Below are 57,671 nucleotides of genomic sequence, written 5' to 3' on the forward strand. Positions count from 1 at the left end.
AGTGTTTTTTGTGAATAACATGGACTAGCTCATGTTCTACGAGTGAGATGTATTTTATCCCTGATTGCTCAAAAATGGCTTTTTCTGAATAGTCACTCGGTAAAATGGCGTAATCAAATCTGCCATTTAACAATAAACTGATGACGTGGTTATAATCGTCAAATTCAAAGATATTAGCGCTAAGTTCATCTGGGTTTACGTGCATATTGAAGAAAAAACGTGTGGTAACGGCTATTGCTTTATCTGGGTTTTGAATAACGTTTTTATCGCACTGTGCGCCTCTAATACACAGTAAAAATGATGCTCCATGGGATAGGGCAGGTGGGACGATTATAATATTATTGTCAGGTTGTGAGACCACATCGTAACGAATTACATCTGCATCTGTCATTCCTTTGTTTAACAATCGAAGCCCTCGCTCACCACCAACTTTTTCAAATGTTACTTCTATTCCAATATCTCGATAAGCTCGTTGTATCAGGGGTTTATAGAAACTAGTCACTCGAGGGTGGTTGAGTTCGCCTACGATGAAATTTTGTCCATTATCATGAGCTAAGGTAAAAAACGGCAAAGAAAACGATAAAACTAAAAAGAGAGAGGAAACGCTTTTATTTATTAAAACTAGCGCCTTTATCACAGCACAGATCCTTTCGTTAAGAGATGAGATTAACTAAAGGATAGAGCACGAATTAAACAATAGAAAGGGAGCGAGCCTCAGATTTGAGTGCATAAAAAAGCCCTGCCACCAGAAAAGTGACAGGGCTTTGTGTCAATGTAACTGCATGATTACTTTTTACGCAGCGTTTTGACCGCCATCAATTGCTTTAAGCGTTTGTGACGCTGGAACAAGTTCCATATCGAACGTGTACTCGTCTACACGTACTGCTAGCTTGCGCTTTTCGTTATAGTCGTGAAGCTTAGCTGCTTCATCAGCAGTTACCACACCTTTTTCCTGTAGCTTATTCAGTGCATGTTCAAAAGAAATGAACGGCACTACAGGCTCTTTGCGAAGTGCTTTTTGCACTTTACCAAGAAGATGCGCTACTGCGTGCTTCGCTTTAAACGCTTGCTCGTTAATGTCGTTGCCGTCTCCCGGCGTAACGCGAACAAGGTGAGTAAGCTGATCTTTCACGCTGTTATCCTGCATAGACGCGATTGAAAGCTCACGCACTAGGTCATCGCTAATACCTGCTACACTGTTGGTGTAGGTGTTGGTAAGAAGACGCATTAGACCGCGTGTTGCTGTGTTCGGGAAATTGTTGATGAAGTTAACAATTGCCTGATCAGCTTGTTGTAAAGACCACTGCATAGCGTACTCAAAGTACGGAAGTGCAAGCTTTCTGTCTTCAATGCGCTGCTCGTAAAAACGAATTGCTGCCATTGCGCCGTACAAGTAGCTCATTACATCACCCAGACGTGCCGATAGAAGCTCAGCTTTCTTAAGGTCACCGCCTAGTACTGCTAGCGATAAATCAGCAAGTGGCGCTAGTTTTGCAGAGATGCTGTTTACACGCTTCTCGTACTTACGAACTTCTGGCAACGCCGACTCGCTTTCACGTAGGAAAGGAAGGTAGCCTTTACCTAAGCTGCGGAACGCATTTTTAACGCTGAAGCCAACAGTTTTGCGAAGTACTTTGTTAAACTCTGCATCCGCTGAACTGTCGTTACTGTGGATCAGGTCAACCATGTCTTTAAGGTAAGGGTGACAACGCATTGCACCTTGACCAAAGATCATCAGGTTACGAGTCAGAATGTTCGCGCCCTCTACCGTAATTGCGATAGGAAGTGCAGCATAACCGCCCGCTAATGTATTTTGAGGACCACGTTGAATCGCTTTACCCGCTTGGATATCCATAGCAGAGTTCATCACGTCACGGCCTAGCTCAGTCATGTGGTACTTAGCAATTGCCGTTACTACCGATGGCTTAACGCCTAGACCAAGACCTTCTGTGGTTAATACACGCATCGCTTCAAGTAAGAATGTCTTACCTGCGATGTCTGCCATTTTTTCCTGAATACCTTCAAAACGACCAATTGGAAGACCAAACTGCTCACGCACGAATGAATACTCAACAGTGCCTTTAAATGCAGATTGTGCTGTAGCCACACCCATTGCCGGAAGTGAAATACCGCGACCAGCCCCAAGGCAGCTCACTAGCATCTGCCAGCCACGACCAATGTTCTTTTGACCGCCAATGATGAAGTCCATAGGAATGAACACGTCTTGACCACGAGTCGTACCGTTATAGAAACGCACGCCCATAGGGTCATGGCGGTTACCTAGCTCAACACCTGGGTGCGACTTAGGAAGAAGGGCACAAGTAATGCCTAGTTCTAATTTGTCGCCAAGTAGTTGGTCTGGATCAAATACTTTAAATGCCAGACCAAGTACAGTCGCAATTGGCGCAAGCGTAATATAGCGCTTATCCCAGCTTACACGAAGACCAAGAACTTCTTCGCCATTGTATTCGCCTTTAGTAACGATAGCCGCGTCTGGAATAGCACCTGCGTCTGAACCTGCTTCTGGGCTAGTAAGCGCGAAGCATGGAATATCGCGACCATCTGCAAGGCGAGGTAGCCAATAGTCTTGCTGCTCGTTTGTACCGTAATGCATTAGAAGCTCACCCGGGCCTAACGAGTTAGGTACCATCACAGTTACCGCAATTGCACCGCTTTTCGCAGCAATTGTTGCAACGATAGTCGAGTTTGCATAAGGACTGAATTCAAGACCACCAAATTTCTTTGGAATGATCATAGAGAAGAAACGGTTTTTACCAAGGAAGTCTAAAACTTCTTGAGGGATGTGCTTACCGTTACCAAGCTCGAAATCATCGATCATATTAAGTAATTCAGCTACTGGACCATCCATGAATGCTTGTTCATCCGCACTCAGTTTTGCCTGAGGGATATCACGCAATGCCTGCATGTCAGGCTTACCCTGATAAATAGAGGATTCAATCCATACGTCACCCGCGTCTAGGGCTTCTTGTTCTGTGACTGAAATTGGGGGTAATACTTTTTTTAAGCTAGTTCTGATACTCATAATAACTCATCCGCTCATCTGACCAGTTGTTTTAGTTAATACTACACCTTATTCACAAAAGATCAAAAAAATTCGCTAATCTAAACGTTAATTAGTGTTAATGTTGCCGTTAATCAGGGACTTATCAGAAAAACCGCTACATATTGCATCAAAAAACTATACGTAAGTGCGGTTATTTTTAATGATTAAATTTTTGTGTGGGTTATGTTAATTGCTGTTTTCAATGTAAAATTTCGTTATACAAAACCAAGGATACTGTGATGAGTCACACACCTAGCAGCGCGCCAGTAGCAATAAGATTCCCTGTCATAACGCTAATTTTAGTCCTAGCGTTCACAGCCATTTCTCTTATCGGAGCTCAAAACTTATATTTCCGTGGGGACTATAAGGTATTTTTCGAATCTGATGATCCACAACGGCTAGCATTTGAAGAAATGCAGAACATTTTCAATAAAAGCGAAAATGTTGCATTTATGGTTGTGCCTAGCGACGGTCAAGTACTGAAGCCGTCCACGCTTACGCTAGTAAACGAATTAACAGAAGCCGCATGGCAACTACCTTTGTCTACAAGGGTTGAATCTATATCTAATTATCAAAATACCTTCGATGACGATGGCGATTTAATTGTTGAAGATTTAATTACTGCAGAGAAGCTCTCTAAAGAAGGTATTGCGAACATCGCTCAAGTACTTTCTCGTAGTCCAGAAGTCTACGGTCGACTCATATCAAGAACAACAGATGTTACCGTTATCGATACGACAATTCAGTTACCTGATGGCGATCAAACCCAGCAAGTAATTGAAATAGCCGAAGCTGCAAAACAAATAAAATCTCACTTTGAGAGTAAATATCCCGACCATGACATTTACTTAAATGGCATGGTGATAATGAACGATGCGTTCGCCGTGGCTGCACAGCAAGATGCCGAAACATTAATACCCTTAATGTTTTTGTTGATTTTTATCGCGATTGCTTTGATCGTAAAGTCAATTTGGGCCGCAGTATTCACATTAGTGGTAGTGATTTTTTCTGTAGCGATTACTGTAGGTCTGACAGGCTGGCTTGGAGTTTATTTAAGTACTGCCACTGTAAATGCGCCGACTATGATCACAACACTTGCTGTTGCAGACTGTATTCATATTATAGTAGGAGTGAAGTACTACCTAAACCAAGGGTTGGCTAATAAAGATGCAATTAAAAAGAGTATTGAGGTAAATAAGAAGCCTATTTTCATTACCAGTATAACTACTGCTATAGGGTTTGTTATGCTAAATTTCTCTGCTGTACCTGTTCTCTCTCACTTAGGTAACATGACAGCGGTTGGTGTAATGCTGGCTTGTGTCTTTTCACTCACGGTATTACCGTCACTTCTAACCCTGCGACCTCTCAAGCCGTCTGTTTCGGTAAATAATTCAGTATTCTCGAAGTGGGCAACCTTAGTTAATCGGCACCATCGCATATTGCTGCCTATTTCGTTCCTCGTCATTGTGGCAATAAGCCTGTTTGCTACAAATAATGTATTAAACGATGTTGCGGTTAAATATTTCGATGAACGTAGTGCGTTTAGGCAAGCTGTAGAAGTAAACGAAGATAAGCTTGGTGGAATGTCAAATATTGACTTCGTAATTTACACGGACCAATCATACGGTGTCACAGACCCTGTCTTTTTAGCGCAGATAGAGGAGTTTTCTAAATGGTTACGGGCGCGAAGTGAAGTTAACCACGTTTTAACTTTTACCGATACGCTTAAACGCTTGAATCGAAACATGAATGGCGATGACCAAAGCTTTAATGTAATACCTGCCGACGGCGAGCTCGCATCCCAGTATTTATTATTATATGAAATGTCTCTGCCATTTGGGTTAGACCTTGGTAACCAAATTGATATAGATAAGTCAGCACTTCGAATAATTGCACTTACTAAAAACTTGGGAAGTCGCGATATAACGAGGCTTGAGAGAGAGGCAAAAGATTATTTTGCGAGTCTGTCGGACGATTATAGAATTGAAGCGGCAAGCCCACCGTTGATGTTTGCCCACATCGGTGAGCGAAATATGAAAAACATGGTGTGGGGAAGTGTTTTCGCACTTGTCTTAATTTCCATACTCATTTTATTTGCTTTGAGGTCGATAAAGCTTGGTGGCATAAGTTTAATTACAAACCTACTGCCTGCCGCGATAGGATTTGGAGTATGGGGAATTATCTCAGGTGAAATAAATATGGCACTCTCTGTCGTTATAAGTATGACGATGGGAATAATAGTTGATGATACCGTTCACTTTTTGACGAAATATCAGACCGCTAGAGAGCAAGGTTTAAACGCAAAAGAAAGTGTCGTTTATGCCTTTGAAACTGTCGGAATGGCTTTAACGACGACTACAATTGTCCTTACCTTAGGGTTTGCCGTGTTAGCATCATCAAGCTTTGTCTTAAATGCACATATGGGTATGCTGACAATCATTATTATCGTAGCCGCATTAATTGTTGATTTTATCTTCCTGCCTGCGTTGCTTGCATGGCTAGAGGACACTAGAACGGCCCAGAAGGAGTCTTAATATGAATTTTCTCTCGCGAATAGTGTTGATTGCAACATTAGGTTGTACCGCTAGCTACGGTTTAGCTTCAGAGGTAAAGGGTGATGAAAAGGCCATCGCTATAGCTAAAGAGCGCAAGGCCAGGGATACTGGTTGGGGCGCTAACGAGGCAAAAGTTCTGATGCTTTTGAAAAACTCGCAGGGAAAAGAAGCGACGAGAAAACTTGAAGTTAAGTCTCTGGAAGTAAAAGATGACGGAGATAAAGCACTTACCGTTTTTGAGTCTCCTAGAGATGTAAAGGGCACTGCATTTTTAAGTTTCTCGCATGCGCTTGAAGCTGATGAACAATGGATATTCTTGCCAGCGTTGAAGCGTGTAAAGCGTATATCATCGCAAAGCAAAAGCGGCCCTTTCGTAGGTAGTGAGTTTGCCTTTGAAGATATGACATCGTACGAAGTGGAAAAGTTTTCGTACACATTCTTGGGAGAAGAAGAAATAAACGGGGAGGCCTGTTTCGTTTTGAAGCAGGTTCCAGAATATGATTTCTCAGGATACTCTTATCAAAAAGTTTGGATAGATAAATCACATTATCGTGTTCAGAAAGTTGAGTTTTTTGACCGTAAAGAGTCGTTGTTAAAAACGCTTTATTTGTCTGATTACAAACAATACAAAAACAAATTTTGGCGTCCTATGAAAAGCTTGATGCGAAATGTACAAACTAAAAAGTCGACGTCTTTGATTACCGAAGAATTAACGTTCGACACAGATTTACAAGAAAGTGACTTCGACAAAAACAGATTAAAGAGAGTTCGATGATTAGAAAAGCGGTTGCACTGTCACTAATTATTAACTTTACCCCTTTCGCCAATTCTGCAGAATTCACCGGCTCTGCAGGCCTTGATTTGCGTTATTATTTGCAGGATTCGTTGTATCCGCAGCAAGAGCGTACGTATGCTTCAGCGTATCTTTCTCCCGAAATCTATGCTGAGTTCAACGATGGCCAAGATACGCTAATTTTCAATCCTTTTTATCGTGTGGATGAGCACGATAGTGAACGCACCCATGGCGATATTAGAGAATTGCAGTGGGCGCATTACAGAGATACTTGGGAAACTAAGATTGGCATAGGTAAGGTGTTTTGGGGGCAAACTGAATCTGTGCACCTCGTGGACATTATCAACCAAACTGATTCGGTAGAGTCTGTAGATGGTGAAGCCAAGTTAGGCCAACCTATGGTGAACGTTTCATATTTTACAGAATATGGGAATTTTTCAGTTTTCGTATTGCCCTATTTCCGCGAGCGAACGTTTCAAGGTACTGAGGGAAGGCTTCGCCCGCCATTGGCGATTTCAGATGCTATTTACGAATCAGCAAGTGAAGAGAGTAACCTTGATTACGCGCTTAGGTGGCAATCTTCGATTGATGACTGGGAAGTAGGGCTTTCGTATTTTTCCGGTACCACAAGAGAGCCTGAACTAATTACACAAGTTTCCGATTTAGGGATACTGTCTATAAACCCATATTACGCTCAGATAGAACAAGTAGGTTTAGATTTACTTAAGGTTAGCGGAGCATGGCTGCTCAAAATGGAAAGTATTTATAGACAGGGGCAGTCTGAAGACTTTGCGGCACTGGTTGCTGGGTTCGAGTATACTCAGGAAGGTGTATTTGGCAGCAGGTATGGTCTTGGTTATTTAGCTGAGTATCAATATGATGAGCGGGACGATAACTTCTTTGCTATAGCTCAGAATGATGTAATGCTTGGTTTGCGGATTATGGCTAACGATATTGCCGGTAGTGAAATACTTGTGGGGTTTGTAAAAGACTTAGATGCTACGTCAACGTACTCTGCCTATATCGAAGCAAGTAGTAGATTGTCAGCGAACTGGCGATGGTCGTTAGATGGGTATTTTTTCTCATCTGATGACCAAGATGACCCCTTCTTTTTCTTAAGAAGAGATGACCATATAGAATTTTCACTAGAGTACTATTTTTGAGGGAAAAAAATAGATGAATCGGTTTTTATGGATGCTTGGTGCGATGGCGCTTGGAGTTTCTCAAGCGAATGCTGCACCTAAAACTTATGGATTAGCTACGGTAGCTTATAACGACTTCGAAGCGTCAACCACAAGCGACAGCGAATTTGCTTATAGCCTTGCCTTCGGTAAACAAATACATAGGCAATGGTACGCGGAAGCTGGTTATATCAGTCTTTTTGACTATGAAAAAAATGAGAATGACAATAAGGGCGATGCCCTCTATCTTGCTCTCTTAGGTAAGGCGAGTGGGGGTACAGGGGAGTTATTCTACAAACTAGGTATTGCTAAAGTAGATGTGGATCTTTCTTCAGAGTGTTCTGACGCTGGGGTTGTTACGCAATGCCGAGCTTCTAAAAGCATTGCAGCTGGAATCGCTGGTTTAGGGTTTGACTATTATGTCGGCCTTAGCTCTATGATTCGCTTAGAATATGTTCATATGACGGGTGAAGACAGCTTTTCTACAAATATGGTTAACGTCGGTTTCAGATATAACTTCAATTGATCTTTAGTATTTTAAATCCAAAAGCCGCTTGTTGATGTAAAAGTAAGTAAATTCACAACTATGGATTTACAATGAAAAACGAATTAGACAGCAAGTTCTTACTTCAAGTTTTCGATAAGATTCGCCAACATGGTGCAAAAGAAAACGAACAGTATAAGCTTAAAGGGATAACTGCTTTTACTGACCATGACGGGTATACGCTGTACATTGAAGACGTGAATGTGAAGCTCCAGTTTGGTTTTCATAATCAGTATCACTTTGATTATGATTCAAAAGATCAGTACGAATCTTTTGAGAAGAAACTAAAGGAAATTGATAAAGAGTTTTGAGTAACGGCTCCTTTCATTTTTGCTACAGCAAGCTAAAACAGACAATTGTGTAAACGCATAGGCTAGGTGGTGATATTTAGCGAATAATTTAATCCTGTCACTGCCTGCCTTACGTCTGTTTTGTTCCCTTTTATCCCAATCATTCTGTTGGTTAACTGGCCCAATTAGCCCCGCTAAAAACCTTCTGCTACAATGCCGCCCACTTCACTTAATAGGAAATATACATTGGCGGCGGCAATTAAAGCTCCTAAGTTTAAATTGGCATTTCTTGGCCCTAAGTTCTGGCCCGTTTGGTTGGGCGTTTTTATTCTATATGCTATTACTTGGCTACCATTACCTGTTATCCGCACTATTGGGGGCGGCACAGGAAAGCTGATTGCTCTTGTTGTGCCTAAACGAGCGAAAGTTGCAAAACGAAATTTACAACTTTGGAACCCGTCGTTGTCTGAAAGTGAAATTGAAGCACTTTATAAAGAAAACATACGTAGAACAGGTATGGCACTGTTCGAAACCGCCATGGGGTGGTGGTGGCCTGACTGGCGGGTCAAACGCGCTATTGAAATAGAGGGCACTGAACATGTGGAAGCTGCCCTTGCTGAAGGCAAAGGCGTTTTTGGTATGGCGCTACATAATATGAACTTAGAGTTTGCGTGTCGTGGCATAGGTTTTTACCACCCTAGTATTGCCTTTTACAGAAAGCACAACAACCCGTTAGTCGATTATCTTCAGTATCACGGGCGCAACCGCTCCAATAAATACATGATTGATAAACGAAATGCTAAGGCGCTTATTGCAGCACTTGATGATAAAGAGTTATGCCTGTATCTGCCCGACCAAGATTACGGCCCTAGGCAGAGCATTTTTGTGCCATTTGGTGGCGTAAAAGAAACGGCTACAACAACGGCGACGCTTATGTTTATAAGGCGCACAAACTCTGAACCTATGATCATAACGTCTCAATACACCAAACGCGGCTATAAGATAAAAATATACCCACCACTTTCTGAACTTGGTGCAATGGAAGATGCAGAGGCTTTAACTCTTTTAAATCAACACGTTGATAGCGCAGTGAAGGAGCAACCAGAGAGCTATTTATGGATGCACAAGCGTTTCAAAACACGCCCTGAGAATAATCCAGAATCTCTCTATAAGTCATTGTAAGCGCTAAACTGAAAGCCAATTTAACGAAAAAAGTACGCACAGTGGTTGAGCATAATTATAGCGTGAGATTTGACAACATTTGGCAGAGTGTTGAGTTTTGTAACCTGGCAATAGGTGACTAAAGTGCATAACCATTGCTTATATCGTGATTGACCGCAACCTGTTTGCTCTTACAAAAATAGATAAATAGGATAAAGGCGTATTAGAGCCGATTCGTCTAATATAAACAAATCGGGTTGGTTCGAGCTGCGTTAAAAACGCTTCGAACTTGTTTAAGTGTATTTACAGATTGGTAGGTTATGGGACAGACGAGTTATTCAAGCTCTTCATTTTGGGCAAAGCAGATAGGTATTGCGGTAGTGCTTGTTATTGCCGCAGGCGTACTGATTTATATGCTACAGACACACGAACAGTCACCTACACCTGCATCACAAAAAGAAGAGAAATCTGTTTCAAAGGGCCTTAGCGAGTTTTACCGTGACTTTCGTATGTCTTCAACTGACCCATTAGAGGATGAACAGGGTGATTTCGTGCTTGATATTGCCGGAGTAGATCCTAACCTAGACAGCAAGTTAGCAAATATGTCCAGTCAAACGCGTCCGGTTGACAAGAACTGGACTGGCGAACACAAATACCGAACCTTCAAAGAAGGCAACACGCTTCGCGAGGCTATTTCACAATATGCTCAAGCGGAAGGGATGCAGTTAATTTGGAATTTGGAACAAGACTTTGTTATTAAGCATCAATTTCAATTAGACAACACAGTTGCCGGTTCTTTAGCTAAAATAGCAAGCGCCATCGACAGTAGTTTCGAAGGCGAAGTTCAAGCTTATCTATGTGCAGAGCAGCGCTCTTTAGTTGTTACAGCTCAAGAGACCGATTTTCTAAAAAATCAATGTCGCCGGGTTCGCGGGTAGCTCGTTTGCAGGCTCAGTCACTGAGCCTGCCAAATAATGTATCCCAGTGTTGCCTCACTTGCTCGCGTATAATATCTAACTCTTCACTTTGGTCAGCGTACTTGGTGTCTGCCAGAGTGAGGTGGTGATATTGCTCACGAAGCCGCAGGTACGCCTTTTGGAGTTTTTGTGCTGTTGGCGTATCAATAATGTTCGCGCTGGCTGCCACATCGAAAATTCTAAGGTTATCTGGGTACTCAGTCATTGCTTTCACAGTACAAGCGTGTGCTAATACAAGGTATTGCGCAATAAATTCAATGTCAGTAATACCGCCTTCACACTGTTTCAAATCTACTTTTTCATTATTTTTAGCCAGTAAGTGTTCCCGCATTTTTATCCGCATTTTGCAGACATCTTGTGACAGTGTTTGAAGGTCTCTAGATTGACTGAGAATTGAATGCCTTACCTGTGAAAATTCGTTCAATAGTGATGTGTCGCCGCAGATAGCTCTTGCTCTCACCAGCGCTTGGTGTTCCCATGTCCAAGCTTCCTCAACTTGATATTTTTCGAAACCGTTTATGTGACAGCACAATAGCCCTGCGTTACCAGAAGGGCGCAAACGCAAGTCAGTTTCGTACAGCTGACCAAACAGTGTTTTAGTATTGAGGAGGTGCATAATGCGTTGGGCCAACTTAATATAAAACTGTTGTGCCTCAATCGATTTTTTACCGTCTGTACTACTTGAACGGGGCGCATTGTGTATAAAAACTAAATCTAAATCAGACCCATACCCCAGCTCATAACCGCCTAATTTACCGTAGCCAATAACGGCAAAGCCTTTATCATTACCCTCAAGGTGCGAAGGAACGCCGAAGCGCTGTCGCATTTGCATCCATGCTGCATTAACGACGTGCTCTAAGATAACCTCTGCTAGAACGGTGAGTTTATCGCTAACGTTATTAATGGGTAGGGATTCACTGATGTCGCTGGCAGCAATACGAAGCTGTTGGCAAAGTTTGAACTGTCTAAGTCCATCCATCAACATTTCCACGTCGTCTTGCTCTATACGGAGCATGGTCTCGCGTAGCTCGGTCTGATATTCCTGCTTGCTGGTTTTGATGTCAGTATTCTGCTGCCCTAAATAGAGTGGGGTGAGTAGCTCATCTAATAAGAGTGGGAATCGTCTAATTTCCTGGGCTATCCAGTCGCTTCTTTCGCAAAGCCTTACCAACTGCTTAAGCACATCCGGGTTTTCAAGCAAAAGATCAAGATATGTTGTGCGACCGGTAATTGCTTCAATGACGCCTAATAATCGGCTCAACACCTGCGCTGTGTGATTGGGGTGCTGCTTAATTAATACGTATAAAATTTCTGGAAGAAGTTTATTAAGGGTATCTTCTCCCCTTTGACCTATGCGGTAGTTTCGTTGCTTGTCTTTAAAGGCGACGAGAATGGAGTATATTTGACTACTTTCTTTACCGGAAAGATTGTCACTAAACGTTTCAGTAAACTCATCTTCTTGCAGTGAAAGGCGCCAGGCGTCTTGGCAAGCAATGAAAAGCTGGTCTTCATCTGAATGTGTGTCATGGCATTCTTCAACTAATTCGTTGAAATGACCGTGTATGCGACTCATCACTTCGTCTAAATGAGTCAAAAAGTCGCTATAATCAGCAAAGCCCATAACATCAATCAGCGCATCTTGTTGCCACGGTTCGTCGGGCAATGTTTGAGTTTGACGGTCTTGGCTTTGTTGTAATGTATGTTCTACTTTTCTTAAGAACAAATAGTCTTGTTTAAGCTGCTTTGTTACTTCGCTTTCTACAATGTCTAATTCACTCAAAACGTCTAACGTGTGAAGTAAAGACTTACTTTGTAGCGCGGGTTCACGACCGCCATGGATAAGCTGAAAACTTTGGGCAAAAAACTCAACTTCTCGAATCCCGCCAGCACCCAGTTTAATATTGTTGCTCAAACGTCGCCTGCGAATTTCTGTAGCGATAAGCTTTTTCATATTGCGCAGCGCATCTAGCGTGGTGAAGTCTAAATAACGCCTAAACGTAAACGGGTGAAGAATGCCTTTTAGCCACGAAGCATTATCTGAATTATCATCATTAATGATCCGTGCTTTAACCATGGCAAAGCGTTCCCAGTGCCTGCCTTGGTCCTGATAGTAGTCCTCAAGCGCAGCGAAATGCATTACAAGGGGACCAGAATCCCCAAACGGACGTAAGCGCATATCCACACGGTAGACTTGCCCATCATTAGTAACTTTGTTCAGCGCTTGAATAAGCTTTTGGGCTAGCTTGGTAAAAAACTGCTGATGTTCTAGCGCTTTTTTGCCTCCGCTAGTTTCTCCTTTTTCTGGGTAAGCGAATATCAAGTCAATGTCTGACGAAAAGTTGAGTTCTCGCCCACCAAGTTTGCCCATACCAAGAATGTACATGTGCATATCTTGGTTGTTGCTCTTCGGAGTGCCATAGCGTTGAGCTAAGTTTTGGTAAATCCAATGGTAGGCGCTAGTTATCAGCGCATCCGCTAATGCAGAAACTTGAGCAAGTGAATCTTTAATATTCTGTTTGTTGAGCACATCTAAGAAGGTGATACGTGCCATTTCTTGATTGCGATATTCACGAAGCACTTTTAGTAATTCGTCTTCGCTCTTGAGCGCTTCGAGTTTTATCTTTAATTCAGTGCTGAAGTGACTAATAGTTGAGTCAAAATCGGTTAAATTAGACGAAGGCTCGACGATTCTGGAAGTAAACTCAGGCTTTTGTATCAGTGTGTTAGCTAGGAAAGCGGAGCGAGCAAAAGCGTTTAAAAGTGCTTCACGGTGTTTTTTTGCCATGACTCGATCGGTTTCGGTCAAGGCAGGTGAATCTAGCAACTGCTGCCATAATTTTTCGGCTTGCTCTAGGTTTGTCATGCTATTTTCGTTGTCTATTGGCATAATGCTCGCGTCTTAAGAGATAACATTTATGTAAAATAATGAATACTCTCATTTTTATTAAAAGTATTCATAGCCTGTTGAGGTTTACCGTGTTGGACAGCGACGGTGACTTCTTCGGGCATTTATTGAAATAAATCTGAACAAGTTCGCTGTCATCCTTGTAACCATTTAGCAAGGATGGATGCTGCTGCCTCAATTGTTATTACTACAACAATACTGATTGCAGAAGGGCACTCAGCAAGGAACTTCGTATGTTCAAGGAGCAAAGATAACGTGGAAGCCTTATTAAAACTAGTACCTCTAACGCAGGAACTATTGATTTACCTTGCCATGGATGTGGCAATAGCGTTGGTGCTACTCATGATTATGAAATGGCTGACTGGCGCATTTAGAAATTACTCGGTAACTGAAGAACTTGGTGTTAAAGATAACTTTGCGTTTGGCATAAGCATTGCCGGGGGTATGTTGTCTTTATGTATTGTATTGAGTTCAGTAGTGGGACGTCATATAGGCGTAGGCTACCAAGAAGCGGCCATTGGCATGGTGACTTTTGGTTTTGTGGGGATCATGTTAGTGAAGTTTGGGCGCTTTGCACACGATAAACTCGTACTTAACAAACTAGACACCCACACAATGATTTCCGAGCGTAGCGTTAGTGTGGCACTTGTTGATGCTGCAAGCTTAGTAGCCAGTGCAATAGTGCTACGCAATATTATGATATGGGTTGATGGCAGCGACATGAATGCGCTGATTGCCATTGTAACGGGTTTTACCGTAGTCCTGACCATGCTACTAGTGATGACGCGTATTTTAGAGTTCAGATACGCACGGGATAACCAAAATGACTCGTTTCAAGGGGCTCTAGAAAAAGGGCAGTTAGCGCTCGCTATCGAGCATAGTGGTAACCTGCTTGGTACAGCTATGATCGTTTCAGCAGCTAAGAACTTACTCATCTACAATGCATCAGGCTATGTGAGTAATGTAACGGGGTGGTTAATTGTGAGTGTAGGTTTGGCTATCGCACTTCATCTGCTGGTTCTAGTGAATAAAAAAATCATTCTTTTTGGTATGAACTTCCGCCGAGAAGTGGACCATCAGCACAATGTAGGTGTAGCGGCGTTAGGTTTTACGTTAAGCATCGGTAACGCCATGATCATCAATGGAGTTTTGGGAGGCTAGTTCAGCAATTTGAGAGCTTTGACAAAATAAGTAATTAAAATATTCCGCCTTTAGCGCTCCCGTTGAACGATAGTTGGCGACAAATCTGTCGCCATTCACTTAATCCTCAAACGCTGACTTAATACACGGCAAATCGTTGAGTTGCTTTTTTTGAATGATGCCGTTTTTTTGAGCGCGGTTCATTTGCTTAACCGCATATTCAAGCTTTGCCGCTTGCGCTTTGTCGGTAACTTCAAATACGGCTCTAAAAATTAATGGAGACTTACCTTTAAGCGCCTTTGCGCCCCCTTTTAGTATACCCCTATGCTGGGCAATACGACGTTTAGGGTCAGTAGTAATACCCGTGTAAATTTGCCCGAGCTTGTTCTCGACCATATAAAGATACCAAAGTGGATTTGCTTTTGGTTGGTGGGTATTGCCTGTCTTGGCTGTTATACTCTGTGCCAATGTACTCAATGTCTAAAAAGTTACTCTCAGCATGATATTACCAGATTTTAGTAAAGCAAAAGTGCTTATTGTTGGCGACCTTATGTTAGACCGTTATTGGAGCGGTGGTACAGGTCGTATATCGCCGGAAGCTCCCGTGCCAGTAGTGAACGTTAAAAACTCCGAAGATAGAGCGGGTGGCGCAGCCAACGTTGCGGTAAATGTAGCAACGTTAGGCGCAGAGGTAACCCTGCTTGGCATGTGCGGTAAAGACGAAAACGCCAACATATTAAAAGAGCGATTAGAAACTCACGACATTCGCTGTGAGTTCTTTGAAGTGGATGGCTTTGATACCATTACAAAGCTTCGTGTAATGAGCAGAAATCAGCAGCTTCTACGCTTAGATTTTGAGAAGAGTTTTGAGGAGACAGACAAATCAGTATTGGAATTAGCTTTCGAAAAGGCGCTAGACAATGCTGACGTTGTTATTCTAAGCGACTACGCAAAAGGTTGTTTAAGCAACCCACAAGCATTAATTGAAAAAGCGCGAAGTAAGAACAAGCGTGTGATTGTTGATCCTAAAGGAAGTAATTTTGAAAAGTATGCGGGAGCGACGTTGATCACCCCTAATATGGATGAACTTCGAAGTGTCGTGGGCGAAATTGAAAGTGAACAAGCACTGGTTAGTAAAGCTTCTGAACTAAAAGAAAAGCTAGGGTTAAATGCACTTCTTGTAACGCGTTCAGAAGATGGTATGACATTGTTTGATGGAGATAACAACGAGTTCCATCTACCCGCAAAAGCAAAGGAAGTTTATGACGTAACTGGGGCAGGGGATACGGTTGTCTCAACACTCGCTGTTGCTATGGCCTGTAACTTGCCACTTCAAGCCGCCTGTGTACTTGCTAATTTAGCCGCAAGCGTTGTGGTTGGAAAACTGGGTACATCTACCGTGTCGAATACTGAACTTGCGCTGGCCTTGGGCGAGCAATCGGTGCATTTAGATGGCGGAGTGATGAATGAAGACCAGCTAGAAATTGCGCTTCAAGCAGCTAAAGCCCGCGGCGAACGTATAGTCATGACCAACGGCTGTTTTGATATATTGCACTCTGGTCATGTTGCTTACCTTGAAGAAGCTGCACAGCTTGGTGACCGCTTAATTGTTGCAGTTAACACTGATGCGTCTGTGGCCAAATTAAAAGGTCCAGGTCGCCCTGTGAATAACGTTAGCAGGCGTATGGCTGTACTAGCAGGCTTAAGCGCAGTCGATTGGGTTGTACCCTTTGAAGAGGATACGCCTCAGCGAGTTATCGCCCGATTACTACCTGATGTATTAGTAAAAGGCGGCGACTACAAGATTGAAGACATTGCAGGTGGCACTGACGTTTTAGAAAATGGCGGTGAGGTTAAAGTGTTAACGTTTGAAGATGGGGTATCAACTACAGGTATCATCGAACGCATTACTGAAAACAAACTGCGATAACCTAGTCGCTGACACGATAATACTTCGATAACGGCGCGTTGTTGGTTACCATGTAGATTACAAGCATAAGTAAAGCATAACGCGCTATTCTTAACCAACTTTAAGCCTTGGTTTTGAACACACATTTCTAATGGAATAACGGCAAATAGCATGTACGAAAGTTACTATGGACTTAACTCGAAACCGTTTCAGTTAACCCCAGACCCAGAATTTTTCTTCGCAAGTAAGTGGCATAAGCGCGCCATGTCTTACCTGCAGTATGGCCTTTCTCAAGCCGAGGGATTTATTGTTATTACTGGTGGAATTGGAACAGGTAAAACCACTGTTGCAAATAGCCTGCTTGAAGAAATTGAAGATGATATTGCCGCTGCGCAAATAGTTACGCCAAAGCTGTCGCCAGACGAGCTAGTAAAAATGGTCGCGTCTAAATTTGATATTCCTACTGAGGGACGTTCAAAAGCGGATATTTTAAAAGCTCTTGAAATTTTCTTGTACGACTTAAACAAAGCCGGCCGACGTGCTCTGTTACTTGTAGATGAAGCACAAAACCTTCCGTTAGAAACCATCGAAGAGCTAAGAATGCTGAGCAACTTTCAGCTAAACGGCAAGCCGCTTATTCAAAGCTTTTTGCTTGGTCAAGAAGAGCTACAGCCTATCCTACGTGCGCCGAATATGGAGCAGTTTAGGCAGCGTATTGTGGCGTCGTGCCATCTAGCACCACTTTCCTTAGAAGAGTGCAAAGAATATATCGAATACCGTTTGCACCATGCCGGATGGAATGGTTCAGCACTATTTAGCGACGAAGCGTTAGAACGCATTCATATGTTCTCTCGTGGCATACCTCGCAAAATTAACACCCTTATGGATAGGATAATGCTTTATGGCTTTCTTGAAGAGCTTGAGAGCTTTGACGCTAATGCGGTAAACGAAGTTATTGAAGAAGTAAAAGCCGAAATGTTCGAGCCGGATAAAACAGGCGCGGAAGTTACCGAACATATGGGATTTGCTGACCATCCCGAAAGCCAGACTATTATGACGCCGAAAGGGAATGTTGTTCGCGACACCAAATATTACTTGGATATGTTAGCCGAATTGGTTGATGCTTTGGATGACGCAATTTCACAGAAAGTGAAAATGACTCAGTATGTAGATAAGCTTATGAAGAAAAAGTTTAAAACCTACGTACGGCTTAAGAGTGATGATAAGAAAGAGTGATATTACAAGCGCCAACCAAGGCGCTTGTTATTATTGATACTTATATATAACAGATAATGAAATGCGTCGGTCTGAATAATTATTTCCGAAAAGGCCGACTCCGGTTGCAATGTCACCCGATTGTTCAACGTATGTAAAATCGATTGCTGTAGTTAGGTATCTGCCAACTTCACGTTGAATAGCAATATTTCCCCGCCAATTATCAGTGCCCCCATCTAAGTCATCTTGATCTGAACGTTGTGTGATATTGGCATAAGTAATCTCTGTACTTATATTTGTATAACTTCCAAGTTCGTAAACTAAGGTAGTACCAAGGGAATAGGTTCGGCGAAGCCGCTCTAAATCCAGGTAATCATCTTCTGCATAACGCGATGTGAGTGCAATTGTTAATCGTGAAAAATCGTACCCGGCTTGGAAGTTGGTGCTTTTTCGAACAATGATGTTGTCATCAAACTCTATTACCTGTGATGTTAACTGCACTAGTTGTTCACTAGCATCAGGCTGGTAGGTTAAGCTACTTGGCTGAAAGCAGTCAGCAATTGATACAGTGGTAGCTGGGCAGACGAATACGCCTAGATTTTGAGGGTTAGCCAAAAGCCTAGAAGTATTTGTAACATCCTCACTATAGCTTAATGTCGTGCGTAGGTATTTAGAATTATAGCTAGCGTCAAACGAAGCTGCCTCGCCGTAAAATCGTCTTCCATATGAGCCAGATAAGTTAGTGCGAGGGCTTAGCGCCCACTTAAAGTCTAATCCAATAAAAGTTTCATCATCGTCTTCATCTAAGTCAGAGTCGCTACTATTGGCTGTAACCGCTATGTATCTATCTTCACTTTGTCGGTAAAAAAGACCCATTCCATAAGAATTGAATTTTCGAGTACTACTAGAAGTATCATCTCGGTCGGAAACCTGGTTAGCCTCATGTGCTGCAGTGAGTCTTATCCCAAAGCTTTTTACTACAGCAATATCTATAAAACCGTCGCCGCTTCGCGTAATAAATTCGTCGCTGTTATTTTGCGCGCGGTCGGTATTGATGTACGCACCGTCAAGCTGCCACAAAACTCGTTGTATGCTGTCGCCGTTAGATATTCCGCCAAATAACTCAAACGTGTTGTTATCTAAAGCCTGACCGCTATTTAATGTGGAACGTTCAGATGCAACGTCAGCATAGGCAATACCGCCCTGAGCTTGAACCCAGTTGCCGCGATCAAAGTTGGCTAACGCTGAAATACGGTTTGAACGAGTTTTTGAAAGTGAATCGGAATTATTAAGAAAGTCTGAAACTAAATAATTGTTTGCGTTCGTATTTTGATAGCTCAGAGCCCCTTGCCCTTCAATTTGTAAAAAGCTATCGAACGGTTGCCATACTAAACTGTAAGTATATTCTTCAAAAGTATCTGTGCGACTATTATCAACTTTATCTCGTTCTAAATGGGTAAGCGAACCTGACCAAAAACCTCTGAACGTTCTCGTATCTAGGCTCGCATTTATAGACGGAGTAACTTGTAGAGTGTCTAATGAAAGCTGCCCTTCAGCCTCAGATTCAACATCTTGAAAGATGTATTCAGCTTCCGCTTTTCCAGTTATTTTTAGTTCTGCAAACGCGTTGAGTGAGTACAAAAGGGAGGTGCCCATTAAGACCCCCCATAAAATCCCTTGCTGCCGCGTGTGTATTTTAATTCTCTCGCTCGGCATAATAATATCCATAATATCCACTTCCATCAGTATCGTGGTGTATTGATTTATTAACAACGAACCCGATGGCCATCTCGGGATTTAACCGTTCTACCGACATCTTGATATCATTTATCTTAGTCTTCCCTTCCTCAACCACCACGACCGCTTGGCCAGCAAAGTTCGCGAGAATAGCACTTTCATTAATGCCGATAAGAGGGGGGGTATCAAATATAACAATTCGGTCGGGATATCGATTAGCAAACTCGTCTACAGTCTCATGCATTTTCTGACTTGCCAGCATTTCGGTGGACAAGTGATGTGATTTACCTGCAGGAATAATCTTAAGCTTATCAATATTTGTAGGATAAAGTACCTCAGAAATATCTTCTACGTCGCCTGACAAGTATTCCATAAGTCCTTTACGGCGCTCCAAGCCCAATGTGTTTAGTACATTGGGCTTTAGTACATCAGCGTCGACCAACAAAACAGTTTTGTCTTGTTCTGCTGCGATACTGAGCGCTAGATTCGTCGCAGTGAAGGTCTTACCTTCAGAAGGACGGCTACTGGTCACCATTATAATGTTCGGATTGTTTAAGGTTTTTGCCAAAGCACCGAAGGCATTTGCGATAAGCTTACGCTTTATTTCGCGATATTCTTCGTTGATTTGTTTACGTTCACCTAATACCGATATATGACCTTTATCGCTTAGCTCTTTCAGCTTAAGAGTGAACGGAGAAAGTTCGGTCCTAGCGCCTGCCTTTGCCGAATTTCCACCATACTGAGAGCCCGTTGCGTTATCAGAGAGCTCTTTAGGTGTAATTTGCTCCTTGGGCTCCCCTGTATTTTGAACCTGATGACCTGACGACTCAGTCATGCTTTTCTTATTTGCCGCTTCTCTTTCAGCTTTCTGTCGCTGCAGAGCTTTTTCAATAGTGTTTTTCATTTAAAAGAACCTCTCTGCAATATTTATATTCATTATTTCAGCAGCAATAAGCACGCTGTAAATCATAACGATTGCACCCGAGGAAGCGAGAAAAACTAATAGCCTTCGGTTGTTGGTTTTATTTATCCGCTCAAATTCTAAGTGACTAACCGTTCCCCAAATGGGGTAGTCAGAAAGCCTGAGAAGTTGTTTAGGCCTGATAAGTACAGGGGTCAACTGGCTTATAATAAAGGCCAGTCCAATACCTGCCCCAAAACCAACGAATAATACTGCTGTGTAAAGTATTATTCTGTGGGGGCCGGAGGGCTTATTGGCTACAAGGGGCGGCTCAATAATGCGAAATTGAAGTTCTTCGGCAGATACTTCAGCTCTCCGAGATAAGTCCGCTGCCTCGCGCCGACCTAATAATTCCTCGTATTTTTTCTTCAAAATATCATAGTCACGATTAAGCGCTGAAGACTCAGCTTCAATTTGAGGTATGAGGTCAACCTTTGACTCTAATTCTGAAATTTTAGTCTTTAAATCGGACTCTTTGACATTTAATGCCGCGATTTCACTTTGCAGGCGGCTCATTTCAAGTCGTATTTCCTGAGTCAACTCATTCATCGGACCTTGAAGGTCGCCCTCTGCAGAGGCTAAAAATGCATCTACTTCTTTTTTCCTTGATGCTTCCAAACTTTCAAGTAACAGCTTAGTTTCGATGACATCTGGATGCTTATCAGTAAACCGTAATTTCAAGCGATCCAAATCTTCTTCTAAGTTTTTGATGCGGTCATCATAGCGCGTTTTTAATACGCTATCCTCTTGATTAGTTACTCCTAAATTCGCAGACGCAGCTTGGCTTTTTATCTGCGACTTCAATGAGTCAACTTGTTTATTAGTCTGTCTGATTGAAAGTTTGGTGGCTTCTAATTCTGCATTAAGTGTTTGTAAGCGCGAATAATAGGTGCCTGACAGCGGTAGGATGTTGTTGTATTGTCTCTTGAAATTTGCTAGACGCTGTTCTGATTCAGATAAGCGAGTCTCATACTCAGCAATTTGCTCCTCTAGAAACCTTCCCGCAGTGTCGGTGTCCCTTCGATTATTTCCTAAAGACCCTTCCACGAACAAATCAAGTGTTTCTTGAACGACTCGCTGAGCGGTAACCGCATTAGTGTGTTCATAACTTATGTTGTAAATATTGTCGCGACCTGCAGATTTTAGTTGAATCTCGTAAGCTAATTGAGTTACCAGCTCTTCGAATTCATTAACAGTGTTCGTTGTTATATCGAGATCACTTTCTCTGGCTATTGTTTCAACGTTAGAGCGGCTGAGAAGGGTTTTTGCCATCATCCGTACTTCAGAATCAGGATCGCTTTGTATCGCAAGTCCCTTTAATAGAGGCTGTAGAACTGAACGAGTATCTACATACACTTGCGCTTTCGAAGTGTACTGGTCTGGAAGATTAGCTACAAGTAGAAACCCTAACGGGCAAATAAGCCATGACGCTACTATGACGTAACGTTTCTTAACCCATACTCCTTTTACCAGATCTAAAAACTGGAGTAAGGTTTGTTGTAAATCTTGCATTAAATTGTTCCGTTAACTGCTTAGAACTAAAACCATGCTTCCGGGATGATAACTATATCGCCCGGTAAAATATCGACGTTTTTAGAGATGTCGCCGCTGCGAATAAGGTCATCTATATCTAAGGCAAATGTTGTTTGCTTCCCATCAACTACGCGAACCAGTTTTGCTCCGTTACCGTGCGCAAACTCGGTCAGACCTCCAACAGCTATCATAAGATCTAACAAAGTCATGTGCTCGGTATAGTTAACCGCGCTTGGATTAGTAGCTTCACCGATTACACGGACTTGTTCGCTGAGAGGACCAGAAAATCTGTTAACACTAACGGTAACGCGAGGACTATTTATATACGTAGATAGTTGCTCTTCAATCTCTCGGGCTAACATAGAAGGTGTTTTACCTGCTACATCAATATCTTCAACTAATGATGTAGTTACTTTTCCATCGGGACGAACAACGAATTGTCCAGAAACTTCAGGGTTTCTCCATACGAAAATTGTTAAAGTGTCACCTGGACCTATCAAGTATTGATACTGGTCAACATCGGTAGTAAGAGAGGCGCGGGTCGTAGCTTGAGGGAGTGTCGAGTTACTCGAGCATCCAATTAATACAGTGCCTAGTGCTACTGTTGCTACAAAACGAAACGACTTAAAGCGGTACATAAGAGATCATCCTACACTCATATGGTTAATTTTTGGCGTGCTTTTTTGTTTACCCTACGGGAATTGACACTATAATGCCAACAACAATTCTAGTCTATTAGAATAAATCCATTTATGATGGAGATTATAAAGTAGTTTTGGGAGGCCAGGGGTGGCAGTAAATAAGCGAAATCAAAATAAACGCTCCAATATTTTAGTTATAACGGAAGCATTACTAATCGCGTACATTGGGTATATTACCCACTTTATATTGACGCAAGTTGGGCTATCTTCAGAAGTTCCTGTCGAAAAATTGTTGGTTAATACTGGGTTGCTGACAGTATCTATCCTGCTGTGTTCCCTGTCTGTCGGCCTTTATGAGGCAAAACTTCGCGAGACATTTAGAGGAATAATACGTCGAATCTTTGTCAGCGTAGGATTAAGTTATTTCTTAGTCGAAGTTGTCAGTCGTGTTTTGTTTGACCACTTGCTGATGGATAGCTATTTCCTACCCGCTTCAGTGTGCGCGATCATTATAACACTCGTTGTATTCAGATATTTCACAAACCGTTTGGGATTACTCGGTCTTGGTAAAGTTAGGATCATAGTGCTAGGAGCGGGTGAACGTGCATCTATTATAGAAAAAAGAATGCGCCGTGACGTCGACCGTATTGGATTTGAATTGGTCGGTTTTATACCAATACCAGGCGATAATCGAGAAGACGGTATACACAAAGAAAAAATTATTCATGTCAAAGTTGATGAAAATTTCCAGCAGTTCATCGCGGACAACGACATCGAAGAAATAGTTATAGCATGCGACCAGCGGCGTGGTACTTTGCCCGTTGAAGTATTATTCGATTGCAGACTTCGAGGAATAGAGGTTACTGAGCTCCTTGACTTCATGGAACGTGAAACCGGGCAGATAGTAGTTAACCTTATGTATCCGAGCTGGGTGATTTACTCTAATGGCTTTAAGAGCCAAAACTACTTACGCGATGCTCTAGATTACACCGTAAATGCTATCTTAGCCTTTATAATCCTCTTTTTCGTATGGCCTATAATGCTGGCCACCGCTATTATTATTTATCTCGATGATGGTAGACGAACTGGTGTTTCGGTTCTCTACAAACAGGAACGAGTAGGTTTGAATGGACAGCTTTTTAAAATACTTAAATTTAGAAGTATGCGTCCTGACGCTGAAAAAGATGGCGCTAAGTGGGCGAGTAAAAACGACGACAGAGTTACGAGAATAGGTCACTTCATTCGTAAATATCGTGTGGATGAATTACCTCAACTGCTCAACGTTTTTAAAGGTGAAATGTCATTTATAGGGCCGCGTCCAGAGCGCCCTCAATTCGTCGAACAGCTTGTCAGAGAAGTTCCTTATTACAACCAACGACACAATGTGAAGCCAGGCTTAGCAGGATGGGCTCAGCTTAACTACCCTTATGGTGCAAGCGTCGAAGATTCTATGGAGAAACTTAAATTCGACTTGTACTATGTAAAGCATCAAAGTTTACTTTTAGATATTCTTATTCTTATCAGGACGGTTGAAGTAGTTTTGTTTGGAAAGGGAAGATAGCGGTAGTCGAGCTTGCAGGGAGAAGTCGCAATGGATTTGAAGGTTCACAAGTTTTTTTTGGTTTTATTGTCTATCACCGTGCTGTGGTGTTTAGCCAACTATCCAATAATGGTATCGCTTTGGGAATATAGTTTCGATGATGGGACTTACTCTCACGCTTATCTTGTTCCTTTTATCATCGTTTACCTTTTCTATATACTTGAACAAGAAAAACGAGTGATCTTCCGCGAGCGACTTAGCTTGCCTTGGCTTGGCCTTTTAGCGATATCAGGCATGGGACTAGTGCTTACTACTTGGTCGCAGATAAGCTTGCTTTATTGGGCTGCATCGTTAGCGACTTTGATCTCACTTGCTTTTTGCATTTTTAGATTCAACGTTTCAACTTTATTTCCCTTTGCCTTTCTTGTTTTCATTTTTCCCTTTTGGGGAGCATTAGCAATCCCGTTACAAAGCTTATCGGTCTATGTCGTTACCGCGCTAATGGGGTTAACCAATATTCCTGTTTATGTAGAGAACGAGTTTGTTACTATTCCGGCAGGAATCTTTGAAATAGCAGAAGGTTGTAGCGGATTAAGGTATGTGATCGTTTCTGCAGCAATCAGTAGCTTGTATGTTTTTTTGTATTTAAAAACGTTACGCTCTGCATTGATATTCACCTCTGTTGCTTTAGCTGGTGCGCTCGTAACGAATTGGCTAAGGATAGTTGCGCTTATTGTGATAGGCCATGAAACCGAAATGCAAAGTAGTTTGATGACGGATCATAATAACTTTGGTTGGTACATATACATTCCTGTCGCTATTTTCCAATTTTATATAGGTAGAAAACTTGAAGATAGGGAGCATGTGGCAGGAAAGAGTGGAATAACCAGTAAACGCGAATTAAATTCGCCTTTATCGCGCAGTGCGCTGTTCACCGCATGTGGGCTTAGTTTAGTGCTATCCTCTAGCGTTGCCTTGATGGTTGCAAAAGGTGTGCCGAATGAGGATTGTTCGGCGGCGACCCTAACCATAGAGCCCAGAATATATAACTATGCGAGAGTTTGCAGTGCGACAATAGAAGATATTGAACTCGTAAATTTTGAGTTCGACGGTGAGCACTTAGATGATAAAGCATCTTATTATCTGAATAGCCCTATGCCCGAAGGGTTTCACACTGTTCGAAATCTTGATACTGACAAATGGAATGCTCGGGAAATCAGTGACCAAAAAACGAAGCGTTTTTTGATTGCTTATCGATATGGCACATCATCCGGTTTTTACAAGTCGCTATTTAGTCTAAAGAAATCCCGACTTAAAAATGCGCTATCCGGCGATATGTCATCAAGTATTCAATGGATAATAGTACCTTGCGATTCTAGTTGTAACCTGAGTAATATCGAAAGAGCGCTGCAGTGAAAAGTGTGATAAGCACACGAATAATAAATAATATTCATGAAATGAAAGCCATTCGCTCCTCTTGGATAGAGTTGGAGCGCAACGCCCAGTTTAAAAGCGCATTTAATAGCTTTGATTGGGTATCGACATGGGCTGAATTTTACAGAGAACATATCGAAAAGCTGCTCATTTTTACTAGTTGGGATGCTGAAGCTCTTGTTTGCGTATTACCACTTTATATAAGTAAAAGTAATTTAAAAACCGCTTGCTTTATAGGTAGCTATGAACCAACAGACATTGAGACCTGCAGTGAAGCACAGGACTTTCTGATACGCTCTTCAGCAGTTGATCTGAGTGAACCTATGTCGGTCATTCAATCGATAATGAGAAAAGAAAGATTAACTTCCATTCGGTTAAGTAATGTGAGCCCGAATGCATTGATATTGAGTGCAGTGCAAAGAGGTGATGTTCCCACAACATTTAGTCCTGTTAGAATGCGCTATCTTGTCGATATTCCTGATGGCGCAGAAAAGCTTATACGAAAAACGAAAAGGCTTCAGAATGCTGCGCTTCGGGCAGGGATGCGTATTTGCCAAGTAACAACTGAAGACGACCTTGAGCGAGTATTTGATGCTCTAATCACCCTTAATAGAAAAAGGTGGTTAAGTAGAGGTTATAAAGCGATATTCGATGCTCATGTTTTTCGAGAATTTCACCGTAATATTGCTCGTAAGCTATTGAGTACGGGTAACTTGTCTATGCTGTATTTGGAGCAAGGAAGTGAAGTTATCGCAGTAAATTATGGCATACGCTCAAACAATACCGTTATTTTTTACCAAAGTGGTTTCGACGAAGACAAAAAGCCTAACGTATCTCCCGGTAAGTTGTTGCATAGCGCACAGGCCCAAAAGGCTAGAGAACAGTTGCTTTCTCATTATGACTTTATGTCTTCATCATTTAATGAGACCTATAAACAGAGTTTAGCATCGAGTTCCGAGCCTGTTTATGAAGTAGAAATACATAAACATAAGCTTACCTGGGTGTTAGCTAAATTTAAGGTTATTGCCAGAAACATAAAAAGGCGCTTAGTTTTCTAATGGTTGGAGTTACCCAGAAAAATGCGTCGTTTGGCGCAAGTTCATCTACATCTGACGCTAAGTTCGGCTTTTTCTTACTTTGTGTCTATACCGCGTTAGTTCTTATAAGACCACACGAGTGGCCCGTACTCAATGTACAATTTCCACTGCTTAGAATAGTCCTAATAATTACCTTTTTTACTTATTTAGTTTCATTGAGGCCAAAGGCATGGAACGTTCAATGCACTATTTTGATATTGATGTTCTTTTCAATGTTTCTTTCAGAAGTCAGAGCGTCACGTTATTTTAATGACCTTGGATATGTTATCGACTGGATCAATGCGAATATTATCCCCTTCATTCTCTTCTTAGGCTTTCTCACATCCTTCGGCCGACAAAAAGTCATTCTATTTATTTCTCTAGTTGCTTGCGTGATTATGTCTCAGCACGCCTACGTGCAGATATCTTCGCCCTTTGGAGAAGGTTGGGCTGAAACCGTTATTTACCGGAATGACGGGCCAACTCAAATGGCACAAGCACGTTACATTGGGGTCTTCAATGATCCTAATGATATGGGCATGTTCTTAGTTATGAACATACCCATCGCAATTTTCTTCATGGTAAATTCTCAGCGTTTTCTCATGAAAATTATGTGGCTGGCAGTCGCAGGAATATTAATGATGGGGATTTACTGGACAGGGAGTCGAGGTTCGCTAGTGGGGGTAATGGCTGTTCTATTTTCATTTTTCTATCTTAGGTTCGGTCGCGTAAAATCTTTGGTGCTAGCAAGTCTTTCAGTACCAGGCGTAATTATCGTTATGAGTTCATTCAGAACAATAAGCAAAGACGATGAAAGCGCCATGCAACGTCTGACGGCATGGTATGAGGGCATTCAAATGTTGCTCCACAGGCCACTGTTTGGATTTGGAAAGGAACGTTTTCTGGAATATCACTACAAAGTTGCCCACAACTCATTTGTCACTGTGATGGCTGAATTGGGAGTCGTAGGCTACATGTTGTGGATGACTTTTATTCTTCTGTGCATGGTCATGTTACTTAGAGTCATAAATCTTAAGAAAACGGAACACGCCAAAGATCCTAAACTGTCCCGTGAAATATCGCTCGCTATATTTTTACAAGTTTCACTTATTGGGTTTTGTAGTACGGCTTTCTTTATAAGTAGAAGTTACGTAATCTTTTTTTACATCTTTGCAGCTATGACTTCTGCGTGTTTTATCCGCGTATCAAGGCAATACCCCGATTTAAATCTATCGCTTACTTCAAAAACCATTGTCCAAACTTTTGCCCTTAGTTTAATGAGCTTGATAGGTTTATATCTAATAATAATATTTTTGATGAGGCTTTAGCCCTTAAGGAGTAAGAAGTGAGCAGCGTAAAAGCAAGTGTAATCGTGGCTGTCTACAATGGCGCAAAGACACTTACCAAAACAATTGAAAGTATATTGTCTCAAACCTACGATAATTTTGAACTGCTCCTTATTGATGATGGGTCTACTGATAAGTCTCATGAACTTATTAAGAAATATCTTGACGACCATCGCGTTAAATACTTTAAAAAGCAAAATGGTGGCGTAGCGTCTGCTCGAAATTTCGGTATTGCACGAGCAACTGGCGAAGTCATTGGCTTTTGCGACCAAGATGATCAATGGCTTCCCCAAAAGCTTGAAAAACAAATTCCACTTTTCAGCGACCCCGATGTAGGGTTGGTTTATAGCTGGGTGGAGATTGATAAGCACGGCAAACGAGAATGCTCATCCCCTGAGTTTGAAGGGGAGTGTTTTGAAGCGCTCTTGAATAGAAATTTTGTCTCTTGTTGTACTGCTATGGTCCGAAGGACAGTGTTAAATCAGGTGAATGGGTTGGATGAAAGCCGTGAACTGCACGGTGTAGACGATAGGCACCTTTGGCTCAAGGTAGCAAGGATATCAAAACTTGCCGTTGCTAAAACTCCATTAGCAATTTACTTTATTCATGGGGAAAACTATTCTTTAGATAATAAAAAGATGTTAATCGCTGACCTCTCCTGTATTGAAAAGATAGGATCTATAGAAGACCTAACTCCACGAGAAAAGTCACTCTGTAAAACCGCTAAATACAATGCTTACAAGCATTACGCTAATAATTTTTTATATAGAAATTCACCACAATTATCGGCAAGCTGCTTCTTATCTGCTTGGAAAGTAAAGCCTTGGCATTTAGAAAGCCTAGTTGCAGCGTCATTATTATCGGTGATGCCTTCTAACCTACTAATTAAATTGAAACAAACCAAAAATCGAGTCCAATAGAATGCAAAATAAAGCACTTATCGTTATAGGTATGCACAGAAGCGGAACATCCGCGCTTTCTGGTTTACTTGATGAACTGGGTATTTTTATGGGCAAAACTTTATTCGCAGCACAGAAAGGGGTAAATGAAAAAGGCTTCTTTGAAAATGCGGAATTGGTAGCGCTTAACGATCTCATGTTAGATGAATTAGCATCTTCTTGGGATAATCCTATAGCGGACATTTGCGATTATTCTATCGGCAAGGAGTCTTTCTTTATAGAAAAAGCTCACTCTTTGCTTAAGGACGATTACGATAATCAAGCTTTTTGGGGAATGAAAGATCCCAGAACTACCTTGTTGCTTCCTTTTTGGAAAAAGGTGCTTGAAGAAAACGAAAAGGTATTACCTCATTATATATTGATGCTGAGATCTCCTTTCGAGGTATTCGGTTCACTCAAAAAGCGAGATGATTTTTCTTTGGAAAAGTCCCTAATGTTGTGGATGAATTACACTTTGAGTGGGTACTATCACTCAATGCATGCACCTCGATTGATTGTTCATTACGACAAGCTCCTATCATCTCCGGAATCCGTGGCCAAAAACATTGCTGCATTAATCGATAAACCTTTTGATAACGCTGCATCACCGTTGTCTTTCGTAGATAAAAAGATGCGAAATCAACGCACTGAGCCTACTTTAGAAACTCCGCTTGCTGTGATGGCGCAGTCACTTTATGAACAGCTATCGAAGGATAAATTAGATGAAGCAGAAATAGATAAAATTAGAAATGATTACTTGAGTTATCAATCTAGTCTATCCAGCGTATTAAAAGAACACTTATTAGCAGTAAAAAAGGAAGAAGTGTTTTATAGGAAATTATTCGTCGATGCATACAATTCGTTTTGGTGGAAATGCAGTTGGCCAATTAAGAAAGTAGAAGAGTTGATTAGAGGGAAAAAGTGATGAGACACGTCGTTGTGGGGGTTATAACTTGTAGAAGGCCTGAATGGCTGTCTCGACTCCTCGATAGTCTACTCAAACAAAAAGTGCGAGAGGAAACAAAAATCACAATTGCCGTCGTTGATAATGCAAATGACGACAAAACCCGAAAAGTGGTTGAATCAAAAAAAGTTTCAAATGCATCAATTAACCTTCTTTACGATATCGAGCCTGAGCCGGGGATAGTGTTTGCAAGAAATAAATGCGTTTCCCTATGTCAGTCATTAGATGCTGACTTTTTAGCGTTTATAGATGACGACGAGTGGTTAGAGCAAGATAATTGGATTAACACGTTGCTCGAAGCATCTGAGCGATATAACTGCGATATTGTGACCAGTCGGGTTGTTTCAGTTGGAGAGAGTGGCACCCCTGATTGGGCTGTTAACCTCATTTACGGAAAAAATCCTTACAGTGAAGGCGAGCAAGTACCAGTGTTTTATACCAATAACTTACTGCTTTCAAAAAACGTTCTCGAAGCTACAGTTCCCTGTTTTGATAAGCGTTTTGCCATGACGGGAGCCAGTGATTATCACTTTGCATTAAGGTGTAATCACCTTGGGTTTCGTTGCGTTTATACAGAGGCTCCTGTACACGAAGAGTTTCCTAAGAGCCGAGCAACGATTAAGTGGTTTTGCAGAAGGGGGTTTCGTTCCGGCATAGGATATACGCGATCTCACCTTTTTGAAGAAACGTATGTCAAAGCGCTAGTTCGTGTTACCTTCATGACCGTGGTCAGATTGGGGCGAAGCCTTTTGAGTTTCGTACAGGGCATCGTTACACTGAACAAAACAAAGTTAGTAGACGGCCTGTTTAGATTTTGTTCTGCGGCTGGTTCTGTTGCTGGCTTCTTCGGTATCAAACATGAAGAATATAAAGTTATTCATGGTAAATAATTCAGCTCTGTTATTTTAGGATAACGAAATAGCGGTTAAAATTTACGAGGCTCTTTATGCAACGTTTTTACACTACAATACTCTTTTTCTTAGCGCTATTAAGCGCTCATTGCACCATAGCCTCAGAAAGTGACTGTATAGAAAAAAATGTTTCAGTGTACCAATGGGGGGTAAGACACTATGCAGCGATGCCAGCATCACTATCGGTTCCACCAGGTGATACACTAGATGCCTGCATTAAACTCATAGGTATTGGCACTAAACCTCTTGAAATAACGCCTAAGCATTACGATTTATCTGTCAACGGTGGTCCTTTTATAACAGACAAGACGTTACAAATATTCGATAATGATATGCTGCGTATAAAGCTTGTAGCACCCGCAAAACCCAATGACCACAAGGTAACTCGTCTTGAGTTTTTTGAAACTGATAAAACTATGCGACGAGACGTTTTACGAATTGCCTGGCAAGTTCAAACTGATAGCAGTAATACACTCCCTACCACGTGGTATGTAGGTTCAGACAAACGCTTTACTCAAGTATCTCAAGTTCTTCCGAAAGTACGCGGTGGTGATACAATCGTACTAAATAAATCTGAAACTTTTGAGCCATTTGAAATTAAATTTGTTTCTGGAAGTAAAAAATATCCAATTACCCTGACTTCGAATGCAGAAAGCGCAAATGAGCGTCCGATCATAAGTGGTGGGGTGCCCCGTTTTGGCTGGGCCGTTGGTTTACGTTCATCTCATTTCTGGGTAATTGAAAACATTGTAATTAAAGATGCTGCAGTATGTTTCCGAAATGAGTCTCACAGTACGGTTTTAAGGCAAGTACTGATAAAAGGGTGCCATATCGGAGTGATGGGAACGGACTATAATGCTGGCAGTTTGACGGTTACTCACTCGGAGATTACTCAAAGCGGTGGGAGAGAAGCGGGTAAAAAGTGGGGGCACCCTATTTATGTGGCGAGCGACCCCCATACTTTTCCTAAAGCACAGCTAGTTTTAGCACATAATTTTATACACGATAATCAAGGAAACAACGTAAAGTCCAGATACGAAAAAAGCCTCATCCATAATAACTGGATAGAAGCTGGCAGCGATAATCAGGCCCGTTATGTACTTGAGTTAATTGGTTATGATGGGCACTACGACTTTACGGGGCAAGAATACGTTGTGCAAAATAATTTCCTTATTCACAATCAATACGGCTTGGGAAGCAGAGTTGGCGGCGACGGTAAGGGACCATCCAGAGGAAGCGTATCGTTTAAAAATAATTTATTTATAATTGGTTCGGGCTTCTCTTTTCCGCTTATTAGAACTTTTCAGGGTCTTGATGAATTAAACGTACTAAATAATTCTGTAGCGTATACAGGAGAGGTAGCACCTATCACTCTAGTGCAGGATGAGTTGAACAGTACGGACTGGGTACACGGTAAGGCTAAAATTTCTGTTATTGGTAATACAATTAATCAATCTGTTACTCTGCTAACTACGCTAGAGCGCAGCAGCAAAGCCGATCAAAGTTTAGTTGAAATAGAGCAAAACCGTAATATCGAGCCTTTACAATTATCAAAAGATATTCTCAATTCAAATCGTCCCAACCCCGAAGAATATGTTGGTGACATTGGGTTGAACTAGACAACGTAACCTACGCCTTTCTCCATGTCATTATTCATAGACGCTTTAAGGTGAGAAGGAATATTATTTTCCACGGTATATTCAGAACCGAAAATGGGAGAGTTTTCCATTTCCGCACGCCTTTTTTCAATATACGCATCATAAGAGCAAATGTGGCGAGCGGGCACGCCTCCGAAAACGCTATTCGACGGCACGTCGGAGCTTACAACACTGCCAGCACCAATAATGACCCTATCACCTATCGTAACACCTGGTAATACGATATTTCCTGCCCCGATAAATACCTTATTTCCAATGGATACCTTTGCTAAGCGTGTATACCCTAATTCGTGTTTTGTACTGGCGTCATGAGCGAGAATATGAACATTTGGAGCCAAGGTTACATTATCGCCTATGGTAATGTGCCAAGCGTGATCCGGGTCAATAATTATACCGCGCAACATATTAAAATACTTATCAATTTTATCGCTATCTTGAATTGCTAAGTTAACAGAGTGCATTGGCTGTAATTTTTACAAAAAACCTTGATCTTTGGCTTCCTCTACGTTTACTTGATTTAAGTAAGTACGCATCTCAGTACTTAATTTCTATCAGTAAAATTCGATGTACTAGACCTATTTTTCCAACGTTGACTGAATAGGAAACAGTCAGCAAATTCACTTTGCAATTTACAAAAGTCTTCCTCGAAAAGCATGTTTAATTGATCGTAAGTTTTCTCATCTAATGAGGGTACAGGCTTTGTAGCAGAGTTCTTAATATTGGCGACAACTTGGCCTGGCAAAACTCTTTTTAGAAACTTAGTGACTCTTTGTATATGCGTGGGATTAACATGTTTTAACACGCTAGCAGCTCCCCGCCACTGGTAAGATTTATTTTTAGTTTTTTCTGTTTCACCGTGCTGCATTTTAACAGGGGGAAGTGAGAGAAAAGTGAGCAATTGTTGAAACACGTCATCAGTATTCTTCACAAAATCTTCAAAGAACATAACTCGAATCTGCGTTTTAGGAAATACTTCCGCTATTGCGCTTAGTTGCTGATAGTAACACGAGCCATTAAAATGAGGTGAGGTGGGGGATGAAATCGCCTCCAAAGGCTTACCTCTCTCTACGCCGTTTCTAATATAGTGCCAATACGACGACCAAGCACGTTTTGCAGGATCTCTTACTAAATAAATAATCTTAGCAGATGGATCAACACTAAAGAGTCGATTAGCAATGTCTACAGTATCCGATGTTTCGGTATACGATGTAGACGCATCAATTCTAACCGAGGATATACTATCAAATAATAAATCGTATTGTTGCAGGGTACTTTCGTTTACTTCTTGATTTGCGAAAGTATCAGGCTCTTTTCCTTTAGCGAGCGACACATCGGGGTGTAAATCAAGAAGATCCGCAAGTTTTGTAGTTCCCGACTTTGCAGCCCCAACAAGATACGTATACCTTGCCTTTCCATTTTGCATTTAAAAAGTCTCACTCATTATAAATTGATGTACTCATATGCATCAATATGAAAGAATAATCGCGATATCATACAGTTGTATCTGGCTAAGTGAAATAAGGTTGAAGCATCTTCGTGTAATTTTTATTTGTTACTTTGAATGTCATGACTCAAGAATGAGTTCGTTCATCTAGTTTGAGCTAAACGTATTTTTCAACCGAGAAGGTGCAATGAGAGAAACCGTACTTCACTCCCTAAAATGGGTCGCTTTTGGTAAAGCTATAGGTCAATCTGTAAGATGGCTAACGACGATTTTCACGTTACGCTTTTTGTATCCTGAAGATTACGCTGTAATGGCGTTATCTAGCTTCTTTTTAGCATTGCTTTGGTCCTTCAGTAATGGTGGTATTGCCTCTGCGCTAATACGAACAAAGAAAATTGATGATAAGTTGGTAGGCGAGTTCTTCACGCTTTCTATTATCGCGCACTCTCTCTTTTTTCTCCTACTGCAATCGATAGCTGAACCGCTCGCTCAAGCATATAACGACCCCCGTTTAGCCGACGTTATCAGAGTTACCTCGTGCACATTTTTAATCTCACTTATAGGCTTTGTTCCTAGCACTATTTTGAATAGAGATATGCAGTTCAAAAAGCTCGCTATTGTTGATGCTTTATCAGAATCTGTTGGGGCATTGACTACGGTATTTTTAGCTTGGAAAGGCTGGGGATATTGGTCGCTTGTTATCGGGGTTTTGGTATCAGAATTCGTTAAGCAAACTGGCTATGCTTTGCGCAACCCAAAATGGATTTGGCCTTCAAGGTTTACGCAAAAAATCAAAGAAATAGTAAGCTTTGCATGGAAATCAGCCACGCAAGCGGCTATTGGCTATACCGTTTTCAATGTTGATGTGGCAATAGCTGGACTCTTTCTCACTACGGCCGAACTCGGTTTCTATCAGTTCGCTGTTGTCCTTGCGATGATGCCGGCGGCGAAAGTGTTACCGATGTTGCGTCAAGTCGCTCTACCAGTCTACTCAAAAATACAAAACGATCTAAGTTCGCTGGAGCGCTATTTCTTGAAGACCCAGCGTATTAGTGCGCTTATTTTCGTTCCTATATTTTGGGGGATAGGTGCTGTCGCCTCAACGCTTGTCCCTGTTGTATTTGGCGAGAAGTGGGAGCCTGCAGCTATTCTGATAGCAGTTTACTGCATTACCATGCCATTAAAGTGTCTCGAGCAACTCTTTGGGCCTTTGCTTAAAGCAATTAATCGTGTGGATGTCACGCTGTCGAATACTCTTATTTACGCGATTATACTTATTCCTAGCTTTTTCATTGGTGCACATTCCGGTGCTCTAGGGCTTGCATCATCTTGGTTTATAGCATTTTTAGTCAGTTTTCTACTTGCGACAAAAAGAGCGTGTAGCGCTATTGATATAAGTTTCAACAATTATCTAAGAGAAATTTCGTACCCCCATGTGGTAGGTGCCGCGATGGCCGGTAGTTGCTTGACTATCGGTTACATGTTTTCAGATATGCCCCCCATTTTATTATTGGTAATCCAGGTTATTACCGGCGCTGCGATTTACATTGGGTTACTTTACATCTTCTCAAAACAATACATTTTCGAAGCTTTAGATCTTGTAAGACGAAGATAAGATGCTGCCCCGATATTCTGGGATGACGGCAATAATTTTCACCAACGGGTAGGAGTGATAGTTGTGAAAAGCGCAATTCTATGTGTTTATTATGTCCCTATGGATATGGAGTGGGTGTTTGACCTTCAGTTAGCGCAAATCAGAAAATGCAGTGAAGACTATAAAATCTATGCTGCATTCATTAAAGGTTCACAAAGAGTTCTCAGCGTGTTGGAACAGTCGAGTGATATCACACTTTGTGAGGTCAGTGCAGAGAATGACCACCCCAGTAAACAGCACAGCATGGCACTAACGCAGCTAATGAACTACGCCATTAATGATGGTGTCGAGGCAATTTACACGCTAGACGTAGACAGCTTTCCCATCTCTAAGAATTGGATGGAGAAGATGTACAATTCTGCCGCTCAAAACAATGGTGTATGCGCTGTGCACCGTCTTGAGAACGGGGACAAGTTTTTACCCCATCCCAGCGGCTGTGTTGTGCTCGCTGACTTTGTAAAAAATAATCCTTTTGAATTTTATCCAGAAAACATCGAAACAACGGGTAAGACGTTTATTGATGGGACAGGGCAAAGGCCCGATAGTGGTATAGGGCTTGGTCACGTTTTATGGAAGGGAAATAAAACGTGGGCGCAGCTAGCGCGTTCAAACGAGCGAGATTTACACTACATAATGGCTGGAATATACGGTAATGTCGTATTTCACCTAGGTGCAGGTTCAAGAAGTCCATTGTTTGCTAAGGAAGTGAACGATTCAACCGGATTGAAAGCACTAAGGGGGTTAGAGAAACTGCCGGTTTTGTGGCGGCTCTACGCTCTTTTCAAGAGACGAACCGAAGCATCTTTAATAGAAAAGAATACAAGAATAGTGACGGAAATAGAATTACAATTAAAAAAAGATCCCGAGCAATTTTTCGCCTATTTAAACTCGAAGTAGCGTGTAAATAGAATAGGTCAGCTTAGATCATTTTTTCTGTAGCTTAAAACTTTATAAAGTAAATTGCTAACGGCATTCTACTTTTTCTCAGTAAACGATGAGAGCACATAGCAGATTGAAAGCGTTATCAGAATGGCGGAACAAAATGCGAAATAATTATGCGCATTAATAAATATTGTATTTTCCAAAAGCAAAAACAATGGTGTATGAAACATGTAAATACTGAATGAAAATCCCGCTACTGTTTTGACAATATTCGTTGCTATTCTGTTGAACGGGATGTTTAGGTGGTATGCAGCAAAGAAATTGAGTGTAGCGATTATCGCAAGAAGATAGTCACCCAAAAATTGCTTGGCTGGAAGATAGTTATTCAGTGAGCCAAGCAGTGCAATATTATAAACGTCCACAGTGTTGTCGAGGTGATTTATTTTTATAGCTATGAAAAGTACAAACGTAATGCAAAATAGCATTGCAGCGAAAAGTCTCGAGGGGACGAACCTGTCTTTCGCAAGATACAGTAACGCTCCTAACGCCCAAAGCGGTAAGAACATAATTATATAAGGGCCCATTAGTAGTAAAACAGTGACAATGGCGACAATTTTTAGTTTTTTAGCAAACAACAGCGTTCCGCCAAAAACATAGTACCAAACTTCGAAACTAAGTGATCAATATGGAAAGTTCCCGGCAGGAAAAATAAAGCCCAACCAAGATTGTGAGTTAAAGGTCAAAAATAGAGGGTAATAAAAACACGCTTTCCTAATCTTAGTTCAGAAAACATGACTTGAAGTCGAATTCACTTGCATGAGATAAAAGTACCAATAAAGTCGCGATAACTCGGATGAGTTCGAGATATATTGACATGCCTTATTCATAGCTTGGCCCCTCTATCTTAGTTTTGATACCTACAACAGTGTTACAATTTCTTTAGCTGAGTTCTGCCATGTATAATCTGAAACTGACGCGTTAATCCTTACTGAATCCCATGGGCTATCTGCTATATTATTAATTGCCTCTGCAACTGCATCCGCGCTTTGCGGCTTTATTAGTACACCTCCAACATTTGGAGTGAGTACTTCAGCTATACCGCCAACGTCGGTTGCGATAACCGGCGTTCCCGTCGCAAGAGCTTCCATGATTACGTTAGGAACCCCTTCTCTATAACTTGGCAGTATGAGGGCGTCTGAGTAGTGAAGCTCGTCCACAAGTGATTTGTGAGGTATGGCACCGAGTAGTGTCACAGCGTGCTCAAGAGACTTAGCGCTTATCAACTTTTGAAGTGCGTCTTTACTGCCACCTTCTCCTGCAATACGCAAAGTTATCTTTTGGCCATTAACTATCGTTTTTTCAAAACCTTCAATAAGCTCAAAAACCCCCTTAGTAGGGATAAGAGAACCAACGAATAGAAGCCGCTGCGTTTCGCTAGAAAACGGTGTGGTCTCTCTGAGCGTAAATATGTCAAAATCGACTCCGTTATATATAACGTGAGGGTTTATCTCTGGTACGTGTTTTTTTACTGCTTTAGCGAGTGCTTTGCTTTTTGTCGTCACCGCAGTGCTCTTTTTAAACGCCCAGCGCATCTGTTTTTTGTGCAAAGGCTGCTGCATCAGGGCATTAACATCACTGCCTAAGCATTCAATGATGAGTTTGTATTTAAAAACGCTTTTTCCTAACGCAGCAACAACAGCTTCTGCATAAGCCCAACTAGCTATTACATTTTTACTCTTAGCTAACCAAACCAAAGGTTTTACACAAATAACAAGCGACAACAGCAAGAAGAGAGGGTGTAAAGAAGTGAGGACTTTAGGAATATAGAAAAACGGAAATAAACAAAAGCCTTCAGGACTTCTGTGACCGTTAATCAAAACCTGCTTGAAATAGGTAAACCAAGGGACAGGCATCAGAACCTTAACATCGGCATGTGCTTTCAGGTGCCTAATTTCCTCAAAGTTGTATGTCGCTCTAGCTGGTTGCCATGGAAGAGGGTGCAGGTTAGTGAAGAAAAGAATAGATTTTTTCATTATCGATATGCTGCTTCATAAATCGAGGATACATCATTAATGGCGTAATTCTGATTAACAAATTCATATGCGCTCAGCCCAACGTGTCTTAAGCTGTCTCGATTATGTATTTGCGAAAGTAGCAGTGCATGCCAAGACTCAATATCATCAACATTGTAAATAAACCCATTTTTCCCATGTTGAATAAGGCGAGGAATTTGACCAACGGAAGTAGATATCGCAGGAATGCCCCGTGCCATAGCCTCTAGCAAAGACATAGGTAATCCTTCAGTGGTTGAGTTAATTAATAGAATATCCTGACGCTCATAAATGGCATCTTCGTCTAACACTTCACCGTGCAGTGTTACGGAATCGTGTAATGCGTATTTCGTGATGAGATGCTCTATAGCACTTCGCTCAGGCCCGTTCCCAAACACATTTAACCTTGCAAACTGTCTAAGCTCATACCGAGCGAAGGCTTCTACCAATTGCGCAATGTTTTTAAGTGGCACAAGTCGACACACAGTACATAAATTTAAGATTGGCTGATCTGCGATATTTTGTGGAACAGGGGGGCAATAAACGCCATTACTGATGACGATAACGTCTTGTGGCTTCCACTTATAACGTTTGTAAATCCCCTTTCTAATGCTCTCAGAAACACCAAAGACTTTGTCGATATAAAGCTGTGCCAGTTTGTGAGAACCCTTTACAAATCCAATAGGAGGTTCAACTTCGCCGTGGATCGTATAAATCACTTTTTTAAAGAGTAGAATGGGAAAAATAGGTGCAAAGGCTTTAATCACCGCCGGGGAGTGGATATGAACTGTGGAAAAGCCGACTAAATAACGTGAAGCCTTTATAAGGCGCGTAATAATATTTCCTTTAACATTGATAACCTCAACGCCAAGCGATTCTATGTCATGTTGAAACGCGTCGCTTTTATCACCAAATGATAGAACTTTGACATCGAGGCCTTTTTGACTTTGTACCTTAACTAGGTTCTTAACACATTTTTCCGCACCACCAACTTTCAAACTGCTTACGCAGTGTAAAATACGCATGTTAATACCTCTTTGCGTAACTAAACATGCGCTTTATATCTTCGGTAGACATGTCAGGAGCGATGGGGAATCGATGGAGATCATATGGGTTAGTACTTGGGATTGTATTTATGCCAGGTTGAAAATTAAATGCGAGTTCGTAACCGGTATCTTTTAACCCTTCTATTACCCTTTTATCATAGGTCGCCTTACTCCCTACAGGATAAGAAAAAGCTGAAATGTCGCACCCTAAATTGCTCTCAAGCAGAGCTTTTGAGTGACTTAACTCATAAAATAGCTCATCTTCTGAAAGCTTAGTTAATATATCGTGATTGTGTGAATGAGCACCGAGCTCCATTCCAGATTCGACTAACGTATTTAAATGATGCCAATCCATAAATTCTGCACGAGGGTAGCCGTCTTGATGATGTAACGTTTGCTCAAGCTGACTAATTTGTTTTTGGGCGGGTAGTTTACAGTTTTTGACAGCTTGTAGTACGGCTCGAATAAAACGTTCTTGACTATTTTCAAATATTACCTCATTTGACCACGCATCAAGATGCACTCGATTAGGCGTGTGACGCTTAATAAGGTAGGCCACTTTGTCCCACCACGGTACGTGACGGCTTCCTACTAGGCCCGTTGCAATGAAAAAAGTGGCTGACACATTGTTATTACGAAGCACAGGTAAGGCATTACTAAAATTATCAATATAACCGTCATCAAATGTTAAGCACAATAGCTTAGATTTTGGCTTCTTATTGTTCAATAACAACTCGGTTAATGACTTAAGACTAATAATATCAAAATTTTGTTTAAAAAATTTTATATGGGCATCAAGCTCTTCAGACGTGCACGAATATACACACGGATCAAATTCCGTATCTTTACGATTACCTATCCGATGAAAGTTTACGCTGTAAAGGCCGTTAGGAGCTGTGCGCCACGACAAACCATCTAGGCCTAGTATACGCCCTGCTTTCATTTTTATTTTTGACAACATGCTACGCTAGCTTTTTAAACGCTGGGGGGGCAAGCACGTAATCTCGGAAACGGTTCGGGTTGCCTTCTTCCCCAGCTTCAGCTGCCTTTATGATGTTATACATTTCTCTAGCAGAAACGTAATGTAGTGCGTAATTCTTTCCATCGTTATATTTCGAGGTTAAATGTCTATGCATTTCCTTCACAGGCTCGCCAAGTAATGTGTCCATATCGCCATCCTGAGCTCCGTGGGTGTGTACTTTTATAAATATCCATTCAGGTTTTCCTTCGACATGAATAGCTTGATCGACCCACAAATCAACGCGATTGGGTGTCGGAGGAAACGTTTTTCTAACATCTGAGTTTTCGATTTGAGGGAAAATTCCTTTCTTTCGCACTTTCCAATTTAAACCCAAAATCCCTTGAATAAGCAGTAGGTCACCCCAAGCCTTGCCACCCTTTACGATAGGTCGTCCGGTTTCATACGACTTCGGTTTCTCTGGATCGTCTTTCGCATAGTAAATGGTATTTAACATAGCGGGTTGCGATTCATCGGGGGATGGAAACGTGAAATCGGCATAACACCCGGTTTCTCGAAGTACAATAAGCTCATCGTTTACACCGCACCATTTTCCTTCAGGGTGAGAGTTATCTAACACCCAGTTTCCATGTATAAAGGCGTAAACAGGTTTGCCTGTCTCTGGGTCAACACTTAATGCGTTATGTTCTTCGTGAAGGCATTGGGCGAAGCCTGAGAGGGTTTTTCTTAAGTTATCGCTAGTATCATCTTCGTGATGTAGGTGTATTTCTATCTCGCCAAAACCCTTAGCGCATAAATCGGAAATTTTATCTAAATGCTCTTTTCGATACTCTTCTTCCGGAAAGAAAAAGCTGTGCTTTGGATGGTTTCCATCAGCATCACGAAACTGCGAGGCCATTTTTGGGTAATCAACCATCCAGCGGTCCACACGTTGCCGCTCCAATTCAATGTTATCTTTATTTTTCCACTGAGGCTCATAGTGGTCTACGAAGCAAAACATGACATGCTGCGTACCACTTACAGTAGGCTTTTGTGTAAATTGGCTTTTCGTGTAATTCCAAAGCCAACTCTGCATTTTCTTTTTCTTTACAATGGCAATGAATGCTACTGAGAGTAATACTAAAAGTGCTAGTGTAAGCGCGATCATCTAGATGTCCTTTGCCATGTCGCTGATAGGTTAGAGGATAGAAACTTAATGTAACCTCTGAAAAGGGATATATTCATTGATACAAAAAATGTTATTAGGCTAATAATATTTCCAACTATTGGAACGTCTTTGAATATTCTCAATTCACCTAGCATCCATAGTGAATAAAACGCTAGCTGTCCAAATAACATTACCGTATATAAGTAATTAGTGTGCCACAAGAGTACAATGTTGAGAAGCAAGGTAACTATCATTAAATGAGGAACAAACCAGCGAATTACCTTATGGCTTAAATAAGAAAACCAGCGCCACTTATAGCGTGGATTAAGCAACCAAGTTAAGCGGGACAATGATTGATAATTACCTGCGCCTATGCGAATGCGTCGGCCTGCTTCTTCCTTCAAGGTCGGGGCGATCTCTTCTGTCGCCAACGCCTGTTTATTATAGATAATTTGATATTTTCTTTTGGCTACGTTCATCACAATGCAGAAATCATCTATTATTGTGTTGTCCGGCAATGGTTCGTAAAGCGAAGTTCTAATCGCGTAAATCCCACCGTTAGCGCCAAGGAGAGCATCAATTTTAGATTCGTGTTTTTTCAAAAATTGCTCATATTTCCAATAAATGCCATCTTTATTGTCGCCTGAAAAAGCATCCACAAGGTTAAGTTCACCACATACGGCACCAACTTTCTCACTTTCAAAAGGTGTAACTAAGTTTAGAACAGCATCACTTGCAAACATGGTATTGGCGTCAGAGAATACGGTTATGTCACTTTCAACACGCTCAAGCAAATCATTAAGTACATTGATTTTTCCTCGGTTTTCTTCAAAACAAAAAACGCAAAGACGTGGATCGCGAAAACTGCTAATTATACTGTCGGTTTTGTCTGAGCTACCGTCTGAAGCAATGAGAAATTGTATTTTTTCATAGGGGTAATCAAGAGCTAACAGGTTCTCTATGCGCTCACCTATACAGCTTTCTTCATTATACGCGGATATCACGACTGACACCGAAGGTAATTCATTACCCCCAGTAATCACGTTTTTCTTAACTTGCTCGCGTTTAGAAAATGCTCTGCTGAAAGAATATAGTACAACCGGATATAATAAGTAGCTGTAAAGAATGAGGGAGATGGCCAACCAAAATAAGAATTCTATGTACTTCATGAGATTTATCTAGCTTTTGCTGGTATTCCCAACGCTGTTGTATTTGAAGGGACATCCTTCACTACCACAGCATTAGCGCCAACTTTCACGTTACTTCCTATGTTAATGCCACCAAATGCCTTGGCTCCAGCTCCAAAAAAAATGTCGTCGTTGAGTATCGGCGATTTGCCTTTTTCGTCTCCAATCACCACACCACTTTCGAGAGTGATGTTTTTGCCACCAATAACTTTTGAATTAATGACAACCCCAATAGGATGCATAATCACAAAACCTTCATCGAATTTGGCATTAACGCCTATTACGCACCCATTATAAACACGGTTTATATGAGAAAGTATTAGTGCAAGAGGGGATAGCAGTCTTATTTGCGCACATCGGTATGCTAAACGATACAGTATGTTTGCACTAGTGCCATCTGTAAGAAGAGTGCGCAGCGTCGATATGTCAGCCCCATCATCCAAGAATATTTGCTTTTTTCTCGCAAAATCTGATTTTATTAATTTTAACGTTTTGGACATCACGCAGTTTCTTTGTTGTCATCTAACAGTTGTTTAACCTTTTTGAACATATACCTTTGGAGCGGGTTTTTATTTCCCCAAGGACGCCATGTTTTTATTAAATTATTTCTGTAGGCATCAAAATGTAGTCCTCTAGGCGCGCAAACAACATCCCCTCGGTTCAATAGCAGCTTCAGCACATTTGTGCATAATACTCCGGCGGCGAGTGAAATACCCATGCACGTTGAAGGAACTTTCTTTTTCATAAAGTTCACGGATGAGTTCTGAACCAAATAATGCCTTTGCTGTACGGAAGGCGATACACCTATGACAAAACGCACAATATTATTTTCAAAATAAAGAGCTTTTTCTTCATCGGTCGCCTGTGCTGGAGCGTCAATCATGGCGAAATATTCGTCGAATGACATTTTGCCAGGCTTAAAGCAGAGCATAGCCGTACCCATTCCCATAGGTGCAGCAGTTATTGTTGGGATTCCGAGCTCATAACAACGTCGAAACACATGTCTGCGAATCTCTAATGCGAAAATATCTAGACTATCTATATAGACATCAACGCCATCGAGAAATTCATCGAGGTTTTCGAGCGTTATACCTTGCTTAAAATTGACAACGTTTGCATCGGGGTTGATATCTTTAAGTGTTTCTTCCATCACTACCGATTTTTCTTTACCGACGGTAGATACAAAGGCACCGGCTTGACGGTTAAAGTTTGCGTAGTCATAGGTATCAAGGTCTGAAATGTTAAAGTTAGATATACCCATGCGAGCGCAAACTATAGCGTGGTCGCCACCTACTCCACCGAGGCCACCGATAGCCACTTTGCTGTTTTTAAGTCTTTGCTGTTCCTCATCAGTTACCCAGCCAATATTTCTCGAAAAAGCATCGTTATAATCAAACATAAGCGTCGAGCCTCAGTTATTCCTAAAGTTGAAACTGTTGTTTCAATTCGTTTAGTTGTGTTTCCTGAACTATCGTTACAGGAATGATAGAGGAAGCTACACGTTTCGCTTCATTCTTTCTATCTGCTTTTATTAAAATCCTAACGTAATCAATTCCGATAGAGGCATTTTTATTACTTATCACAAACGCATCGTTGGCTTTCTGTATCGCTTTTTCATGCTTAGACAAAGAAGATAGAACAGCCGCGTAAGTTGACAGAATGTTTGGATTGTTAGGTACTAACTCGTTCGCTTTCTCTATGTGATTTAATGCTCGCTCGGGTTTACCATCTTCGTTCAGAAGCCAAGCTAAATTGTTTAAAACAAGCGGACTGTCTTCTTTTTCACTTTTAACAAGAGAGTCGTAATGTTCTATCGCCAATTTTGGACGTCGCTCGAGTAAATAGTTAGCGAAGAGAAGACGGACTTTAACGTCCCTCGCAGCTCTATCTAGATGAGATTGCGTAAATGCAATCACGCGTTTTTGTTGCCCTAGCTTTTCAAGGGATGAGAATATGAGTAAAGCTAGCTCTGTTGACGGCGCTTCATTATAGAGAGGCTCAAGAATTGATAGTGCCGAATCATAGTTACCATCAATAATTTCAAGACGCCCTTTAATAAGGCGACCGACGAAACTGTTCTTAGCGGCTTCTGGCAATCCTATGTAAGCTTGTTTTGCATCTTCATTGTTACCTTCCAACAGCATCAATCTGGTAGCTAGAAGGTCTAAAGTAGAGTTTTTACCCAGTGTGCGTTTTGCCTCATTTATAAGTCGTTGAGCCTCTGAAAAATTATTATCTATTTCCTCAAGCTCTATACTTTGAACAAAAGATGACACAGAAGGGGCTTGCTTACGCCACTTCGAAAATGCGTTTCGTGCTTCATGGTAATTTGCTTGTTTCGCATAAGCGTTGCCTAAAAGCATCCAATATTTTGGTACGTTTTCAAGTGGTATCTCACTTTTTCTAAGAAAGTCGACGGTTAACTTATACTGTTCATCAAGAAGTAGTGCGGCTGCATAGAGTAGCGCGTATTGGGGCTCTTCTGATTGTGATTGGGCAGCCTCTAACTGGGAAATTGACGGTGAAAGGTCGCCAATACGCTGATGTACTTGAAATGAACGCATCAATAACCTTGTGCTGAGTGGATATACTTCGAGTGCATCATCAAGCTTTGATGCAGCGTTTTCAAAGTTTTTCTCTCTTATTGACTGCTCAATAAAAAAAAGCATCGCATCAAAGTTTTCGGGCTTTAGTTCTCTGAGTTGCGAATAAGTCTCTAGAGCAGCATTCATATCACCTGCGGAGCGCTGTACAAAACCTTTTGCGGTTAACCGGCCTATAATATTTTGTTTACCTGCAAAACGTGTTTCAATTAATTCATAGGCTTTTTCATAGGCATTATTTTCAATATAAGCAATCAATAAAAGGTAGATGCTATTTATATCGTCAGACGAGTTATCTAGATTTCTTTCTAATTCGGGTATGCCGCTTTCTCCAGTGAAAAGTTTTAACAACCCAATATTACGGAGCATTTCACCATCTTCTATTTTGGAAGCGTCTATTTTATCTACTAGTCGTTTTACTTCGCTTAATTCATTTTTTTGAACTAATAGCCTCGATGTTTCTACAATGTAGAGTAAATCTTCTTGGCCAAGCTCAGGTATACTATTAATAGTGTTGATACCGTCCTGTGTATACCCCAGTCTTAATTGAATGCTTGTATAGAGCCTCTTCGCATAATGGTCTTTAGGTAAAGAATCAACAATTGTCGAAAGGTTCTGATAAGCTTGCTCATAGTTTTCAAGTTGATAGTGCGCAACTGCCGCCAAAAGTCTTGTTACTTGATTAGAACGCCCATTTTTAATTGCTTTGTCCAGATAAAGTGTTGCACCTTTGAAATCCTTTTGAGAAATCAAAATAGTGCCATTTAACTGATTGAAATAGGGTTGTTCAGGGCTCAACTGCAATAGTTGTTTAACGTAAAGCTCGGCGTCTTTAAATTTTCCTGCATTTACAAGTGCAGTGGCAAGTTGTGTTTTTATTTTATAATCGGCTGGTCTTAAGTCTAACCATTGCTTTGCAGTACTTACCGCTTCAGGCCAGTCATTTGCAAAGGTTTCGAGCGTGAACTTTAATTGAAGCGCTATGGGAGACCGATTTACAGCTTCATTTATCTTATTTAATTCTTTTAAAGCAGGTTGAGCGTCGTCATTAATAGTTAACAAATAGGCCCTAGCAATCGAGGCAATATCAACGTTGGAAGATGAAGTTATTTCACGGAAAACAATATTCGCTTTAGAGGGACTGCTGGTACGATACAAGGCAATAGCTTTATATAGTTTCAATGTATCTTTTATATCGCTCTCAGTTGAAGCCTCTAAGTCTCGAATACTTTCATACTCTTCAAGCCACAAATATGCTTCTGCCAGCGCGACTTTTCCCTCGTCGCTTAGCTTACTTTCTGCGCGTTCAAACTCCTTTTGTGCAGCTAGGTAGTGACCCTGATAGAGATACGTGAACCCGAGCATTTCTCTAGCTTCCAATAGCCCAGGATTATTTTTGATGACGTTTTTGAGCGTTACCGATGCTTCCTGAAATTGCCCTTTATCTAGCAGGTCTGTCGCATCAGCCATTAATTTCTCTGGCGAGTTATTTGTACATGCGGCTAATACACAAAACAATGATACAACAGTGAACTTAGAATAATATTTCACATTAGCTTCCTTATTGCTTAACTTTGCTAAGGTAACGTATTCCAGAGAATTTACAAGTTGTTCGAAGGCATTTTATAACGACAATTATCTATGCTTGTTGAATCTAGAACATAAAAAAAGCTGCCAATGTTGGGCAGCTTTTTGTAACACAAAATGTGTCTAGGACAGTAATTACTTTTTATTACGTCTAGAGAAACCGAACATACCAATTAAACCAAGACCAAGAACGGCAACTGTTGAAGGCTCAGGCACTTGGAATTTAACAGCAATTGAGTGATCATCGCTTACAAGCACTGTTGTACCGTCAGAGTCGATTGGGTTTGCTATATTATTTGCAAGATCGCCTACAGTCACTGTTTGCGAAGCATATACTAATATGTCAGTGAGTGTTGCATTGATGTACTCTTGGAAAGAGACAAACTGACCAGCAGAGTCTTTAAAATAAAACACTTCTTGGCCAGCTGGAGTCAAACTCACTTCAGTAATTAATGATTCAATTATCTGTTCACCAGGATTGATAGAACTAGCTAAAAAATCACTTTCAACTAACAGTTCCTCATTTCCAAGGATAGTAACGTTTTCCGGTGAGCCGAACTCATAGCTGTACTGGTACGAGTAGATGTCTAGTACACCACCAGTATACGTAACAGTGTCGCCGTCTGCATTAAGAAACCCGTCCAGTTCAAAGTCAAACGTAAGGGCTGTGGTTATAATCGTCGGGTAAGCACTTCCGTCTTGACCTATGTTGTTTGGACTAGGGTCATAAGTGAAAGTATTAGTGAAGTTACCTTCATCGTTAAGTACTAGTGATTCTAAGTTATCAAACCCAGCGTTTGAGCCGTTAAATGTATAACCGATAAGGCCTAAACCACCGCGGGATACAAGTGCACCAGTCGCCGTATTAACTTCTGTTACTGAATCGTATGCCAGTTCTAAAGTGTCAATTGAACCGCGCGGATTTACAATTGAGTCATCAGTAAGATCTAAAAAAAATGGTGTTGCAGCTGCTTGTCCACTAAGCGCTAAACCTGCAGCTGTCGCCGTTGCTAAAAGTAACTTTTTCATCTCTGCTCTCCGTTATGTATGCAGCGAAACAAATTCGTCGAGTTAGATAAAGCACTTTGTGTGCCATTATTTATGTTGTTGATTATAATGGTTTTATTTTTCGGTTGCTTTTGCGTTGTAAACAAAGCTGACATAAAGGATTAACGTCACCTTAAATGACTTTTAAGAAGTACGGATTGTTGAGTCTTGAGAGTGTGTTTGATATGCCTATACATTATAGTGAAACCTTTCGGAAGATTCTTATGCAGCATTTCAGGTGTAATGTGATAAGCCGCTCTTTTCCCGTGGTAATCTACGATAGGGCCAATCTGTTCAAACCGAATACCTATGAACCTCATAGACCGAGCAAGTCTTGGCTCCATCATAACATAAGCGTGTTTCACGTCAGAGTTTATGGATACCGCAGCGGCAGCAAGATATAATCCGATAGCGATAAATGGAAAGCAGCGTAATTCAGTTTCAGAGTAACTTATAGGGTTTATTGCACCTATTGCGGCACCATCGAACTTATCCATGCTTCTTCTACGAAATTCGTTTGGCACAGCTAAACGTGAAATTTCGCATATCTCTTGCCGAGGAAAATTGCTCGGACGCAAATTACTATCTGCAATAGAACTACTACAAAATTTCTCAATAGGAAGAAGTTGATCGTCTTTTTTCGGCCTGACCACCCGTACAGTACCTGCAAACCGCTCGGTTTGAATATGTTCAATTAAACAGCAAACTGAATAGTCATCGAACTCATCTCTTTCGATTTGCAATTCGTTAGGGGGCTCGAATCCTTCTTCATTACAATAAACTTGATAGCGCATTTTATAAGATTCATTTTTAAGCGCTGCGGTATCTGCTATTTTTGTTTCAAGATAAGAAGAAAAATGATGAGAAATTTCCTTAACTTCTTGTAGTTTTTGATATCCTTTAAGTGCTTTAGTAACCCGACTATTGGCACCAAAAATGTTTTGTACCTTTTGAACCAACTTTCCTTTTTGCATAACGCTTTCTACCTGTCTCAGAGACTACGGGCATTGTTGCTTACTTGGCAATAATGTTTTTATGTTTTGTTTGGCTATAAGTAAGTATAGTTTGTAAAAATACGTTCATGAACGTATTATTTTTTTATCATACTGGTAGCGCTTTATAGTTAACCTAATTCTCTTGCTTACAACTATTCTTTTTAACAATATACGTCTATATGTTTACAGAAAATAGCTTTAAAACAACAAGTTTTGTTACCTTGCTTCTATCTTTATTCTTTTTCGCGACACCAGCGGTAGCAGAAGATCTCGTAACACTGACTAAACGAGCTACAAAATCTACTGTTGCTATTGCGCTTTATAGTCCTATAAAAAGCAAGGCTCCTTCCATAAAGGGAACCGGGTTTGTAATACACAATGGAAACTATGTTATTACAAACTACCACGTTGTGGGACAAGAATTGGATCCTACAATAGTTGAATATTATGTAGCGATGCTCCCATCTTCGGATGGGTTCTCTTTTCAAAAAATTGAGCTGTTAGAAATTGATATTGAGCATGACTTAGCGCTTTTCGCGGTTAAAGATAGGCTGGAACCACTCGCGCTAGCCGAGGAAGCATTGGAACTGCCAGGGACAGATGTTGCAATATTCGGTTATCCTCTAGGTGGTGCTTTAGGCTTATACCCAGCTGTTCACAAAGGGATTATTGCGACAATTACTCCTGACTTTTTGCCTGTCAGTGATACAAGAGTACTCTCAAACGTTCAGCTTGAGAGGTTACAAAAACCAGGCCTTATTTATCAATTAGATGTTACTGCTTTTCCAGGTAATTCAGGGAGCCCAGTTGTTAATATTAAAACTGGCGAGATTATTGCTGTCATTAATAAAGTGTATGTTAAAGACGGCAAAGAAAGTGCTTTATCAAATCCCTCTGGTATATCTTATGCGATACCTGTTAAGTATGTTAATGCCTTATTGAAACGTGCTTTATCAAAAATGGATAGTAAATAAACAGGATTAATAAATGAAAATCTTAGTCACCGGAGCAGCTGGTTTTATCGGCGCAGCTGTATCGCAATACCTTATCAATCGTGGTGACCAAGTTGTCGGGATTGACAACATAAACGATTATTACGATGTAAATCTAAAGCACGCCCGCTTAGATGAAATTAAATCATCATCTGCTGCAGAACTGTTTTCATTCGTTGAAATGGGGGTAGAAGAACGCGATAAGATGGCAGCGCTTTTTGAAGAACATAAGTTCGACAGGGTAGTGCACTTAGCAGCGCAAGCAGGCGTGCGTTATTCTCTTGAAAACCCTAACGCTTACGTCGACTCGAATATTGTCGGTTTTGTGAATATCTTAGAAGGGTGTCGTCATAATAACGTTGAGCATTTGGTGTATGCATCATCTAGCTCGGTCTACGGCGCTAATGAAACTATGCCGTTTTCAGAGCAGCACAATGTCGATCACCAAGTTAGCTTGTATGCCGCTTCTAAAAAAGCGAACGAGCTAATGGCGCACACTTATAGCCACCTGTATAACTTGCCTACAACAGGGCTGCGCTTTTTCACCGTTTACGGTCCTTGGGGTCGTCCAGATATGGCGCTGTTCAAGTTCACAAAAGCTATTTTGGAAGGTGAAACAATTCAGGTCTACAACTACGGTAACCACCGTCGTGACTTTACCTATATTGATGATATCGTTGAGGGCGTAATCCGCTCACTGGATAATGTGGCCAAGCCTAACGAAAGTTGGGACGGCGGCAATCCAGACCCTAGCACCAGTAAGGCGCCTTATAAGGTGTATAACATTGGTGCGCAAACGCCTGTTCACCTTTTGAAGTTCATTGAAACGCTGGAAAGTGCACTGGGTATCGAGGCTAAGAAAGAGCTGCTTCCTATGCAGCCGGGCGATGTGCCTGACACCTATGCTGATGTGTCGTCGCTGGTTGAAGATACTGGGTACCAACCGTCTACCGATGTCGAGACAGGCGTAAAAGCCTTTGTTGATTGGTATCGTGACTTTTACAAGGTGTAAGACTTAGAACGTTAAGCGTTATCTAAAAAGCAGTTAAATTGCACTGTCTCTCATAAATCCCGCACACTTTTTGGGCAAAAATTCTTTTGTGGTTGAATAACCAAGCTCAAAAAGTGTGTTTTTAATTTCAGGCGTAAGCGAGAAGTCCACCGCAGATATTTCACCGGTATTCACCACCACCGTATTGTGCCAATACTTGGCATTGACGTACTCCCTAGATATTGCTGTCATAAATGTACGAATAAGCATGCTGACGTATTGGGGTAATTGAAGAAGGTTCTTTTTAATGGCTTTACGTTTTTGATTGGTGCTTTGTAGCCTGAAGCACACGGATGGTGTGCCATCACCTCGCCAGTCTTCAAACAGCGCATCCTCAGACAATATCGCCCCATCTACTAATAAGTGCTCTTTAAAGGGCTTAAATGAAAAGATAAGCGGAATCGACATAGAGTACCGCACTGCTTCTGATACTTTCATATCAGGGGAAGTGTGCTTATTAAATAGAACTGGCCCGCCGCCGTTCACATCGGTAGCGAGTATATGTAGGTCAAGGGGGAGGTCTGCAAACACTGCACCCTCTAGTTGTTCGTCAATCCATCGTTGAAATACGTCGCCAGACGACAGCCCACCTTCTCGAAGTAACCTTATCAGTGAAAACTCAGTGAATTGCTTGAAATCGGTAACTAGTGCTAGCTCTCGCATTTGCTCGACAGTGTACCCTTTGGCATAAAGAGACGCGATAATTGAGCCGCCAGATACACCTACCAAGGTATCGAAGACAACATTCATATCGTGCAGCGCTTTTATGATGCCGATATGGGCGCTTAAGCGCGTACCTCCACCAGAAAAGATTGGAACTATTTGTGTTACGTTCGCATGTAAAAGTTTATTCGGTATCGCCGCCGAGGCTATTTGCATGTGCATACTCCAAACTAGGGAGGCTCGCGAACAAGGTTTTTAATTGAGCGGTAAAACGAAACGCAGTGCCTCACAGTAAAAGCGTAGTTTAATGGCGCACTATCAGTAAAGTTTGAAAAGGAAGAAGAGCGATATCTTTAGTCTAAGGTGTTGCGATATTGCTACATAATGCGATGCTCAGTACTTTTACAAGTGAGTTCAACTGGCAGATCACAAAGTACAAATGATTGGTCATCATGGGAACGATACATAAAAAGGCTCACTTAGAGATTAACAAAAGTGAGCCTAGTTTTTATAAGGTTGAGTTTCCAACGTGCTTTACGGTCGAGGTTATAAACTTGAGGGTTCAACCAATAAATACACGTTTGAAATTAACTCGCAGCAAGCTTCGCTTTCATCTCGCGGCGACGTGCGTGCAGCAAAGGTTCGGTGTAACCACTAGGTTGTTCTTTACCTTTGAAGATAAGGTCGCTTGCAGCTAAGAAGCCGATTGAGCTGTCTAAATCAGGTGCCATCGGAATATACTCGGGGTCCCCCGCATTTTGCTCATCTACTAACACTGCCATTCGAGACAAAGACTCTTTTACCTGATCTACACTTACGATGCCGTGCTCTAACCAGTTCGCGATATGCTGCGATGAAATACGTAAGGTCGCACGGTCTTCCATCAAGCCTACATCGTTGATATCAGGCACCTTCGAGCAGCCAACACCTTGGTGTACCCAGCGTACTACATAACCCAAGATACCCTGAACATTGTTGTCGATTTCACGCTTAATGCTTTCACGCGTTAGCGTAGAGGCGTCTTCTAGCAATGGAATGGTAAGTATGTCAGCAAGGCCATCAAAGTTTTCATCTAGTGACTTCTGAACGTCAAACACATTTACATCATGGTAATGAAGGGCGTGCAGTGTTGCTGCAGTAGGAGAAGGTACCCACGCAGTATTAGCGCCAGCTTTAGGGTGGCCTATTTTGGCGGTCATCATATTTTGCATTTCATCAGGAATTGGCCACATGCCTTTACCGATTTGTGCTTTGCCAGAAAGACCACAACGAAGGCCTACGGCTACGTTCGCGGTTTCATAAGCTTTAATCCATGCCATCGACTTAAGGGCAGCTTTTTCTGCAAAAGGCCCGGCTAGCATCGAGGTATGAATTTCATCGCCAGTTCTGTCTAAGAAACCGGTATTGATGAATACAACCCGTGAAGTGGCTTCAGCAATACACGCTTGAAGGTTAATGCTCGTGCGACGCTCTTCATCCATAATACCCATTTTAAGGGTGTTGGCTGGAACATCGATAATTGTTTCGATAGCACCAAATAATGCGTTAGAGAATGCAACTTCTTCCGGCCCATGCATTTTAGGTTTAACAATATAAATACTGCCTTCACGGCTGTTTTTAAATTTACTGTTGCCTAATAGATCATGCTTTGCGATAAGTGAAGTGACTAAACCATCCATAATGCCCTCTGGCACTTCTTCGCCATCAAAGAGCATCGCATTGTTAGTCATAAGATGACCTACGTTTCTAACAAACATAAGGCTTCGACCAGACAGCACTAGCTCGCCGCTTTTTAACTCGTCTTGTGAAGCGTGTTTAGATGGCTGATAGCATCTATCGTCATGCATCGCGCGAACAAGTTGCTTGCCGCCCTTTGTCATCTCGATACTTAGGGTGCCTTTCATCAAGCCTAACCAGTTGCTGTACACTAGAGTTTTGTCTTCAGCATCAACGGCGGCAACGGAATCTTCGCAGTCCATAATAGTAGTCAGGGCCGCTTCAACCAATACGTCTTTAACGTTTGCAGCATCGCTCTCGCCAATAGGATGAGTCGGGTCTAGCTGAATTTCAAAATGCAGGCCGTTGTGGGCAAATAGCAAGCTGGAAGGCGCGCTAATGTCTCCCTGATATCCTTGCCATTGTTCAGTATTTGCAAGGGTAGTCTCATCGCCATCAGTAAGGGTAATAACCAGTTTGCCCGATTCGATTTTGTATTCAGTGACATCAGCATGGCTGCCTTTCGCGAGCGGTATCATACTATCTAAGTAGTCTTTGGCTTTCGCAACTACTTTAGCACCGCGTACGGGGTTATAGCTTTTGCCAGGCTCGGCGCCACCGTCATTGCTAATAACATCAGTGCCGTATAATGCGTCATAAAGGCTTCCCCAGCGCGCGTTTACCGCGTTAAGCGCATAGCGAGCATTATTGATTGGCACTACTAACTGTGGCCCAGCCATAGTTGCAATTTCAGCGTCTACATTTTGTGTTTGTGCGCTTACTTGCGATGGTTGCTCCACAAGGTAACCAATGCTTTTTAGAAAGTCGGTATATTCATTTCCATTTACCGGATTACCAGCTTTGTGGTAGTCGTCGATAGCGCGCTGAAGCTGTTCGCGTTTTTCTAATAACGCTCGATTTTGAGGAATAAATTTTTCGAAGAGGGTTTCTGCACCTTGCCAGAAGGTGTTTTGTTCTACGCCTGTGCCAGGAAGCGCTTGTTCATTGATAAATTTGTCGAGTTCTGCGGCAACCTGTAGTCGGCCTCTAGTAATATATCCTTGCATAACTACCTCTATACATTTTTCTGTTAACCCAGTGTAGTGTGTATAGAGATAGTTTTTTAATTTATGGTTTGTATTTTTGCCATATTTCTTGTGAATGTTTAGCCCGCATTCATTTCACTAGCCACATCGCTTATCAATCGACGCAACCAAATATGACCTGCATCGTGATGAAGTAGGGCACTCCACGCCATTTTTAGTGCAATAGGTGGTATGTCAAAAGGCGGCTCTTTAATTACTACGTCTGGGTCGTGCTTAAACAAACGGGCTGCTTTGCTCGGCAAAGTAGCAATAAGTTTCTGCTTTTTCGCAATTTGCAAGGCCGCGTGGTAATGGCGAGTAAAAACGCGGATAGCACGTTGTTTTCCTATCTTGGTCAGTTCAGCATCAACCCACCCCAACTTTTGAACTTCATTCGGGTCAATACCAACGCCAACACCAAAGCCTGTTTTACTCACCCATATATGCTGAGCATTTAAGTAGCCTTCAAGATTGCATTTTTCCACTAGCGGGTGATCTGCGCTCATTACGCAGCTAAAAGTGTCGTACCAAATAACTTTTTGGTGAAACGACAGCGGCAGTTCGTCGAAGCGGTTAATTGCCATATCCACTTTACCTTGCTCTACATCGTGAAACGTCACGTCACTCGGTGTAATAAGGTCAAGGGTAATATTAGGCGCTAATTCGGCCAGTCTTCCGACGAGTTCAAGTAACAAGGTACTTTCTGCATAGTCACTGGTCATAATGCGAAAAGTTCTGTCGCTGGTTAACGGGTCGAAATCAGTTTCAGGCTGAATCGAGCTTTCCAATCGACTTAGCACATCGCGAATAATCGGCTGCAGTTCAAGTGCACGCTTTGTGGGAGTCATGCCATCGCTGGTACGCACTAAAAGTGGATCTTTAAACAGATCGCGAAGTCGTTTTAATCCGTTACTCATTGCTGGCTGAGTAATGCTTAGCTGGTTTGCAGCTTTGGTTACACTTCCTTCGCGCAGCAACACATCTAAATAAACTAATAAATTCAGGTCGACCTTCGCTATATTCATTATTCTAATGCTCTTATTAAACCTTATTAAACAAGCCTATTATAAAGCTTTTTTATTTGATTGTCAGATAAGCGTTTAGTCTTAAATTTGTTACGGCATTATTTGTAACTTATTGAAAGTAATAATGTATGTGGCTTGATTATGGGGCGGTGGAAAATATGGCTTCTTTTATTTTTGCTAAAAAGCATAAATGAAATGAATAGCGTGCAGAAAAAAGGGCACCCTAAGGTGCCCTGTAGGAAAGGTTGGGATGCTTTCCGTTTAACTCATTGCCTGTTCGCGTTATACGTCGAACTGGTTCATGGTGTTATCTTCACCAGACGCTTTAAGTGCACCTTCACCAGAGAAGTACTCTTTATGCGTATCGCCTAGGTCAGAACCTGCCATTGCCTGGTGCTTAACGCATGCTAGGCCTTGGCGAATTTCTTGACGCTGCACACCGCGTACATAAGCAAGCATACCTTCTTCACCGAAGTAGCCTTTTGCAAGGTTGTCTGTAGACAGGGCCGCAGTGTGATAAGTCGGTAGCGTGATAAGGTGGTGGAAGATGCCTGCTTCACGCGCTGCATCAGCTTGGAAGCTCTTAATCTTCTCGTCCGCCGCTGCTGCAAGTTCGCTGTCGTCATAGTCAGCAGACATAAGTTTCGCGCGGTCATAACCAGAAACGTCTTTACCTTCTTCTGTCCAAGCATCGAATACTTGCTGACGGAAGTTAAGCGTCCAGTTGAATGATGGAGAGTTGTTGTAAACTAGCTTTGCGTTTGGAACTTGCTCGCGAATAGCGTTAACCATTTCAGCAATTTGACCAACGTGCGGCTTTTCAGTCTCAATCCAAAGTAGATCAGCGCCGTGTTTAAGTGACGTTACACAGTCAAGTACTACACGGTCGAAACCAGTGTTGTCTTTAAAGCGGAACAAGCCGTTTGGTAAGCGCTCAGGCTTAACAAGTTTGCCACCTTGTTTAAGAACTAGGTCACCTTCAGTTAGGTCGTCTGCGCCTGCAACTTCAGTCGTTTTAAGGAATGCATTGTACTGAGCAGCTAGGTCTCCTTCTGAAGTAGAAACAGGGATCTTTTGAGTAAGGCCAGCACCTAGTGAGTCGGTACGAGCGACGATTACACCTTCATCAACACCTAGCTCAAGGAATGCATAGCGTACTGCGTTGATCTTAGCTAGGAAGTCTTCATGAGGCACGGTTACTTTACCGTCTTGGTGACCACATTGCTTCGCATCAGATACCTGGTTTTCGATTTGGATACAGCATGCACCCGCTTCAATCATTTGCTTTGCAAGTAGGTACGTTGCTTCTTCGTTACCAAAGCCCGCGTCGATATCCGCGATAATTGGAACTACGTGAGTTTCGTAGTTGTCGATTTCAGCTTGAACAGCAGCAACATCGCCGCCATTTTTCTTCGCGTCGTCTAGTTTATGGAAAAGGTCACCCAATTCACGAGCGTCAGCTTGGCGAAGGAAAGTGTATAGCTCTTCGATAAGTGCAGAAACTGACGTTTTCTCGTGCATAGATTGGTCAGGAAGAGGACCAAACTCAGAGCGTAGTGCTGCTACCATCCAACCTGAAAGGTATAGATAGCTTTTATTCGTTGTGCCCTGGTGCTTTTTAACTGAAAGCATTTTCTGTTGGCCCACAAAGCCGTGCCAGCAGCCTAGAGACTGTGTGTACTGAGACGAATCTGCGTCGTATTCAGCCATGTCTTTGCGCATGATGCTTGCTGTGTAGCGAGCAATGTCTAAACCTGTTTTGAAACGGTTTTGAACCTTCATACGTGCAGCGAACTCTGGGTTGATACCTTCCCAAGCTCCGTTTTGTGCTGCCTTTAATGTGGCGAAGTTATCAATGTCTTGTTGATATTGCGACATGAGCGTCTCTCCCGACTATAATTAAAATTCTTAACGTTGTTTGTGTTCACGCTGTAGGGCGTTCCCGTTGATTCCATTTCATCCTAGTGCCGTAGTTCGAATAATAGAAATATATATTTTGCATTACGGTCATTTATTCTGTGAATGTTTCTTTGAGTCGTTGTGC

Annotated in this window: 46 protein-coding genes (1 of these 46 cut by a window edge); 22 read left to right on the forward strand and 24 right to left on the reverse strand. The window is 41.7% G+C overall.

Annotated features, from left to right (window positions below):
• On the reverse strand, positions 1 to 637 hold the 5' portion of the coding sequence (locus ACYTPF_RS06895; protein ID WP_461851677.1) for a hypothetical protein. It extends 71 nt beyond the left edge of the window; 637 of the gene's 708 nt are visible here — the first part of the coding sequence; the start codon lies at positions 635 to 637; the stop codon falls past the left edge of the window.
• A gap of 156 nt (positions 638 to 793) precedes the next feature.
• Positions 794 to 3,043: an acyl-CoA dehydrogenase gene (locus ACYTPF_RS06900; protein WP_461851678.1), complete on the reverse strand. Its 2,250-nt coding sequence runs from the start codon at positions 3,041 to 3,043 to the stop codon at positions 794 to 796.
• Positions 3,044 to 3,303: 260 nt separating this feature from the next.
• Between ACYTPF_RS06900 and ACYTPF_RS06905 the strand changes: the two genes are divergently transcribed.
• The 7 genes from ACYTPF_RS06905 to ACYTPF_RS06935 all read left to right on the forward strand — a co-directional run bounded on the left by ACYTPF_RS06905 (position 3,304) and on the right by ACYTPF_RS06935 (position 10,526).
• Positions 3,304 to 5,598: an efflux RND transporter permease subunit gene (locus ACYTPF_RS06905; protein ID WP_461851679.1), complete on the forward strand. Its 2,295-nt coding sequence runs from the start codon at positions 3,304 to 3,306 to the stop codon at positions 5,596 to 5,598.
• A gap of 1 nt (position 5,599) precedes the next feature.
• Positions 5,600 to 6,394, forward strand: a complete 795-nt coding sequence (locus ACYTPF_RS06910; RefSeq protein WP_461851680.1) for an outer membrane lipoprotein-sorting protein — start codon at positions 5,600 to 5,602, stop codon at positions 6,392 to 6,394.
• Positions 6,391 to 7,575 (forward strand): hypothetical protein, encoded by a 1,185-nt coding sequence (locus ACYTPF_RS06915; RefSeq protein ID WP_461851681.1) that lies wholly within the window; start codon positions 6,391 to 6,393, stop codon positions 7,573 to 7,575. Before ACYTPF_RS06910 ends, ACYTPF_RS06915 begins: the two co-directional genes overlap by 4 nt.
• Positions 7,576 to 7,588: 13 nt before the next feature.
• On the forward strand, positions 7,589 to 8,119 hold the full coding sequence (locus ACYTPF_RS06920) for a hypothetical protein (protein WP_461851682.1): 531 nt from the start codon (positions 7,589 to 7,591) through the stop codon (positions 8,117 to 8,119).
• A gap of 71 nt (positions 8,120 to 8,190) precedes the next feature.
• Positions 8,191 to 8,448, forward strand: coding sequence for a DUF3081 family protein (locus ACYTPF_RS06925; RefSeq protein ID WP_179984123.1), 258 nt, complete (start codon positions 8,191 to 8,193; stop codon positions 8,446 to 8,448).
• 225 nt (positions 8,449 to 8,673) lie between these two features.
• Entirely contained in the window at positions 8,674 to 9,609 is a 936-nt protein-coding gene (gene lpxL, locus ACYTPF_RS06930) for an LpxL/LpxP family Kdo(2)-lipid IV(A) lauroyl/palmitoleoyl acyltransferase (RefSeq protein ID WP_179984122.1), read from the forward strand.
• Between the two features lie 299 nt (positions 9,610 to 9,908).
• Positions 9,909 to 10,526 carry a TcpQ domain-containing protein gene (locus ACYTPF_RS06935; protein ID WP_179984121.1) on the forward strand — a complete coding sequence of 206 codons (618 nt, stop codon included), beginning with the start codon at positions 9,909 to 9,911 and terminating at the stop codon, positions 10,524 to 10,526.
• Positions 10,527 to 10,539: 13 nt separating this feature from the next.
• On the opposite strand, the gene glnE is transcribed toward ACYTPF_RS06935, so the two are convergent.
• Positions 10,540 to 13,452 carry a bifunctional [glutamate--ammonia ligase]-adenylyl-L-tyrosine phosphorylase/[glutamate--ammonia-ligase] adenylyltransferase gene (gene glnE / locus ACYTPF_RS06940; protein ID WP_461851683.1) on the reverse strand — a complete coding sequence of 971 codons (2,913 nt, stop codon included), beginning with the start codon at positions 13,450 to 13,452 and terminating at the stop codon, positions 10,540 to 10,542.
• A 273-nt stretch (positions 13,453 to 13,725) separates the two neighbouring features.
• On the opposite strand from glnE, the gene ACYTPF_RS06945 reads away from it, so the two are divergent.
• The gene (locus ACYTPF_RS06945; RefSeq protein ID WP_461851684.1) at positions 13,726 to 14,631 is read left to right on the forward strand and encodes a DUF350 domain-containing protein; all 906 of its coding nucleotides are present in this window, start codon (positions 13,726 to 13,728) and stop codon (positions 14,629 to 14,631) included.
• Between the two features lie 99 nt (positions 14,632 to 14,730).
• On the opposite strand, the gene ACYTPF_RS06950 is transcribed toward ACYTPF_RS06945, so the two are convergent.
• Positions 14,731 to 15,078, reverse strand: coding sequence for a GIY-YIG nuclease family protein (locus tag ACYTPF_RS06950; protein ID WP_461851685.1), 348 nt, complete (start codon positions 15,076 to 15,078; stop codon positions 14,731 to 14,733).
• A gap of 31 nt (positions 15,079 to 15,109) precedes the next feature.
• Between ACYTPF_RS06950 and hldE the strand changes: the two genes are divergently transcribed.
• Entirely contained in the window at positions 15,110 to 16,540 is a 1,431-nt protein-coding gene (gene hldE / locus ACYTPF_RS06955) for a bifunctional D-glycero-beta-D-manno-heptose-7-phosphate kinase/D-glycero-beta-D-manno-heptose 1-phosphate adenylyltransferase HldE (RefSeq protein ID WP_461851686.1), read from the forward strand.
• A gap of 150 nt (positions 16,541 to 16,690) precedes the next feature.
• Positions 16,691 to 17,755: an XrtA/PEP-CTERM system-associated ATPase gene (locus ACYTPF_RS06960; RefSeq protein ID WP_461851687.1), complete on the forward strand. Its 1,065-nt coding sequence runs from the start codon at positions 16,691 to 16,693 to the stop codon at positions 17,753 to 17,755.
• A 30-nt stretch (positions 17,756 to 17,785) separates the two neighbouring features.
• Here ACYTPF_RS06960 and ACYTPF_RS06965 read toward each other — a convergent pair whose 3' ends face one another.
• The 4 genes from ACYTPF_RS06965 to ACYTPF_RS06980 are packed head-to-tail and all read right to left on the reverse strand — an operon-like array spanning position 17,786 to position 22,603.
• On the reverse strand, positions 17,786 to 19,390 hold the full coding sequence (locus ACYTPF_RS06965) for a porin family protein (protein ID WP_461851688.1): 1,605 nt from the start codon (positions 19,388 to 19,390) through the stop codon (positions 17,786 to 17,788).
• A gap of 40 nt (positions 19,391 to 19,430) precedes the next feature.
• Positions 19,431 to 20,375: an XrtA-associated tyrosine autokinase gene (locus ACYTPF_RS06970; protein ID WP_461851689.1), complete on the reverse strand. Its 945-nt coding sequence runs from the start codon at positions 20,373 to 20,375 to the stop codon at positions 19,431 to 19,433.
• Positions 20,376 to 21,944, reverse strand: coding sequence for an XrtA system polysaccharide chain length determinant (locus tag ACYTPF_RS06975; protein WP_461851690.1), 1,569 nt, complete (start codon positions 21,942 to 21,944; stop codon positions 20,376 to 20,378). It lies immediately after the preceding gene.
• A 26-nt stretch (positions 21,945 to 21,970) separates the two neighbouring features.
• Positions 21,971 to 22,603, reverse strand: coding sequence for an XrtA/PEP-CTERM system exopolysaccharide export protein (locus ACYTPF_RS06980; RefSeq protein ID WP_461851691.1), 633 nt, complete (start codon positions 22,601 to 22,603; stop codon positions 21,971 to 21,973).
• Between the two features lie 151 nt (positions 22,604 to 22,754).
• Between ACYTPF_RS06980 and ACYTPF_RS06985 the strand changes: the two genes are divergently transcribed.
• The 8 genes from ACYTPF_RS06985 to ACYTPF_RS07020 are packed head-to-tail and all read left to right on the forward strand — an operon-like array spanning position 22,755 to position 32,434.
• Positions 22,755 to 24,167 carry a TIGR03013 family XrtA/PEP-CTERM system glycosyltransferase gene (locus ACYTPF_RS06985; protein ID WP_179984111.1) on the forward strand — a complete coding sequence of 471 codons (1,413 nt, stop codon included), beginning with the start codon at positions 22,755 to 22,757 and terminating at the stop codon, positions 24,165 to 24,167.
• 30 nt (positions 24,168 to 24,197) lie between these two features.
• A complete protein-coding gene (gene xrt / locus ACYTPF_RS06990; RefSeq protein WP_461851692.1) occupies positions 24,198 to 25,562 on the forward strand; it encodes an exosortase in 1,365 nt (454 codons plus the stop codon).
• On the forward strand, positions 25,559 to 26,638 hold the full coding sequence (locus tag ACYTPF_RS06995) for a GNAT family N-acetyltransferase (protein WP_461851693.1): 1,080 nt from the start codon (positions 25,559 to 25,561) through the stop codon (positions 26,636 to 26,638). Before xrt ends, ACYTPF_RS06995 begins: the two co-directional genes overlap by 4 nt.
• Positions 26,638 to 27,984 carry an O-antigen ligase family protein gene (locus tag ACYTPF_RS07000; RefSeq protein WP_461851694.1) on the forward strand — a complete coding sequence of 449 codons (1,347 nt, stop codon included), beginning with the start codon at positions 26,638 to 26,640 and terminating at the stop codon, positions 27,982 to 27,984. The genes ACYTPF_RS06995 and ACYTPF_RS07000 overlap by 1 nt, the downstream gene beginning before the upstream one ends.
• A gap of 17 nt (positions 27,985 to 28,001) precedes the next feature.
• Positions 28,002 to 28,922 (forward strand): glycosyltransferase family 2 protein, encoded by a 921-nt coding sequence (locus ACYTPF_RS07005; RefSeq protein WP_461851695.1) that lies wholly within the window; start codon positions 28,002 to 28,004, stop codon positions 28,920 to 28,922.
• Between the two features lies 1 nt (position 28,923).
• Positions 28,924 to 29,865 carry a sulfotransferase family protein gene (locus ACYTPF_RS07010; RefSeq protein WP_461851696.1) on the forward strand — a complete coding sequence of 314 codons (942 nt, stop codon included), beginning with the start codon at positions 28,924 to 28,926 and terminating at the stop codon, positions 29,863 to 29,865.
• A complete protein-coding gene (locus ACYTPF_RS07015) occupies positions 29,865 to 30,794 on the forward strand; it encodes a glycosyltransferase family 2 protein (RefSeq protein ID WP_461851697.1) in 930 nt (309 codons plus the stop codon). Before ACYTPF_RS07010 ends, ACYTPF_RS07015 begins: the two co-directional genes overlap by 1 nt.
• A 56-nt stretch (positions 30,795 to 30,850) precedes the next feature.
• On the forward strand, positions 30,851 to 32,434 hold the full coding sequence (locus ACYTPF_RS07020; RefSeq protein WP_461851698.1) for a hypothetical protein: 1,584 nt from the start codon (positions 30,851 to 30,853) through the stop codon (positions 32,432 to 32,434).
• On the opposite strand, the gene ACYTPF_RS07025 is transcribed toward ACYTPF_RS07020, so the two are convergent.
• Positions 32,431 to 32,934, reverse strand: coding sequence for an acyltransferase (locus ACYTPF_RS07025; protein ID WP_461851699.1), 504 nt, complete (start codon positions 32,932 to 32,934; stop codon positions 32,431 to 32,433). The genes ACYTPF_RS07020 and ACYTPF_RS07025 overlap by 4 nt on opposite strands.
• A gap of 80 nt (positions 32,935 to 33,014) precedes the next feature.
• Positions 33,015 to 33,896, reverse strand: coding sequence for a sulfotransferase family protein (locus tag ACYTPF_RS07030; RefSeq protein WP_461851700.1), 882 nt, complete (start codon positions 33,894 to 33,896; stop codon positions 33,015 to 33,017).
• A 208-nt stretch (positions 33,897 to 34,104) separates the two neighbouring features.
• On the opposite strand from ACYTPF_RS07030, the gene ACYTPF_RS07035 reads away from it, so the two are divergent.
• Positions 34,105 to 35,532, forward strand: coding sequence for a lipopolysaccharide biosynthesis protein (locus ACYTPF_RS07035; RefSeq protein ID WP_461851701.1), 1,428 nt, complete (start codon positions 34,105 to 34,107; stop codon positions 35,530 to 35,532).
• Between the two features lie 63 nt (positions 35,533 to 35,595).
• Positions 35,596 to 36,468 carry a hypothetical protein gene (locus ACYTPF_RS07040; protein ID WP_461851702.1) on the forward strand — a complete coding sequence of 291 codons (873 nt, stop codon included), beginning with the start codon at positions 35,596 to 35,598 and terminating at the stop codon, positions 36,466 to 36,468.
• Between the two features lie 902 nt (positions 36,469 to 37,370).
• Here ACYTPF_RS07040 and ACYTPF_RS07045 read toward each other — a convergent pair.
• The 10 genes from ACYTPF_RS07045 to ACYTPF_RS07090 form a co-directional block, all read right to left on the reverse strand.
• Positions 37,371 to 38,486: a glycosyltransferase gene (locus tag ACYTPF_RS07045; RefSeq protein WP_461851704.1), complete on the reverse strand. Its 1,116-nt coding sequence runs from the start codon at positions 38,484 to 38,486 to the stop codon at positions 37,371 to 37,373.
• Complete coding sequence (locus ACYTPF_RS07050; RefSeq protein ID WP_461851705.1) at positions 38,486 to 39,529, reverse strand: glycosyltransferase family 4 protein; 1,044 nt, start codon at positions 39,527 to 39,529, stop codon at positions 38,486 to 38,488. Before ACYTPF_RS07050 ends, ACYTPF_RS07045 begins: the two co-directional genes overlap by 1 nt.
• Before the next feature lies 1 nt (position 39,530).
• Positions 39,531 to 40,511 carry a polysaccharide deacetylase family protein gene (locus ACYTPF_RS07055; RefSeq protein ID WP_461851706.1) on the reverse strand — a complete coding sequence of 327 codons (981 nt, stop codon included), beginning with the start codon at positions 40,509 to 40,511 and terminating at the stop codon, positions 39,531 to 39,533.
• Position 40,512: 1 nt separating this feature from the next.
• Positions 40,513 to 41,676 carry a hypothetical protein gene (locus ACYTPF_RS07060; RefSeq protein WP_461851707.1) on the reverse strand — a complete coding sequence of 388 codons (1,164 nt, stop codon included), beginning with the start codon at positions 41,674 to 41,676 and terminating at the stop codon, positions 40,513 to 40,515.
• Positions 41,673 to 42,845: a glycosyltransferase family 2 protein gene (locus ACYTPF_RS07065; RefSeq protein WP_179984096.1), complete on the reverse strand. Its 1,173-nt coding sequence runs from the start codon at positions 42,843 to 42,845 to the stop codon at positions 41,673 to 41,675. Before ACYTPF_RS07065 ends, ACYTPF_RS07060 begins: the two co-directional genes overlap by 4 nt.
• A 5-nt stretch (positions 42,846 to 42,850) precedes the next feature.
• On the reverse strand, positions 42,851 to 43,363 hold the full coding sequence (locus ACYTPF_RS07070; RefSeq protein WP_461851708.1) for a serine O-acetyltransferase: 513 nt from the start codon (positions 43,361 to 43,363) through the stop codon (positions 42,851 to 42,853).
• Positions 43,363 to 44,262: a ThiF family adenylyltransferase gene (locus ACYTPF_RS07075; protein WP_461851709.1), complete on the reverse strand. Its 900-nt coding sequence runs from the start codon at positions 44,260 to 44,262 to the stop codon at positions 43,363 to 43,365. Before ACYTPF_RS07075 ends, ACYTPF_RS07070 begins: the two co-directional genes overlap by 1 nt.
• A gap of 22 nt (positions 44,263 to 44,284) precedes the next feature.
• Positions 44,285 to 47,017, reverse strand: a complete 2,733-nt coding sequence (gene prsT, locus ACYTPF_RS07080) for an XrtA/PEP-CTERM system TPR-repeat protein PrsT (protein ID WP_461851710.1) — start codon at positions 47,015 to 47,017, stop codon at positions 44,285 to 44,287.
• A gap of 171 nt (positions 47,018 to 47,188) precedes the next feature.
• Positions 47,189 to 48,082 carry a PEP-CTERM sorting domain-containing protein gene (locus ACYTPF_RS07085; RefSeq protein ID WP_461851711.1) on the reverse strand — a complete coding sequence of 298 codons (894 nt, stop codon included), beginning with the start codon at positions 48,080 to 48,082 and terminating at the stop codon, positions 47,189 to 47,191.
• Positions 48,083 to 48,228: 146 nt separating this feature from the next.
• Positions 48,229 to 49,074 carry a PEP-CTERM/exosortase system-associated acyltransferase gene (locus ACYTPF_RS07090; protein WP_461851712.1) on the reverse strand — a complete coding sequence of 282 codons (846 nt, stop codon included), beginning with the start codon at positions 49,072 to 49,074 and terminating at the stop codon, positions 48,229 to 48,231.
• A 200-nt stretch (positions 49,075 to 49,274) separates the two neighbouring features.
• Between ACYTPF_RS07090 and ACYTPF_RS07095 the strand changes: the two genes are divergently transcribed.
• Both ACYTPF_RS07095 and ACYTPF_RS07100 read left to right on the forward strand, forming a co-directional pair.
• Positions 49,275 to 50,069, forward strand: a complete 795-nt coding sequence (locus ACYTPF_RS07095) for a S1 family peptidase (protein WP_461851713.1) — start codon at positions 49,275 to 49,277, stop codon at positions 50,067 to 50,069.
• Between the two features lie 13 nt (positions 50,070 to 50,082).
• Positions 50,083 to 51,099 carry an NAD-dependent epimerase gene (locus tag ACYTPF_RS07100; RefSeq protein WP_461851714.1) on the forward strand — a complete coding sequence of 339 codons (1,017 nt, stop codon included), beginning with the start codon at positions 50,083 to 50,085 and terminating at the stop codon, positions 51,097 to 51,099.
• 33 nt (positions 51,100 to 51,132) lie between these two features.
• Here the strand turns inward: ACYTPF_RS07100 and ACYTPF_RS07105 are convergent, their stop codons facing one another.
• The 4 genes from ACYTPF_RS07105 to ACYTPF_RS07120 form a co-directional block, all read right to left on the reverse strand.
• The gene (locus tag ACYTPF_RS07105) at positions 51,133 to 52,017 is read right to left on the reverse strand and encodes a patatin-like phospholipase family protein (protein WP_461851715.1); all 885 of its coding nucleotides are present in this window, start codon (positions 52,015 to 52,017) and stop codon (positions 51,133 to 51,135) included.
• A gap of 371 nt (positions 52,018 to 52,388) precedes the next feature.
• The gene (locus ACYTPF_RS07110; protein WP_461851716.1) at positions 52,389 to 54,584 is read right to left on the reverse strand and encodes a malate synthase G; all 2,196 of its coding nucleotides are present in this window, start codon (positions 54,582 to 54,584) and stop codon (positions 52,389 to 52,391) included.
• Between the two features lie 98 nt (positions 54,585 to 54,682).
• Positions 54,683 to 55,627, reverse strand: a complete 945-nt coding sequence (locus tag ACYTPF_RS07115) for a LysR family transcriptional regulator (RefSeq protein WP_136782222.1) — start codon at positions 55,625 to 55,627, stop codon at positions 54,683 to 54,685.
• Between the two features lie 282 nt (positions 55,628 to 55,909).
• A complete protein-coding gene (locus tag ACYTPF_RS07120; protein ID WP_461851717.1) occupies positions 55,910 to 57,505 on the reverse strand; it encodes an isocitrate lyase in 1,596 nt (531 codons plus the stop codon).
• Positions 57,506 to 57,671: the final 166 nt, after the last annotated feature.

It is taken from the genome of Alteromonas sp. HB246098, from assembly GCF_054890645.1.

Excerpts from the sequence above, each read along its gene's own strand:
- ACYTPF_RS07120 (WP_461851717.1), bottom strand. The coding sequence starts at position 57,505 with ATGTCGCAATATCAACAAGACATTGATAACTTCGCCACATTAAAGGCA.
- ACYTPF_RS07090 (WP_461851712.1), bottom strand. The coding sequence starts at position 49,074 with ATGCAAAAAGGAAAGTTGGTTCAAAAGGTACAAAACATTTTTGGTGCC.
- glnE (WP_461851683.1), bottom strand. The coding sequence starts at position 13,452 with ATGCCAATAGACAACGAAAATAGCATGACAAACCTAGAGCAAGCCGAA.
- ACYTPF_RS06965 (WP_461851688.1), bottom strand. The coding sequence starts at position 19,390 with ATGGGCACCTCCCTTTTGTACTCACTCAACGCGTTTGCAGAACTAAAA.
- ACYTPF_RS06980 (WP_461851691.1), bottom strand. The coding sequence starts at position 22,603 with ATGTACCGCTTTAAGTCGTTTCGTTTTGTAGCAACAGTAGCACTAGGC.
- ACYTPF_RS07075 (WP_461851709.1), bottom strand. The coding sequence starts at position 44,262 with ATGTTTGATTATAACGATGCTTTTTCGAGAAATATTGGCTGGGTAACT.
- hldE (WP_461851686.1), top strand. The coding sequence starts at position 15,110 with ATGATATTACCAGATTTTAGTAAAGCAAAAGTGCTTATTGTTGGCGAC.
- ACYTPF_RS06900 (WP_461851678.1), bottom strand. The coding sequence starts at position 3,043 with ATGAGTATCAGAACTAGCTTAAAAAAAGTATTACCCCCAATTTCAGTC.
- ACYTPF_RS07045 (WP_461851704.1), bottom strand. The coding sequence starts at position 38,486 with ATGAAAAAATCTATTCTTTTCTTCACTAACCTGCACCCTCTTCCATGG.
- ACYTPF_RS07015 (WP_461851697.1), top strand. The coding sequence starts at position 29,865 with ATGAGACACGTCGTTGTGGGGGTTATAACTTGTAGAAGGCCTGAATGG.
- ACYTPF_RS07025 (WP_461851699.1), bottom strand. The coding sequence starts at position 32,934 with ATGCACTCTGTTAACTTAGCAATTCAAGATAGCGATAAAATTGATAAG.
- ACYTPF_RS07100 (WP_461851714.1), top strand. The coding sequence starts at position 50,083 with ATGAAAATCTTAGTCACCGGAGCAGCTGGTTTTATCGGCGCAGCTGTA.
- ACYTPF_RS07030 (WP_461851700.1), bottom strand. The coding sequence starts at position 33,896 with ATGCAAAATGGAAAGGCAAGGTATACGTATCTTGTTGGGGCTGCAAAG.
- ACYTPF_RS06970 (WP_461851689.1), bottom strand. The coding sequence starts at position 20,375 with ATGAAAAACACTATTGAAAAAGCTCTGCAGCGACAGAAAGCTGAAAGA.
- ACYTPF_RS06920 (WP_461851682.1), top strand. The coding sequence starts at position 7,589 with ATGAATCGGTTTTTATGGATGCTTGGTGCGATGGCGCTTGGAGTTTCT.
- ACYTPF_RS07110 (WP_461851716.1), bottom strand. The coding sequence starts at position 54,584 with ATGCAAGGATATATTACTAGAGGCCGACTACAGGTTGCCGCAGAACTC.
- ACYTPF_RS07070 (WP_461851708.1), bottom strand. The coding sequence starts at position 43,363 with ATGTCCAAAACGTTAAAATTAATAAAATCAGATTTTGCGAGAAAAAAG.
- ACYTPF_RS06935 (WP_179984121.1), top strand. The coding sequence starts at position 9,909 with ATGGGACAGACGAGTTATTCAAGCTCTTCATTTTGGGCAAAGCAGATA.
- ACYTPF_RS06915 (WP_461851681.1), top strand. The coding sequence starts at position 6,391 with ATGATTAGAAAAGCGGTTGCACTGTCACTAATTATTAACTTTACCCCT.
- ACYTPF_RS07055 (WP_461851706.1), bottom strand. The coding sequence starts at position 40,511 with ATGTTGTCAAAAATAAAAATGAAAGCAGGGCGTATACTAGGCCTAGAT.
- ACYTPF_RS07065 (WP_179984096.1), bottom strand. The coding sequence starts at position 42,845 with ATGAAGTACATAGAATTCTTATTTTGGTTGGCCATCTCCCTCATTCTT.
- ACYTPF_RS07000 (WP_461851694.1), top strand. The coding sequence starts at position 26,638 with ATGGTTGGAGTTACCCAGAAAAATGCGTCGTTTGGCGCAAGTTCATCT.
- ACYTPF_RS07035 (WP_461851701.1), top strand. The coding sequence starts at position 34,105 with ATGAGAGAAACCGTACTTCACTCCCTAAAATGGGTCGCTTTTGGTAAA.
- ACYTPF_RS06960 (WP_461851687.1), top strand. The coding sequence starts at position 16,691 with ATGTACGAAAGTTACTATGGACTTAACTCGAAACCGTTTCAGTTAACC.
- ACYTPF_RS07105 (WP_461851715.1), bottom strand. The coding sequence starts at position 52,017 with ATGCAAATAGCCTCGGCGGCGATACCGAATAAACTTTTACATGCGAAC.
- ACYTPF_RS07050 (WP_461851705.1), bottom strand. The coding sequence starts at position 39,529 with ATGCGTATTTTACACTGCGTAAGCAGTTTGAAAGTTGGTGGTGCGGAA.
- ACYTPF_RS06905 (WP_461851679.1), top strand. The coding sequence starts at position 3,304 with ATGAGTCACACACCTAGCAGCGCGCCAGTAGCAATAAGATTCCCTGTC.
- ACYTPF_RS07095 (WP_461851713.1), top strand. The coding sequence starts at position 49,275 with ATGTTTACAGAAAATAGCTTTAAAACAACAAGTTTTGTTACCTTGCTT.
- xrt (WP_461851692.1), top strand. The coding sequence starts at position 24,198 with ATGGATTTGAAGGTTCACAAGTTTTTTTTGGTTTTATTGTCTATCACC.
- ACYTPF_RS06925 (WP_179984123.1), top strand. The coding sequence starts at position 8,191 with ATGAAAAACGAATTAGACAGCAAGTTCTTACTTCAAGTTTTCGATAAG.
- ACYTPF_RS07115 (WP_136782222.1), bottom strand. The coding sequence starts at position 55,627 with ATGAATATAGCGAAGGTCGACCTGAATTTATTAGTTTATTTAGATGTG.
- ACYTPF_RS07060 (WP_461851707.1), bottom strand. The coding sequence starts at position 41,676 with ATGATCGCGCTTACACTAGCACTTTTAGTATTACTCTCAGTAGCATTC.
- ACYTPF_RS06910 (WP_461851680.1), top strand. The coding sequence starts at position 5,600 with ATGAATTTTCTCTCGCGAATAGTGTTGATTGCAACATTAGGTTGTACC.
- ACYTPF_RS07085 (WP_461851711.1), bottom strand. The coding sequence starts at position 48,082 with ATGAAAAAGTTACTTTTAGCAACGGCGACAGCTGCAGGTTTAGCGCTT.
- ACYTPF_RS07010 (WP_461851696.1), top strand. The coding sequence starts at position 28,924 with ATGCAAAATAAAGCACTTATCGTTATAGGTATGCACAGAAGCGGAACA.
- ACYTPF_RS07020 (WP_461851698.1), top strand. The coding sequence starts at position 30,851 with ATGCAACGTTTTTACACTACAATACTCTTTTTCTTAGCGCTATTAAGC.
- ACYTPF_RS06975 (WP_461851690.1), bottom strand. The coding sequence starts at position 21,944 with ATGCAAGATTTACAACAAACCTTACTCCAGTTTTTAGATCTGGTAAAA.